Genomic DNA, 55,046 nt, shown 5'->3' with positions numbered 1-55,046 from the left:
GCCCACCGCCGAACGCGCGTGCCAGCCACGTTCGCCGAACAGCTCGATCAACAGTTGCGACGCGCCGTCGACCACTTTGGAGAAGCCCTGGAAACCTTCCCCGCCTAACACAAACCCGCGAACGAACAGGATGCGCTCGACATTCTCCAACCCTACCGCCTGGTCCAGCACGCTCAAGGCCCGCAGCACACAGGTCTGCCCCGCTTCGTTGACCAACTCCATTGGGGTCTGGTCCGTCACCGGCCCGGTAATCACGCTGTTACCCTGCCGACAAACCTGCCCGCTGACATACGCCACGCCACCCTGAATCGTCACCGGCACGTAGTCCCCCTTGGGGCTCGGCGCCTCGGGTAATTCCAGCCCGAGGGCTTGCAGTTTTTCGCGCACGCTCATGCCGGCTCCTCGACAAATTCCACATGCCCCCCCAACCAGCAACCTTGCACCTGGCCCGCCTCATCCCGGCGAAACCGCAGGGAAATTTGCGAAGGTCGGCCCATGGCCCGCCCCTGGCGGATGTGCACCGGGCGATCATCCGCCGTCACCAGGCCATTCTCCAACAAGCCAAACGCCAACGCGGCAGCCGCGATGCCGGTGGCAGCGTCTTCCGGGTAACCCGAGGACTTGGGAAACTGCCGCGCATCAAACTGTCGGCCTTCCAGATCCGATGGCGCATAGGGGTACAAACCGGTAGAGCCGATTCGTTCGCACAGTTGCTGCATCCGCCGGTAATCCGGTTTCAGGCTATCCAGTACCGCCACGCTTTTCAGCGCGATAAGGGTTTTCACCCGGCTGGTGCAAGCGTTCTGGATCGGCAGCGGCGCCAGTTCGTTGGAGGTGATGCCGAGTACGGACAGAATCTCGGCCTCGACATCAGCGTCGTTCAACGCCTCGACCCGGCCCTTGGGCTGGCTGATTTCCACCTGGATATCCGGGGTGCCCGCAGCGGTGATCCGCGCATCCACCGGACCGCTCAGTGTCGATAACGTCAGGCGGTCCTTGTGCAGCATGCCCAGCCGATCCAGCAGCCACACCGCACCCACGGTGGCGTGGCCGCACATTTCCATTTCATGGTTGGGCACCCAGAAGCGCAACGCAAAATCAAACTCGCTGCCGGCCGGTGCGGCAAATACAAAGCCGCATTCATGGCCATAATCGCGGGCCACTTGCTGCATGTCGGCATCGCTCATGCCATCGGCGACGGCCACGGTGGGCGCCGGGTTGCCGCCACGGGCGGTGGCGGGGAAAACATTGACCAGGTGAACCTCGGGCGTCATTTCGCCTCTCCCTGAAGGGTGGAAACAGTCGGCGCCACGGCGTCGACAATGGAGTTGGTGTAGACCTGCTGCGCGTCGAGTTTTACCGGCTCGCTCTCCACAGCGTTCATGAAGCGGATGTTTTTCTCAACACCCTCGTTCTCGATTCGTGGCGTGGACGGGTAGGACGGCAGCGAAGCAGCCCAGGCGGCATTGAAGATGGCAGCGTCGGTGTGGGCGAAATACGGGCGCACCGATTCACGGGCCTTGTCCGGGTCGCTGGCGATCAGGTGCTCGGCGCGCCATAGGGCACGGACCATTTTCTCGGCCGTGGCCTTATTGTTGGCCAGCCAGTCTTCTCGGGCAATCATCGCGGTGAAGAGGAAGCCGTCCAGGGGTTTGTATTCGCCCTTGGCCAGGTCCATCAGCACAAAACCGCCCTGCTTTTCAGCGGTAGTGATGGTGGGTGGCGACAGCGAGAAGCCGTTGATGCTGCCTTGGGAAAACGCCGCAAGCATGTTTGGCGCGCCGCCGATGGGCATGATGGTGAAGTCTTTATCCGGGTTGAGGCCGGCGTCCTTGGCCAGGTAGCGCACCAGCATGTCGGTGGTGCTGCCGGGGCCGGTGACGCCGATCTTCAAACCCTTGAGGGCCTGGGCGCGGGCGGCCAGGGATGAGGTGGCCGACACGCCGGCCTTTTGCGCCGAGGCACCGTCGATCACCACGGTGCTGCCGAACTGGGTTTGCACGGCGGCGAACGCCTGGACGTTCTGGCCCTTGGTGCGGGCGCGCACCGCGACGGCGGGCAAGCCGACATACGCATCCGCGTCGCGGCCGAGGACAGCAGTCAGCGCCGCCGAGCCGCCTTTCTGGAACACGATCACTTCGACATTCAGGCCTTCTTCAGCGAAGTAGCCTTGCTTTTGCGCGACGTAGATCGGCACATAGAGAAAGCCTTCGCTGGGGAATGCCAGGGTGACTTTGGTCAGGTCCTGGGCCTGCGCTGCTGGCATGAATGAGGCAAGTAAAACGCTGGCAATGAACAATGGTTTGAACATGATCAAGCTCCACAAAAATGAGGGGTTAAACCGCGACTTCACGTTCCGCTTCGTTGGCCTTCCACGGCATCAACTTGCGCTCGGCCAGCTTCACCGCCGTGTTCAGGATCAGCGCCAGCGCGATGATCCCCACCAGCGCGGCAAACACACCGGCAGTGTCGAACTGCGAGGCCGCATCCGAGAGCAGGTAACCCAGGCCCCGGTTGGCGGCGATAATCTCGCCCACCAGCGCGCCAATCAGTGCATAGGGCACCGACAAGCGCAGGCCGGTGAACACCCAGGTGAAGGCCGAAGGGATCACCACCATGGTCAGCAGGTCACGCTCCTTGGCGCCCATCAGGCGCAGGATGGTCAGTTGCTCGCGGGAGACGTTGCGCACACCGCTGTAGGTGTTGAGGAACACCAGGAAGAACACCACGGCTGCTGTCAGGATGACTTTCATCGGCAGGCCGATGCCGAACCAGAGGATGAACAGTGGCGCCAGCGCGACTTTCGGCAGGCTGTAGAAGGCGGTCAGGAACGGGTCGAGAATATCCGCCAGCAGCTTGGCGCGGCCCAGCACCAAACCGGCGATCAAACCTGCGAGGGAGCCGAAGAAGAAGCCCAACACCGCCTCCAGCGTGGTGATGCCGGCGTGGTAGAAAAACACCCCGTTCATAAGGATTTTCCACAAGCTTTGCGCCACCGCCGAGGGCCGGCTGATGAAGAACTCCACGCCGAACCAGCGCGAAACGCACTCCCAGAACACCAGCAGGAAAATCAGGAACAGCAAGCGATAGACCTGGATCATACGACCTCCAGCGAGTGAGCCAATGAGGCGGGATCGGCAGCACCGGCGACGTCGGGCGCCAGGCGTTTCCAGAGGGCGGCGCAGAGTTCCACGTAGCGTTGGTCGGAGCGCAATTGCACCAGGTTACGTTCACCGCTCAGGGGAATATCGAGCACGTGATCGATGGTGCCGGGGCGGCCGGCGAACACCACGCAGCGGTCCGCCAGCGCGATGGCTTCATCGACATCGTGGGTGACGAACAGCACGGTCTTGTTGAGCTTGCGGCACAGGCGCAAGAGTTCGGTCTGCAGGGTCAGGCGCATCTGCGCATCGAGGGCGCCGAAGGGTTCGTCCATCAGCAGGGTTTCCGGGTCGCTGGCCATCAAGCGCGCCATGGCCGCGCGTTTGCGCATGCCGCCGGAAAGCTGGTTGGGGTAGCTTTCGCCAAAACCGGTGAGGCCCACCAGCGCCATCAGTTCCTCGACGCGACTGTCGATCCGGGCCTTGGGCATGCGGCGGATTTGCAGCGGCACGGCGATGTTGCCGGCCACGGTGCGCCACGGCAGCAAGTGGTCGGCCTGGGTCATGTAGCCGACACGGGTGTTGACGCCCTTGACCTCGGCGCCGTCGTAATGCACCTGGCCCTCCGTGGGGCCGAAGAGCCCGGCGGTCATGTTGAGCAAGGTGGACTTGCCGCACCCCGAAGGTCCGACCAGGGTGATGATTTCGCCCCGCTGAACTTCAAGCGTTACATTGCGCACGGCCACAAACTGGCGGCCCTCGACTTTGAAGCTTTTTTGCACCCCAGCGAAGCTGATAAAGGGTTTTGCACTCACCGCCCCTCCTCGTCCGGTAGGCCGGACTTGTTTGTTGTTGACGGGGTGAGGATGAACGGATGACAGATTTGCGGCGCACGGGATCGGGCCGAATCATGCGCGGGATCGGGACATCAAAAAAGTTGAAGCGGTATCAGCCGCGGCGCCACTCATCCGGCGACACGCCCAGCACCCGGCGAAACACATGGGCCAGGTGGGACGGTGATTCATAGCCGACGTTATTGGCAATCTCCAGCACCGACATGCGCGTGTGTCGCAACAAGGTCTGGGCGCGCTCCAGGCGCAGGCGCTGGACATACGCCAGCACCGTTTCGCCGGTGTGCAGTGCGAACAGCCGGGTCAGGTGGCGGCGCGACATATGAAACGTCTCGGCGATTTCATCCAGCCCCGGCGCATGTTCGAGATTGCCTTCCACGTACGCCTTGACGTCACGCACCAGCATGGCGCCGTGGCGCTCGGTAGAGGAGCGTTGCAGGCTCGGCTGGCTGAGGGAAATTGCCAGGCATTCAAGCAGCAGCAAGTGATCGGCCTGGGCCACCTGGCGGCGGCGGTCAACATACAGGTCGGGTTGGCTGAAGGCTTTTTTTGCCAGGAGCAAATGATGCAGCGGCGCGGAGGTTTGCCAGATGCCCAGGGTGGGCACGCGCAGCAGTCGGTTGGCGTCACCGGACAGGTCACGCAAGGCGTAGTGCATGTAGTCGGGGTCGACGTAGAACGCCACGTGGCCTTGGCTTGCGGTGAGAGACGAAGAGGAATGGCTGGATTGCGGCGGCACCAGGACGAACTGGCGGTCGATCACCGAGGTGGTGCGCCCGCTTTCTTCGTCCTTGAAACGCAACAGGCCATGCTCGGGCACCATCAGCATGAATTCATCATGGGCGTGAGCCCCGGTTTCATAGGCGCCGTTGGAGTTGAAGACGCTGTAGATTTCACGCATCGCCAGGCACTGCCAGTAGGTGTTGAACTACTGACACTAGCATGTTTGGTGCCAGCAAAGCATCGTGGCGAGGGAGCTTGCTCCCTCACCACATAAAGCACCTCACATCATGATCAAGCCAACGGTACCCGACGGGTAGAAATCGCCAGGCGACCTACACCAAAGCTCAACGCCGCACCCAAAAGCAACATCAACAAGGTGCTCCACGCCGCGCGGGACAGTTGCTTGGCCGCCACTTCACCGGCTTCACGGGCTTTCTGTTCAGCCTGTTGCTTGAGCTCGTCAACCTTCTGCACTGCTTGCTGGTAGGCCTGGGCATAGTTGTCGACGATCTGGGTGGCTTCAGCCTGGCTCTTGCCGGTACGGGCGGCAACGATGTTGACCAGCGCCTGCTTGTCCGCTGCGTTCAGCGCCGGCTCACCGGACGCCTTGACCCGTTCGAACCATTGCTTCAATTCATCGCCGGCCTGGGCGGGGTTGGTCGCCGCGTCGTTGGCCGATTGCTTGCCATCGGCAGTTGCCTGGTCGGCCTTCTGCTCAACGTTGGCAGGGTCCAATTCAGGCTTGCCGCTCTGCTTGAGCAACGTGTCGAGTTGGCCTTGCAAGCTGTTCCAGTCCAGGTTGATGCCCTGCTCGTTCAATTGTTGCTTGACGCTGTCACTGATGCCCGGCGCCACGGCGGCGATACCGCTGCCAGCAGCCGACAGGCCTTTGCCGACGACATTACCCGCCGCACCCACAACGCTGGTGGCCAGCGCGGCGAGCAACCAGGTGGCCAGCAAGGTGGTAATGGTCCAGCTCAACACACCATGCAGGCCGCCGCGATCCGGCGCGGTACGCCCGGCCACGAATGCACCGGCGCCGATTGCGAGCAAGGTGGACACAAACAGCCAGATACCGGCACCGGTGCCAAAACCGCTCAACGGGTTACCGGCTGCCATCGGGTTCACCGCACTGGCGCCAATCGCCGTGCCGAGTACGCTCAACACCAGGTACGTCACCAGGGCAATTGCACTGCCGGCCAATACCGAACCCCAGGAGACGCGAAACAGCGAGCGATGATTTTCATAGACAGTGGTCATGGTCGATCCTTTGAACAGTGAGTAGGCGGCCAGTGTGGCGAGGCACCTACCCTGCGGTCTCGGCACAATTGCACTAGGCGCGCTGGTGCATTCGCACCCTGCGGCGGGCAGTTTGTCTGCACTATCCTGAGCACCGGGTGTCGTACTCCCTATGCGTCTGACACCGCGCCTCCAGGGGCACAGGTGCCCTCAATATTGGAGAAACCATGAGCCAGGCCGTCCTCGCCAAAGAAACCAACCGCCGCCAACTGCAACAGATCATCTCCGGCTTGTCCGATGGCGTGATCCTTGCCGAGGTCGACCAGACCATCCTCTGGGCCAATGAGGCCGCCCTGCTGATGCATGGCGTGGAAAAAGTCGAGGCGCTGGGAGCCAACACCCAGGAATATGCCGCACGTTTTGCCCTGCGCTACCGCAACAACCACCCGCTGTTGCTGGAGAATTACCCGTTGAGCCGGGTGGCGAACGGTGAAGAATTCAGCGACGTGGTGGTGGAGGTCACCCCCACCGGCGACCAGGACAAGACCTGGGTGCATCGCCTGCGCAGCCTGGTGCTTGACGATGCAGCCGGTGAGCCGGAGTTGCTGGTGTTGATTTTGAGCGACGCCACCGAATGGGCCAGCGCCGAACAACGCTTCGAGAAAACCTTCAACGCCAACCCCGCACCGGCGGTGATCTGCCGCCTGAGCGACCTGCGCTATATCAAGGTCAACCAGGGCTTTTTGGAAATGACCGGCTACAACCGCGACCAGGTAATCGGCCGCTCGGTGTATGAGTTGGATGTGTTGGAGCAGGCCGAAAACCGCGAGCTGGCGATCCAGCGCCTGGCAGACGGTGCGACCATTCCGCAGATGCAAGCCGAACTGAAACTGCCCGAAGGCGGCAGCAAACTGGTGATTGTGGCCGGCCAGCCGCTGGACATGAACGAGGAAGACTGCATGCTGTTTTCCTTCACCGACCTGGAGCCCCGGCGCAAGGCCGAAACCGCCCTGCGCCAGAGCGAGGAACGCTTTGCCAAGTCATTTCGCCTGACGCCCGTGCCGACCCTGGTGTGCAACGCCGCCAACCGCCAGGTGGTGGACATCAACGAAGCCTTCATGACCATCACCGGCTACACCAGTGAAGAGCTGATCGGCAAGTCCATCGAAGACATCGACTTTATCGACAGCCCCCAGGCGAGCACGCAGTTGTTCACCACCCTGGAAAACGCCGGCAACCTTGACGGGCTCGACCTGAAGATCCGCAAGAAAGGCAACGAGGTGATCGACTGCGTGCTGTCTGCCGACACCGTCAGCATCCAGGACGTGCCCTGCTACCTGCTGGTGCTGATGAACATCACCGAACGCAAACGCTCCGAGCTGGAGCTGGTGGCGGCGATCGAGGAAGTGATGCAGGACGCCTCGTGGTTCAGCCAGACCCTGATTGAAAAACTCGCCAATGCCAAGAGCGTCAACAGCCCCAACGTGCCGAACATCTCCTTTACCGACCTCACCGCCCGCGAGCGCGATGTGCTGGGGCTGATTTGCGAAGGCCTGGCCGACAAGGAAATTGCCTCGCGCCTGAAGCTGGCGCCCAACACCGTGCGTAACCATGTGGCCACGGTGTACTCCAAGCTTGGGGTGCATAGCCGCAGCGCAGCCCTCGTGTGGGCCCGGGAGCGCGGGCTGTTTGCCGGTGAATTGCGAGTTAAAAAAACCAGATAGAGTGCAAATGCACTAGCGCGCCCGGTGCAAATTCGCCTTATTGCGCGCGGGTGCACTGCTTAACCTTGAAGGGTGGGCACAGGGCTTTGGGTCCTGTGCCGTGAGATCTCATGCCCTTCAAGGAATCCGTCATGAAAAGCGAACAAGTCAAAGGCGCCGTCGAAAAAGTGGCCGGCAAGGCTCAAGGTTTTCTGGGTGACCTGACCGGTGACGAACGCCTCCAGGCCGAAGGTGTGGCCCGTCAGGCCGCTGGCCAATTGCAGCAAACCTACGGTGACGCGCTGGACACCGTCGGTGATTTTGCCAAGCAAAAACCCCTGGCGACCGTTGCGCTTGTCGCCGGTGTCGGCCTGCTGCTGGGCCTCTTGCTGCGCCGGCGCTGAGGAGAGCTTCCATGTTTACGCTCTCTCAACTGCGCAACTGCATTGAAGAGGCCCTGTCGCCCCTGACCTGCGAGTTCACCCTGTGCCGCGATGCATCGTTGACCCTCAAAGTCTTCGACGCCGAAAGCGGCCGGGTGGACCTGGTGGTCACCGGGATCAGCGTCAACAAGCTGCAAACCCCGCAGGAAGTGGAAAAGATGGTCGACGAGTTGCGCTACGAGCTGCAGAGCAACACGGTTGGCAAGCTCACGCTGGATGACTTGCCTTCAACGACGCCCCGATAAAGTAGAACACGCCTCCCCCAACGATAAACGCTGCCAACATGTAGAACATGTAGTGGGCCGGCAGGCTGGCCAGCACCAGCCCGCACAACACCGGCCCCAGGGCGGCGCCGAGGTTGGAGAGGTTTTGCGCGCCGTAGTACATGCCTCGCAGGTGGTCTGGGGCGATGCGGTCGATAAACATGTACTCGGCCGGAAACACCACGATTTCGCCCACGGTGAAAATCGCCATCGCCAGGATCCACCACCACACGTTGCTCGCCAGGGCAAAACCGATCACCCCCAGCATGAACATACCCAGGCCGAAGATCAGCCATTGGCTCAGGTAGCGGTGGGAGATCCGCCGGCCAATCGCGTATTGCAGGGCGATCACCAACACGGCGTTGGTGGTGAGTACGGCACTGATGATGGTGTAGGTGTATTCGGCGGTGGTAGTGGTCACCAGATACTGCGAGAGGTACGCGGTGAACTGGCCGAACACCACCGCACTGAGCAGCCCGCCGACGGTAAAGCACACCAGCCGATGATCGCGTAGCAATACGCGGCCCACGGCGAGGAACGACACGGGCTTTTGCGTGGAGTCGACGGTGGCCAGCGCGCGGTCGCCCCAGCGCCAATACAGCACGAAAAATCCAAAGCCCAGGGCGGCCGACAGGACAAACGGCAAGCTGATATCGAGCTTGGCCACCAGCGCGCCAAAAAACGGCCCTACCGCATAACCGATATTGGTAAGGGTGTACTTGATGGAAAACGCTTCGCTTCGCGCATCTTCCGGCAACAGGCTGGCAAACCCGGACTTGATCGCAATATCGATCACCGCATACGCCAGGTTGATCAGGATCAGGCAGCTGTAGAACGACCAGATTTCCCGGGCCAGCACCGTGCCGATAAACCCCAGGGCAAACACCACGCTCAAGCTGAGGAACAGCCGATAGCTGTTGATGCGGTCTACCAGGAAGCCACCGTACACACTGAGCAGCGAACCGACGATCAACGAACTGCCGATTACCAGGCCGACCTGGCTGATGTCGAGGGAAAACTGGTGGGTGAGGTAAATGACCAGGTACGGAAACGTGATGGCTTTGGCCAGCGTGAGGATCAGCGTGGCCGACAACAGCAGGTTCACGGTACGTGGGTAATTTTTTAGCGTGGCAAGCATCCTGCTCTCATTCTTTTCAAGGTAAGGGGCCGTTGCAGCCCGCAAGCAGCTCTACCTTAACGCAAGATGAGACGGAATAAAGGCTATTTTATGCATTTATGCAAAAATCAAATGCAGTGGGATGAGGACGCAATTGCTCACCCCACTGCAGGCTTTATTTCTTAACCGGTGTGATGTCCAGAATCGTGCCGTTGGTGGTCTTGAGCAACACGTACTTGTCGTTTACACGAGCCCACTGGCTGTCCTCTTCTGGCTGTTTGAGGCCATGTTTTTTCCAGTCGGCGATGGCTGATTCCTTACGCATCAGGATGTCTGGCGCGCGGTCGCCCGTCTTGAGGTCGCGGGTATTGATATTCGAAGGCTGCACGGTGGTTTGCGCGGTATCAGCAGCCTGGACGGCAAGACTCGCGCCACACAGGCTCGCGGCAACCAGCAGGCAGGCAACAAGGGATTTGGACTTCATGGGCACTTCCTTCAATGAATAACGCGTAAACATTCCGACCGCAGCCGCGTGGAATCATTCAGCGTCGTGATGGAGGCGGCAGATGGATGGGCGGCCAGCGACCGGGTCGGCGATTAATCAGATAAGATTGGTTCTTTTTCCAGCCGCTCAGGAATTCCAATGACTGGTACCCACGTCATCATCATTTTCGTGACCGTTGTCACCTTGCTCGCGCTTTATGTATTCGGCACCTACAGGGAACTGGGGGCCCTGCTCGATCGCTGCAAAAAAGCCTTCGGCCAGTTCAAAGAGGCCGAGCAATACCTGGCGGCGGCGCAAAATGCCTCGTCACCCGCTGCGGAAATCGCCAGCCTGGAAAGCCGCGTCGCGTTCACCCGCCAGCTCTTCCACGACTCGGTTAACAACTACAACACCTACAAGCACAAATCGCCGACCTCGGTGGTGGCCGAGCTGCTCGGGCATCGTGATGATGTAAGCCTGTCGGGGTTTGAGGATAAGCCTACGGCCTGACCTGCCGACGCTCACATAGGTGCACGCTGACGTGTCGGCGTGCCCTGATGAAATACCATCTGCCACTGCCCACCGCTCTCGCGCCACACCGAACTGCGCAACGACTCCCCTGCTGCATTTGCATCCGTCGCCGCCCGTTGGCAGCGATACGTCACTAACGCCACGCCTTCGGCCAGCACCTTCAATGCAAAGTCACTGATGCTACGGGCTGAAAACACCTCATCCTGCAGCCCCTCGATCACCTCGGCCTTGCTGCCCCATACATTGCCACTGGCGCCAAATTCGACGAAATCATCCGCCAGCAGCACCGACAACCGCGTCGCATCTGCACGGGTGGTGCATTGGTGCAGCTGCTGTTCCAGGCCGCGTAAATGCTCTGATAACTCCATACCCATTGCCCTTGTGAAATTAATCCTGTAATTTTTCATGAAATTTCTTGATAAAAATTTCACGGGATCCCCATGGACAAGCAAGAAGAACTCGACGCGCTGGCGATCCTGATCCACGACCTGCGCAAGCACAAGAAGCTCACCCTGGCGCAACTCGCGCAAAAGATCGAGCGCTCCGTGGGTTTTCTCTCCCAGGTTGAACGCGGCCTCTCGCGCCCTACAGTGGCCGACCTGACCGCCATCAGCCACGCCCTCGGTGTGCCCACTACCTATTTCTACAGCCTGTCCAAACCCAAGGCGGTGAACTGGGTCACCCGCCCCAACGAGCGGCGCACGGTGTATTACGCCAACGGCATCACCGACATCCTGGTGTCGCCCAGCATGCACGGCGCGTTCTCGATGCTCGACAGCCTGCTGGCACCCGGCGCCAACAGCGGCGAACAGACCATGAGCGACCGCGCCGAACAGGCCGGTTATGTGCTGGAAGGCGAGTTGACGCTGTGGGTCGAGGGCGAGGCCGACTCGGTCACCTTGCACCCGGGCGACAGCTTCCACCTGGCCAGCTTTGCCCATTGCCGCTACGGCAACCTGACCGACCTGCCAGCCCGCGTGCTGTGGGTCTACAACTGAAGGCACACCAAGGAGCGTCACCCGTGAAAAGCCATTCCTCCACGCTGCTGGCCGAAGTCCGGACCTTTCGCCAGAACCATCCCGAGGTGCGCTACGTCGACTTGATTGCCCTGGATATTCCCGGGCATTTCTACGGCAAGCGCTACCCGGTGGAGATGCTGGAAAAGGTCGCCGCTGGCAGCCCGCTGAAGCTGCCGCAAAACGCGGTGCTGCTGGGTGCACAGGGCGGCCTGTTCAAGATCGGCGACTACTGCTTTCACGACGGCGACCCGGACGCCAACCGCCGCCTGGTGCCCGGCACCCTCAAGCCGGTGAGCTGGGAAGCGCAGCCGCTGGGGCAGATGCTGATCACCTCCGACGGCACCGAAGCGCCGATTGAATTCGAACCTCGGGAAGTGCTGGCCAAAGTGCTGGAGCGCCTGCACCGCAAGGGTATTCACCCAGTGGTCGCGTTTGAGCTGGAGTTCTACCTGTTCGATAAAAAGCTCAGTGGCGGCCTGCCGCAATTCGCCCGCGACCCGCTGAGTGATGACGCCGACGACCAGCCCAACCTGCACATCGAGCGCCTGTCGCGCTTCGCCCCGGTGCTGGATGACATGGTCGAGACTGCCAAGGCCCAGGGCATCGACATCACGGTAATCACCGCCGAACTGGGCCCTGGCCAGTTTGAAATCAATTTCGGCCACCTGGAAGACGGCCTGCGCGCCGCCGACTGGGCCGCCCTGTTCTGCCGCAGCACCCGTGGCGTGGCCCTCAAGCACGGCTATCGCGCCAGCTTCATGGCCAAGCCTTACCTGCACCATCCCGGCAGCGGCATGCACGTGCACGTCAGCCTGTACGATGCGGCGGGCAATAACCTGCTGGCGGCCCACCAGAAGCAACCGTTGCGCCACGCGGTGGCCGGTTGCCTGGAACTGCTGCCGCACTGCATGCCGATCTTCTCGCCCAACCACAACGCCTTCCGCCGCCTCGGCGGCACGGTCAATGCGGCCACCCGCGCGAGCTGGGGGTTTGAGGACCGCGACGCGTGCGTGCGAATCCCTGAATCGGACCCGCGCAACCTGCGCATCGAACATCGCCTGGCCAGCGCCGATGCCAACCCGTACCTGGTGTTGGCGGCAATTCTGGTGGGGCTTGAGCATGGCCTTGAGGCTGGCAAGGAACCCATCGCCCCGCTGAATGAAGACCGCAACAGCGGTGCGGATTTCCCCGTGGAAATGCTCGAAGCAGTGCGCGCCATGCAGCATCAGCCGACGTTGCGCGAAGGACTGGGCGCAGAGTTTGTCGACGTGTATTGCGAAAACAAACGCCAGGACCATCTGGCGTTCCAGCAGGAAATTCATGCGCGGGAATATCGCTGGTACCTCTAACCCCCCACCTCCTCCCGTAGCAGCTGTCGAGCCTGGGCGAGGCTGCGTTCGCGGTGTGTCTGATACACCGCTGACGCAGCCTCGCCCAGGCTCGACAGCTGCTACGACGTGGGGCGTGCGATATCAGGTTTTGCATGTAATCTGATGGCCAACTTCATCTGCGGACTTGCCCATGACCGAACAAAGCGCCCCGGCCCTGAAGGAAATCTTCAACGCCGAACGCCTGCAGCACATCGCTACCGAAATGAGCGCGGTGTACCCGGCGTTCGACGCCAAGGGGTTTCTCAAGCACGCCAAGGCCGGGCTGGCGGACCTCTCGGTGATGCAGCGCATGGCCCGGGTCAGCGAAAGCCTGCATGCCGTGATCCCGCTGGATTATCCGCAAACCCTCAAGTTGCTGTACGCCCTGGCGCCCCGGCTGAACAGCGCCTTTGTCAGCCTGTTCCTGCCCCACTACGTCGCCAGCTACGGCGGCGAAGACTTCAAGCGCTCCATGGCCGCGCTCAAGTATTTCACCACGTTCGGCTCGGCCGAGTTTGCCGTACGGCATTTTTTGCTCAGGGATTTCGAGCGCACCCTGGCGGTGATGCAACAGTGGTCGCTGGATGACAACGAACACGTCAGGCGACTTGCCAGTGAAGGTTCACGGCCAAGGTTGCCGTGGTCGTTTCGCCTGGCCGAGGTGCAGGCAGACCCGAACCTGTGTGCGTCGATCCTCGACAACCTCAAGGCCGACAGCAGCCTGTACGTGCGCAAGTCGGTGGCCAACCACCTTAACGACATCACCAAGGACCACCCGGATTGGGTGCTGGGCTTGATCGAAGGCTGGTCGCTGGATAATCCCCACACGGCGTGGATCGCCCGTCATGCGTTGCGCAGCCTGATCAAGCAAGGCAACACCCGGGCATTGACGATCATGGGTGCGGGGGCCAGGGCCGAGGTGAAGATTCATCAACTCAAGGTCGAGCCGGCGGTGATTAACCTGGGGGAACGGATCAACCTGTCGTTCAGCCTGGAATCGATGGCCGGTACCTCGCAGAAATTGGTGGTCGACTACGCCATCGACTATGTGAAAAGCGCCGGACACAGTGCGTCCAAGGTGTTCAAGCTCAAGGCGTTTACCCTGGGTGCCGGGGAACATCACGCGATTAGTCGTGGCCAACATATTCGTGAACTGACCACGCGCAAGCACTATCCCGGCAAGCACGCGGTGCATGTATTGGTGAATGGGGAGCGGTTGGGCAGTGTTGAGTTTGAGCTGCTGAACTGACGAAGTTCTCCACAACAAAACCTATCAACTGTGGGAGCAGGCAAGCCAGCTCCCACAGTTGTTTATCCAGTTTCGCCAGCTAGGACTCGCCCAGCAACAGCTTCTGCTCCCGCGCGCACAACTCCACCAGGTAATCCCACAACACCCGCAACCGCACCGACTTGTGCAACTCGCGCCGGGAGCTGATCCAGTAGCTGCGCTGGATGCTCTCCCCCGGCAGCAACGGCACCAGGTCCGGGTCGCTCGCCGCCATGAAGCACGGCAACACCGCAATCCCCAGCCCCGAACGCGCCGCCTGGTGCTGCGCGATCACGCTGGTGCTGTGGAACACCACCTTGGGGTTGCGACAAAAGCTGCTGAGGAATTTCAGTTCCTGGCTGAAGAGTAAATCGTCCACGTAATCGATCCACGCGTGTACCGCCAGGTCCTCGCGTTTTTCAATCGGTGGCGTACGGTCCAGGTAGCTGCGGCTGGCGTAGAGGGCCAGGCGGTAGTCGGTGAGTTTGCGGGTCACCAGTTGGTCGACGCTGGGGCGCTCGAGGTGGATGCTGATTTCCGCTTCGCGGTTGAGGATGCTGACAAAACGCGGCACTGCCAGCAGTTCCACTTCCAGGCCCGGGTAACGCTCGAACAGGCCGCCCATGCGACTGGCCAAGAACATCACGCCCAAGCCTTCGGCCACGCCCAGGCGGATCTTGCCCAGGGGCGCGGCGGAATGGGTGAGTTCTTCTTCGGCCAGCAGTGCCACGTTCTCCATGGCCTCGGCGTGTTTGAGCAGGGCTTCGCCGGAAGGCGTGAGTTCGTAACCCTGGGCGTGCTGCACAAACAGCGCGGTGCCGAGGCTTTTCTCGATGGCCTCGATGTGCCGCGCCACGGTGGCGTGCGTGGTTTTCAGGCGTTGCGCCGCCGTGAGCAGGCGTCCGCTACGCTGTAACTCAAGAAAGAACCGCAGATCATTCCAGTCGAACATGCCACCTCCAGGAAGTGCTGTCTAAAAACGCACAGCAGCTGGGTAAAAACTAACATTTTTAAGACGAAAACTAACAACTAGGATGGAACCAATAAGAAAAACAAGCGAGGCCTCAGATGCCCATTGCAGCTGCTGAATACGATTACGTGGTAGTAGGCGCCGGCCCCGCAGGCTGCCTGCTGGCCAATCGACTGTCCGCCAACCCTGCCCATCGCGTATTGCTGCTTGAAGCCGGCGGTCGCGATAACTACCCCTGGATCCATATTCCCGTCGGCTACCTGTTCTGCATCGGCAACCCGCGCACCGACTGGTGCTTCAAGACCGAAGCCCAGGAAGGCCTGCAAGGCCGAGCGTTGAGCTATCCGCGGGGCAAGGTGCTCGGCGGTTGTTCGTCGATCAACGGCATGATCTACATGCGTGGCCAGGCGCGGGACTACGATGGCTGGGCCGAGGACAATCCCGGCTGGGCCTGGAAGGATGTGCTGCCCCTGTTCAAACAGAGCGAAAACCATTTTGCCGGCGCTACGGATTTTCACAGCGACGGCGGCGAATGGCGGGTGGAGCAGCAGCGTTTGCACTGGCCGATCCTCGATGCCTTTCGCGATGCGGCGCAGCAAAGCGGAATAGACAGCATCAGCGACTTCAACCAGGGCGACAACGAAGGCTGCGGCTATTTCCAGGTCAATCAGAAAGCCGGGGTGCGCTGGAATGCGGCCAAGGCATTTCTCAAGCCGATCCGCCAACGGCCCAACCTGACGGTGATGACTGAAGTTGAAGTCGACCGCGTACTGCTGGAGAACGGCCGTGCGTCGGCGGTAGTGGGTCGCCAGCAAGGCCAACACGTCACTTGGCGGGCGCGCAAGGAAATCATCCTGTGCGCAGGCTCCGTGGGTTCGCCCGGCATCCTGCAACGCTCCGGCATCGGCCCTTCCAGTGTGCTCAAGCCGTTGGGGATCGAGGTGCTGCACGAGCTGCCCGGGGTTGGCGGCAACCTGCAGGACCACCTGCAACTGCGCCTGATCTACAAGCTGGAAAATGCCCGCACCCTGAACCAGATCGCTGGCACCGTGTGGGGCAAGATGGGCATGGGCCTGCGCTATCTGTATGACCGCAGCGGCCCGCTGTCGATGGCGCCCAGCCAACTGGGCGCGTTTGCCCGCTCCGGGCCGGAACAGACGTCGGCCAACCTTGAATACCATGTACAGCCGCTGTCCCTGGAGCGCTTCGGTGAACCGCTGCACGCGTTCCCGGCGTTCACCGCCTCGGTGTGTGACCTGCGCCCGCAAAGCCGTGGCCGCATCGACATTCGCTCGGCCAACCCGGCAGACGCGCCGCTGATCCGCCCCAACTACCTCAGCCACCCGGAAGACCTGCGCGTGGCCGCCGACGCGATTCGCCTGACCCGGCGTATCGTCTCGGCGCCGGCCCTGCAGCAGTTCAACCCGGTGGAATACTTGCCTGGCGCAGAATTGCAAACGGACGAACAACTGCAGGAGGCCGCCGCGCGCATCGGCACGACGATTTTCCATCCGGTGGGCACCTGCCGCATGGGCAGCGACAAGGACGCGGTGGTCGACGCACAACTGCGGGTGCACGGCGTTCCCGGCCTGCGCATCGCCGACGCATCGGTCATGCCACGCATTACTTCAGGCAACACCTGCTCCCCCACGCTGATGATCGCGGAAAAAGCCGCGCAGCTAATCCTTTCGCCGAACACAAGGAGCCTCGCCCCGGAGAAAGAACTGACTTTACCGGCTTGACCTGTAGGAGCCCGGCTTGCCGGCGATGGCGCTCTCAAGCTGTGCACAACACTTGAAAACGCCATCGCTGGCAAGCCGGCTCCTACAGGGGAACAGCGGCGCCGATTCGGCGCCGACAGTGGAACAACAATAAATAATCACTGTGAGGGCTACCCAATGTCAGAACACGCTCAACCCCTGGACCCGGCGCTCGGCGCACGCTCGAGCAACGACACGCAGAAAGTCATCTTCGCCTCCTCCCTCGGAACGGTGTTCGAGTGGTATGACTTCTTCCTCTACGGCGCACTCGCGGCGGTGATCAGCAAGCAGTTCTTTGCCGGCGTCAACGACACCACGGCCTTCATCTTTGCCCTGATGGCCTTCGCCGCCGGTTTTGTAGTGCGCCCGTTCGGCGCGCTGGTGTTCGGCCGGCTGGGTGACATGATCGGGCGCAAGTACACCTTTCTCGCCACCATCATCTTGATGGGCCTGGCGACTTTCTGTGTGGGGCTGCTGCCGACCTATTCGAGCATCGGCATTGCCGCACCGATCATCCTCGTGGCGCTGCGCATGCTCCAGGGCCTGGCGCTGGGCGGCGAGTACGGCGGCGCAGCCACTTACGTGGCCGAACATGCCCCGGCGGGCAAGCGCGGCTTCCACACCAGCTGGATTCAATCCACCGCCACCCTCGGCCTGCTGCTGTCGCTGCTGGTGGTGCTGGCGTGCCGTTACTTCACCGGGGACCAGTTCGAAGTGTGGGGCTGGCGCCTGCCGTTCCTGCTGTCGATCGTGCTGCTGGGCATTTCCACATGGATCCGCATGAGCCTGCACGAGTCGCCGGCGTTCCTGAAAATGAAAGAGGAAGGCAAGGCCAGCAAGGCGCCGATCCGCGAGTCGTTCGGCAAATGGGAAAACCTCAAGATCGTGCTGATTGCGCTGTTCAGCATCAACGCCGGGCAAGCAGTGACGTTCTATGCGGCGCAGTTTTATGTGCTGTTCTTCCTCACCCAGTTTTTGAAGATGGACCCGGCACTGGCCAACATGTTGCTGATCATCAGCGTAGTGATTGGCGCGCCGTTCTTTATCTTCTTTGGCTGGCTGTCGGACAAATTGGGGCGCAAGCCGGTGCTGATGGTTGGCCTGCTGCTGGCCACTGCGTTGTACTTCCCGATCTTCAAGGGCCTGGCGCACTACACCAACCCGGCGATGGACCATGCGAGCCGCCAGTCGCCGATCACCGTTTTGGCTGACCCGGCCACCTGCACCTTCCAGTTCGACCCGGTGGGCAAGGCGCGTTTTGACAGCCCATGCGACAAGGTCAAGACCTTCCTGGTGAAACAGGGCCTGCCCTACCAAAGTGCAGCCGCCCCGGCCGGCAGTGCGGTGCAGGTGAGCGTAGGCGATGTGCAGATCAACGGTTACGACGAAGCTGCGCTGAAAGGTGCGGTTACGCTGGCGGGGTACCCGCAGTCGGCTGACGTGGCGCAGGTCAACAAAACCATGGTGGTGGTGCTGATCGTGGCGCTGATTTTGATCGCCGCGATGTGCTACGGCCCGCTGGCGGCGCTGATGGTGGAGTTGTTCCCGACGCGCATCCGCTACACCTCGCTGTCGCTGCCTTACCACATTGGCAATGGCTGGTTCGGTGGCTTCCTGCCGACGGTGTCGTTTGCGCTGGTGGTGTACACCGGCGATATCTTCTATGGCCTGTGGTACCCGGTGGTCATTACCGGGGTGAGCCTGATTGTGGGGCTGATTTGCCTGAAAGAGACCAAGAACGTGGACATCGACAAGAACTGAAGCTGACACCGCTGCCGGTCGCCCGACCGGCAGCGCAACCTTTTGCTGTACATCCATACAGATAAAGGTTGATCAATTCCCTTCTGTTGCGCATCCTGCTCCCCATTCAATTGTGTAGCGAATGTGGTGACCATGCGGCTGTTCCTCTGTGAAAAACCGTCCCAGGCCAAGGATATCGCCGCCGTACTCGGCGCGACCCGGCGTGGCGACGGTTGTTGGCTGGGGCCAGGCGTGACGGTGACCTGGTGCATCGGCCACCTGCTGGAGACCGCCCCGCCCGACAGCTACGACGCCAAGTACAAGCGATGGGTGCTGGCCGACCTGCCGATCATCCCGGAAAAATGGAAGATGCTGGTCAAGCCCAAGACCGCCAGCCAGTTCAAGGCAGTCAAGCGCCTGCTGGGGGAAGCCCAGGAACTGGTGATCGCCACCGATGCCGACCGTGAGGGCGAGATGATCGCCCGGGAGCTGGTGGAGCATTGCCGTTATCGCGGGCCCATTCAGCGGCTATGGTTATCGGCACTCGATGACGCGTCGATCCGCAAGGCCCTGGCCTCATTGAAGCCCGGTGCAGAAACCTTCAGCCTCTACCATTCGGCCCTTGGCCGCTCCCGCGCAGACTGGTTGATCGGCATGAACATGAGCCGCCTGTTTACCCTGCTGGGCCAGCAGTCCGGCTATCAGGGCGTGTTGCCGGTCGGCCGTGTGCAAACCCCTACCCTGCGCCTGGTGGTAGACCGTGACCGCAGCATTGCCGACTTCGTGCCTATCGCCTACTGGGCCATCGATGTGGACCTGCGCCACGACCACATTACCTTCACCGCACAGTGGCGCGCGACCGAAGATGCTTGTGACGATCAGGGCCGTTGCCTCAACCAGCAGCTTGCCCGGGACGCGGCCAATGCCATGAGCAACGCCGCCAGTGCGCGGCTGGTGAAGTTGCGCACCGAACGCATGCGCGAAGTGGCCCCACTGCCCTTCGACCTCGGCACGTTGCAGGAAATCTGCTCGAAAAAACTCGGCCTCGGCGCCCAGGAAACCCTGGATGTTGCCCAGTCACTCTACGAAACCCACAAAGTCATCACTTACCCGCGCAGCGATTGCGGTTACCTGCCACTGAGCCAGCACAGCGACGCGCCGAAAATCCTCGCGGCGCTGGGGCGGGCCGACCCGGCCGTAAATGAACTGATGCCCCACATCGATCCAAAGCGCCGCTCCCGGGCCTGGAACGACGCCAAAGTCAGCGCACACCACGGAATCATTCCCACCGGCGCCGGCAAGGACCTCGGGCAACTGACGGGCAAGCATCGCGCCGTGTACACGCTGATTCGTGCCCGCTACCTCGCGCAGTTCCTGCCCAACCATGAGTACGACCGCACCCAGGCAGATTTCGACTGTGCCGGTGAAGCCTTGCGGGCTGTCGGCAAGGTCATCGTGGAGGCTGGCTGGAAACGCGCATTGCCGCAAGCGCTGGCGCCGGCCACGGGCCGTGAAGCGCCTGCGCCACAGTCCTTGCCAAAACTGGTCCAAGGACAGGACTACGCCGTGGCCAAGGTCAACCTCAAGGACCTATGGACCCAGCCGCCCAAGCCCTTCACCGAAGGCGACCTGATCAAGGCGATGAAAAACGTCGCCAAGCTGGTAGAAGACCCGCTACTCAAGCAAAAACTCAAGGACACCACCGGGATCGGCACCGAAGCCACCCGCGCCGGGATTATCCAGGGCCTGCTCGATCGGGGTTACCTGGTAAAAAACGGCAAGGCACTCTCGGCAACGCCTGCTGCGTTCAGCCTGATCGACGCGGTGCCCAGGGCAATCGCCGATCCTGGCACCACGGCCATTTGGGAACAGGCGCTGGACATGGTGCAAAGCGGTGAGATGAGCCTGGAAGAGTTTGTCGCCAAACAAGCGGCCTGGATGAGCAAACAGGTGACCCGCTGCACCGGCATGCGCCTGACCATCAGCGGCCCGGCCAGCCCGGCGGGACGAGGCGCCGCCCCCTGGAAAAACAAACGCAAACCCGCCAAACGCAAGACGGCCGCCAGCCCGAAACGCACAGCAAAACCGGCAAGCAAGGGCTAAAACGCACTAAAAATCGCGACAATGACGTTTTTCGACGGGATATACGCCGCTTTGGACCTTGCCCTGCTGCAGGCGGTCTAGGATTCTGTAGGGACTGCTAACCTCCCAACAATAACAACACCGGAGTGGCCTCCATGAAAACCGTTGCCCAAGTGCTGAAGTCCAAAGACCAGCAAAACCAGCAAGTCCACACCATCCCCCACGACCATACGGTATTTGAGGCGCTTATCGTGATGGCGTCGAAAAACGTCGGGGCGTTGCCCGTCCTCCAAGATGGAAAGGTGGTGGGCATCATCAGTGAACGGGACTATGCCCGTAAGGTAATCCTCCACGGATTATCCTCGGTGGCGACCAAAGCCCACGAGATCATGAACTCACCGGTGATCACCGTCGACACCCACCAGACCGTCGAGACCTGCATGAATATCATGACCGACCGGCATCTACGGCACCTGCCCGTGGTAGAAAACGGCGAGCTCCTGGGCCTGCTGTCCATCGGCGACCTGGTCAAGGAAGCGATAGCCGAACAGGCCGACTTGATCAAACAGCTGGAGCAGTACATTCGCGGCGAATAATCATTGGGGGCCCCATGCTCGATACCCTGCAACATCCGGTCGATGACTACCTCGACAGCCTGTACCGGGCCATGGCCGAACGGCGCTTTCTGGTGCTGACCGGTGCCGGTATCAGCACCTCGTCGGGGATCCCCGATTACCGGGACAGCGAAGGTGTGCGCCGGGGCAAGGCGCCGATGATGTACCAGGAGTTCCTGGCAACCCCACAGGCCCGCCGCCGCTACTGGGCGCGGGCGATGCTTGGTTGGCCGAGGGTGCGTATCGCGCAGCCGAACCCGGCGCATATCGCCCTGGCCACCTTGCAGCAGCGCCAGCGTATTACCGGGTTGATTACCCAGAACGTCGACACCCTGCACGACCAGGCCGGCAGCCAGGGTGTGATCGAACTCCACGGCAGCCTGCACCGGGTGCTTTGCCTGGATTGCCAGCAGACCAGCGAGCGGGACCAGATCCAGCGCCAAATGGAGGCCGAGAATCCGTACCTGGCGGGTGTGGATGCGGTTCAGGCACCTGACGGCGACACCCTGCTGGACCCGGCCTTTGAAGAACGCTTCCAGGTGCCCCGTTGCCCGCATTGCGGTGGGCAACGGTTGAAGCCGGACGTGGTGTTTTTTGGTGAAAACGTCGCCCAGGGTACAGCCGCCAAGGCGATGGCAGCCGTAAACGGCGCTGAAGGATTGCTGGTGGTGGGATCGTCGCTGATGGCTTATTCGGCGTTTCGGTTGTGCAAGGCGATGGTCGAACAGGGCAAGCCTGTGATTGCCATCAATCTGGGCAAGACTCGGGGTGATGAGTTGCTGCAACTCAAGATCGAAGCCTCCTGCGAGCGCTTGTTGCCGTTGCTGGTAGAACGACTGGGGTAAAGCCAACCGTGTGGTGAGGGGGCTTGTCCCCCGCTGGAGTGCGCAGCGCTCCCGCTTTTCCTGGGGCCGCTACGCAGCCCAACGGGGGACAAGCCCCCTCACCACAGACAAGCCCTCTCACCACAGAAAGCCCCCTCACCACAGACAAGCCCCCTCCCCCGAAAAGAGCCACCAAACCGCAGACTAACCCGCACGAAAAATGACGCCCAAGTCACGCTTTCCGGCTTCACCCCCGCCCCACAAGGATTTATGTAGTGCTTGAAAATAATCACTACATAATCGTTGACGTAACCATTTTGTAATTGCATGATTCAAGCGTCTCCCGGATCGGGAGCGTTGGTAACACGCGTTTTGAACAACCTCGTCTGACCGCCGAGCTGTTTTTTCCGGATGTGCACTGCCCACAAGGCAGATTGATGAAGCTGACTGGCCCGAAAGGATCGGTACAAGGAGCTCAAACGCTGCTTGTCTTCGTTATGAAACCATTGCGTAGCAGGTCATCAGCAAGACTACATGCATCAGGTTCAAGACCCTGCCCGTATTCGGCAGACAGTCGCTGACGCCCGGTTTTCTGAGCCGGAGATAACTTAGTAGTGTTAACGGATCAACTAAAGATCGCCAACTGGTCAAGGGGCTTACACATGAATCTGAACAACCAACCCACTATCGATGAATTGGCTGAGATGTTCGCAGCGCAGAAGGACACACTCGACGACCATATCCTCTGGATTGGTAAATCGGGCCAGGTCCATATTGACTGCCTGGCGCCCCATACCGTGGAAGAAGAGTTCGACAGGAATCACCGTGAGCTCGCCGCGCGCCTGAAGATGTACCGCCGTGGCCAGGGTTATGTTGGCAAGAAAGCCGCCGCCGATCGCAACTTTATCGAGCAGGTCTTTCATACACTTAATACCGAGTGGCAGCACCTCAAAGGCCATTCGCAAGTTAAAGTGATCGACAGATACTGCTGATAGCTACGCACGTATTACTTAAGCCTGCTCGCTTAAACGAGCAGGCTTTTTTATTGCCGACGGTTATTGCAACAAGGCCGGAAAACGCCCTTTCCCCGCTTCGTCGCGAAAGATATCAAACATGGCCTGGGCCGCCGCCGAGAGTTCGTGCCCCGGTTTGGTCAATACACCTATCGGCCGTTCAATCACCGGATCGCGCAAGGTGATGCAGTGGGCGCCTGCTTCCTGCATTTGGCGCGCGCATAACGCCGGCACCGCACTCACGCCCAAGCCGCTGGCAACCATCTTGCCCACTGTCGCCAATTGATGACTCTCCAGCGCCACGGGCAGCTTCATGTCCAGTGCCTTAAGGTGATCTTCCAACATCACCCGCACGGTGGACGGTCGCTGCAAGGTGATAAAGGGCTGTTCCAACAGAGTGTGCCAGGCGATATCTGACTTGCGCGCCAAAGGAGAATCACCGGGTACGACCGCCACAAAGCGGTCCACATACAGCGGCGTAAACACCAGTGACGAGCTTTCCGATGGCTCAAACGCCACGCCCAGCTCCACCTGGCGGTCCCGGACCATTTCCAGCACCTGTTCGTTGATCACATCATTGACCGTCACGTTGACCTGGGGATAGCGCGCGCGAAAAATCTTCAGGATCGGCGGCAGTAAATTACCGGCAAACGACGGCATGGCCGCAACCGTCACCCTCCCGCGCTGCAAGGTGAAACGCTGGCGCAACTCATCCTCGGCGTTGTCCCAATCGGCGATCAGGCGCCGGGCCAGGGGCAGCAGGGATTCACCTTCGGGGGTCAACGCAACATTGCGAGTATTGCGGCTGAACAGGCGCCCGCCCAGACCTTCTTCCAGCCCCTTGATGGTCAGGCTCAACGCCGACTGGGAAAGGTGCAGGCGCTCGCAGGCCGCCGCAAAGCTGAGGGTCTGGGCCACGGCAAGAAAGGCGCGCATCTGTTTAACTGTCAAAAAGCGTCTCCCGATGGCTGGCAACTATGCTGTTTTTTAAATCAATCAACCTTAAAAAACAACTTAACAAATCAATCCGTCGGCGCAACACTCGGTTCATATGGCTGGCCCACAAACAATAAAAGAGGTGCATATGGCAGGTTTTGATAAACGCGTAGCGTCCTATGAAGAGGCGCTGGCAGGCCTGGAAGACGGCATGACGGTGCTGGCCGGTGGCTTTGGCCTGTGCGGCATCCCGGAAAACCTAATCGCCGAAATCAAGCGTAAAGGCACCCGCGACCTGACCGTGGTCTCCAACAACTGCGGCGTCGACGGCTTCGGCCTGGGCCTGCTGCTGGAAGGCAAGCAGATCAGCAAGGTCTTTGCGTCCTACGTCGGTGAAAACGCCCTGTTCGAGAAGCAACTGCTCAGCGGCGAAATCGAAGTGGTCCTGACGCCCCAAGGCACCCTCGCCGAAAAACTGCGCGCAGGCGGTGCCGGCATCCCGGCCTTCTTCACCGCCACCGGCGTCGGCACCCCCGTCGCCGAAGGCAAGGAAACCCGTGAGTTCAACGGTCGCCCGTACCTGATGGAAGAATCCATCACTGGCGACTTTGCCATCGTCAAAGGCTGGAAAGCCGACCACTTCGGCAACGTGATCTACCGCCACACCGCCCAGAACTTCAACCCGCTGGCCGCCACCGCCGGCAAAATCACCGTGGTCGAAGTCGAAGAAATCGTCGAACCGGGCGAGCTGGACCCGGCGCATATCCACACCCCAGGGATCTACGTCGACCGGGTCATTTGCGGCACCTTCGAGAAGCGTATCGAACAGCGCACGCTCCGCAAATAACCCACCAGCCCAATAACAAGGAGACAAAAAATGGCGCTTACCCGCGAACAAATGGCTCAACGCGTTGCCCGCGAAATGCAGGATGGTTTCTACGTGAACCTCGGCATCGGCATCCCGACCCTGGTGGCCAACTACATCCCCGAAGGCATGGAAGTGATGCTCCAATCGGAAAACGGCCTGCTGGGCATGGGGCCGTTCCCGACCGAAGAAACCATCGACGCCGACATGATCAACGCCGGCAAGCAGACCGTCACCGCGCGCATTGGCGCATCGATCTTCTCCTCGGCCGAGTCCTTCGCGATGATTCGTGGCGGCCACGTCGACCTGACCGTGCTCGGCGCGTTTGAAGTCGACGTACAGGGCAACATTGCCTCGTGGATGATCCCCGGCAAGCTGGTCAAGGGTATGGGCGGCGCGATGGATCTGGTGGCCTGTGCCGAGAACATCATCGTGATCATGACCCATGCCTCCAAGGACGGTGAATCCAAGTTACTGAGCCAATGCAGCCTGCCGCTCACCGGCGCCAACTGCATCAAGCGTGTGCTGACGGACCTGGCCTACCTGGAAATCGAAAATGGCGCTTTTGTCCTCAAGGAACGCGCACCTGGCGTCAGTGTTGAAGAGATCGTCAGCAAGACAGCCGGTAAACTGATCGTCCCGGACCACGTTCCAGAAATGCACTTCCAGTGAGGACAGATTCCATGCAAGACGTCGTGATTGTTGCTGCCACCCGCACCGCCGTGGGCAGCTTCCAAGGTTCGCTGGCGAGCATCCCCGCCCCGGAGCTGGGGGCTGCGGTGATCCGTCGCCTGCTGGAGCAAACCGGCATCGACCCTGCGCTGGTGGATGAAGTGATCCTTGGCCAGGTGCTCACCGCCGGCAGCGGCCAGAACCCGGCTCGCCAGGCCTCCATTCTTGCTGGCCTGCCCCACGCCGTACCGGCCATGACCCTGAACAAGGTCTGCGGCTCGGGCCTCAAGGCGCTGCACCTCGGCGCGCAAGCGATCCGTTGCGGCGACGCGCAGGTGATCATCGCCGGTGGCATGGAAAACATGAGCCTGGCACCCTACGTATTGCCGGCCGCCCGTACCGGCCTGCGCATGGGCCACGCGAAGATGCTCGACAGCATGATCACCGACGGCCTGTGGGATGCGTTCAACGACTACCACATGGGCATCACCGCCGAGAATCTGGTGGACAAGTACGGCATCAGCCGTGAAGCCCAGGACGCCTTCGCCGCCGCCTCCCAGCAGAAAGCCACGGCGGCCATTGAAGCCGGGCGTTTCAGCGACGAGATCACACCGATCCTGATTCCCCAGCGCAAGGGCGACCCGATTGCCTTTGCGGTGGATGAACAGCCACGCGCCGGCACCACCGCCGAGTCACTGGCCAAGCTCAAGCCGGCCTTCAAGAAAGACGGCAGCGTCACCGCTGGCAATGCATCGAGCCTCAACGATGGCGCCGCTGCGGTGCTGCTGATGAGCGCCGATAAAGCCAAGGCACTTGGCTTGCCAGTGCTGGCCCGCATCGCCAGCTACGCCAACGCCGGCGTCGACCCGGCGATCATGGGCATTGGCCCGGTATCGGCCACCCGCCGCTGCCTGGACAAGGCCGGCTGGAGCCTGGGCGACCTGGACCTGATCGAAGCCAACGAAGCCTTTGCCGCGCAGTCGCTGGCGGTGGGTAAAGAACTGGAATGGGATGCGGCCAAGGTCAACGTCAACGGCGGCGCGATTGCCATCGGCCACCCGATTGGCGCGTCAGGCTGCCGCGTGCTGGTGACCTTGCTGCATGAAATGATCAAGCGGGATGCCAAGAAAGGCTTGGCCACCCTGTGCATCGGTGGCGGTCAGGGTGTAGCACTGGCGCTCGAACGCGGCTGATTTCCAAGCCCATGATGAAAAGGCTCGGCCTGTGGTGAGGAGGCTTGTCCCCCGTTGGGCTGCGTAGCAGCCCCAATAAATTGACCTCGGTGTTTGAGGTAGAACTCATCGCAGGTTTTTGGGGGCCGCTGCGCAGCCCAACGGGGGGCAAGCCCCCTAACTACAGGCTGCGAGCGGTCAGTCCCGCGCCTGGGGCACCGCAAATACTGCATTGGCCCGCACCACCACCTTCTCTCCAACCTGCACGCTGACCGTGGCAAATGCCATCTGCCGACCGCGTTTGTGGTGCTCCAGCCGCACCTCGATCCACTCCCCCACCTGCACTGCCCCGAGATAATCCAGGGTCATGCTCGCCGTGATCAACGGCAGCGGCGGTTCACTGGAAAACGCCATGGCGTAGCCCATGCCCACATCCGCCAGCGTGGCCAATACGCCGCCATGCACGGTGCCGCGCCCGTTGGCATGGCGGTTGTCGGCGCGCAGGCCGATCTCCAGTTGCAAGCCTTCGCCACGGCAATACACCGGACCAAGCAGGTCCAGCAGCGGGCTGCTGCGCGACAAACGAGTGAAGCCTTCGGGGACGGCGAGAGTGCTCATAAAGTGGCCTTCCGTGTGATGAGCCATGGGTGTAACGCAGCCAGCGGCCGGCAACCATCATCATCAACCTGGTAAATCCCGTGGGATAAGCCTCCAGGAACGTGCCCGCGCATCCAGAAACTTTTTGTAATAACTCCTTCATCTTTCTGCCTGCCCTGTCGATATAGGTCAGCTGCACGGCAGGGTCGCAACCTGACCAACACGTCCTGATGGCCCCCTCCCGCCTAAAAACTCTTAATCGCATGGATGTCGCAATGTTGAATTCGGCTGCAAAGATGTTGGGTAATGTGAGCGTCAGGGCGAAATTGACCTTGGGTTTTGCACTCGTATTGATACTGACTGTGTTGATTGCAATCACCGGCTGGACTGGGCTGGGCAACCTTGGCGTGCGGGGGGTAAAGCTCAGCACGATCGCCAAGCTCAATGATGACTCCCGCGACGTGCGCATCGCTCGCTTGAGTTACACGCTCAAGCCCGAAGCCTTGAATGCCGCGGCGGTGGTAAAAGTCCTGGATGACCTGGATCGTCGAATCGGCTTGGTCGACGCGATGCTCAAGGCTCCCGAAGACCAGCGCTGGATTCAACAGGGCCAGGCTGCAATCAGAAACTATCGCGCGCACTTCCAGAACTTCGCCAGCGCCACCGATGCCCACGACGAGGATAAATCCAGGCAGGCCCAGGCAGCCTTGAACGCCGACATCGCGAGCCTGTTTGAAGCCTGCAAGCAACTGTCAGACACGCAAACCGAGAAACGCGACCAGGAAGTAAAAGTCGCCGGGCAACTGTTGTTCGGCGCCTCGGCCCTGGCGCTGGTGATCGGCATCCTGGCCGCCTGGATCATTACCCGGTTGATCGTCACGCCGTTGATGGAAACCCTGAAAAACGCCGAACGGGTGGCCTCGGGTGATTTGAGCCAGGACATCCACGTGTCCCGGCGCGACGAGTTGGGGCTGTTGCAGGCCAGCATGCAGCGCATGACACTGAACCTGCGCCGCTTGATCGGCGAGTTGCGTGACGGTGTGGTGCAGATCGCCAGCGCAGCCGAGGAATTATCGGCCGTCACCGAGCAAACCAGTGCCGGCGTCAACAGCCAGAAGGTCGAGACCGATCAGGTGGCGACCGCGATGAACGAGATGACGGCGACCGTGCAGGAAGTCGCACGCAGCGCCGAGCAGGCGTCCAGCGCCGAGCAGGCGTCCAGCGCCGCCGTGAACGCCGGCCACGAAGCGCGGGCCAGTGACCAGGTGGTCAATCAGGCGATTGAGCAGATCAGCCGGCTGGCCACTGAGGTCGGGCATTCGACCGAGGCCATGGACGGACTCAAGCGCGAAAGCGCCAAGATCGGCACCGTACTGGATGTGATCAAGTCGGTGGCCCAGCAAACCAACCTGCTGGCGTTGAACGCCGCGATCGAAGCCGCCCGTGCGGGCGAAGCCGGGCGTGGTTTTGCGGTGGTAGCGGATGAAGTGCGCAGCCTGGCTCAACGCACCCAAACCTCAACCGAGGAAATCGAGGGGCTGATCAGCGGTTTGCACCACGGCACCCAGCAAGTCGCCCAGCGCCTGGAAAACAGCCGCACCTTGACCGACAGCAGCGTGGAACTGACCCGCCAGGCCGGCACTTCGCTGGCCAGCATCAGCCGTTGCGTAGCGGATATCGAGTCAATGAACCTGCAAATCGCGGCCGCCGCCGAGCAGCAAAGTGCGGTGGCCGAGGAGATCAATCGCAGCGTGATCAACGTGCGCGACATTTCCGAGCAAACGGCAGCCGCCAGCGACGAAACAGCTGCCTCCAGTACCGAACTGGCGCGCCTGGGCGTTCACTTGCAAAACCTGGTGAGCACCTTCAGGCTTTAAATCAGCGCCTCAGGCAGCGCTGATAACGCTCATCCACGCGCTTGGCGAACCAGGCCGTGGTGAGGTTGCGGGTGATTTTCGGGCTTTTCAGCACAATGCCCGGCAGGATCGCCCGTGGCAGTGGTTTGCCGGCGGCCTTGTCGGCCAGGGCGAACACGCGCTGGTACAGTGTGGTGTCTTCAAAGTCCAGGCGCTCGCCCTGCTCCAGCTGGCTGCGAATGCTTGGGTTGCGCATGTCCAGCGCCTTGCCCAGGGAGCGTACTGCCAGTTCGGTGGTGCCCGGCAGGAACGAGCCATAGTTGATCAAGTCGCCGTCCAGCGCCAGCGTGGTACCCGAGACCCGGCTGACCGCCGCCTGGAATGCGGCGTTGCGGCTAGCGTACCAACCGGCATTGAAATCGGCGAAGCGGTACAGCATCTGGTCGTAGTGCACCGGGTAGCCCAGCAGATGGGTGATGCCAAAGTACATGCCGCCCCGACGGGTGAACACTTCTCGGCGGATGCTGCCATCCACGGTGTAGGGGTAATCCCGCGCCTGTTTTTGTGCGAAGTCGATGCTGACCTGCATCGGGCCTGCGGTATGCACCGGGTTGAAGCCGCCAAACAGGGTATTGCCCAAGGGCACGACGCTGATGAAATCGTCAAAGATCCCACTCAAATCCCGCTCGGTACGCGCAGCACTCAAGCGCTCGGCGTAGGACTTGCCGGTGGGCGAGCGTAGTTGCAGTGCCGTGCGCACCAGCACCGCCGGCACATGGACTTTAGCGGCGCGGCGCAGGATTTCGTCCTGGGCGATCTTGCCCATGTTCGGCACCGGCGGGTCGACCTGATAGGTGGACTCCTGCTCGGTCACGGCCAGCACGGCGCAGATGTTTTCGGTACTGGGGTAGATTTTCTGCGTATTGAAGGCGGTGTAGATGTCTTGGGCCCAGCCGCCACGATCCGGCACGCTGGCCGGCATCAGCCGCACGACCTGTGCCTTCACCTCGGCTTCACTGCGCTCGGGCAGTGGCTGCGTGCGCTGGCTGGAGCAGCCGGCCAGCACCAGCAAGGTGGTGAGGCACAGGATCAGGCGAGACGAATGCATGGGGCTTCCTTGGGCGACGATGGGCCAGTCTTGGCAGATATCGACCGGAAAGTCTAACCGGGGTTCGCCGACCTGCTGCACTCGCCAATGAATGCAGAACATGAAGGATCAGGCACCCGTCGTTCCTGCAAGGCGTTTGAATGCCATGTTCAGCCTGAACTTCCTGACCACCTGCCTGATCGTCGTATTGATTCCCGGCACCGGCGTAATCTTCACCGTGCCCACCGGACTGACCGCCGGCAAGCGCGCCAGCGTATTCGCCGCGCCGGGCAGCAGCGAACAGGCTCCTAGTGGCGAGGGAGCTTGCTCCCGCTGGACTGCGCAGCAGGCCCATTTTCAGTGCCGCTGCGCGCCCCAGCGGGAGCAAGCTCCCTCGCCACAGGGTTACTTAGATCCCGGCCAGTGCCAGGTCCATTGCAAAGTAGGTGAAGATCAAGTCTGCACCAGCGCGCTTGATCGAACCCAGGGTTTCCCGTACCACGCGGGCTTCATCGATGGCGCCCGCCTGGGCACCGAACTTGATCATCGCGTACTCGCCGCTGACCTGGTACGCCGCCACCGGCAAACGCGAGGCTTCGCGGATGTCGCGGATGATGTCCAGGTAAGCGCCGGCCGGCTTGACCATCAACGCGTCGGCGCCTTCCTGCTCATCCAGCAACGATTCACGTACCGCTTCGCGGCGGTTCATCGGGTTCATCTGGTAGCTCTTGCGGTCGCCCTTGAGCGCGCTGCCGCCAGCTTCGCGGAAGGGGCCGTAAAGAGCCGAGGCGAATTTGGTGGAGTAGGCCATGATCGGAATATGGCTGAAACCCGCTTCATCCAGCGCCCGGCGAATCGCCTGCACCTGCCCGTCCATTGCAGCAGACGGCGCGATTACATCGGCACCGGCGCGGGCGGCGGCCACGGCCTGTTTGCCAAGGTTGACCAAGGTGCGGTCGTTGTCGACCTCGGCGCCGTGCATCACGCCACAATGGCCGTGGTCGGTGTACTCGCAGAAGCAGGTGTCGGACATCACGATCATTTCCGGCACCGCGTCCTTGATGATCGAGGACATGCGCGAGACCAGGCCACGCTCTTGCCAGGTGTCACTGCCCGTAGCATCCAGGTGGTGGGACACGCCGAAGGTCATCACCGACTTGATGCCGGCGTTGGCATAGCGTTCGATCTCGAAGGCCAGCTTCGACTCGGGAATGCGCTGCACCCCGGGCATGCTGGTGATCGGTACGAAGTCGTCGATTTCTTCTTCAACGAAGATCGGCAGCACCAGGTCGTTGAGGGTGAACTCACTTTCCTGGAACAAGCCACGCAACTGCGCAGAGCGGCGCAGGCGGCGTGGACGGGCTTCGGGGAACTGGCTGGACATTGATGCTCCTGAAAAAAAGGGCCGAGGCACATAGCTTAAGGGCGAAAGCTTATGCCCGGATTGACCGGGAGCACAAACGTCCGTGCGATAACAGTGCTTTTCTTATTCCGTAACAATGATGTTTGCGGCTATGCTCGGCAAAACAGCAAAGGAGCGCTCGGCATGTTTGATATCCAGAACTACGGCAGTTTTATCGCGGCCATCCTGATCTTCCAGTTGATCCCGGGGCCAGGCACCTTTGCCATCCTGCATGCCACGGCGCGCAATGGCATCCGCGCCGGATTTGGCGCGGTGTTCGGTACGGTGCTGGGCGATTTGATCTTCATGCTCGCTGCTTCCGCAGGCCTCGCGGCCCTGATGAAAGCTAACCCGATGCTGTTCATGGCTTTGCAATGGGCCGGTGCGGCTTACCTCTGCTGGATGGGCCTGCAACTGCTGCTCACCCCGGTCAACCGTGATGTGGTCGGCCAAGAACCGCAACGCTCCGGCTGGATCTACTTTCGCCGGGCCATTGCGGTCAGCCTGACCAACCCCAAGGTGATCCTGTTTTTCGTGGCGTTTTTTCCGTTGTTCATCCGCCCGGATTCGCCCAGCAGCACCTTGGTGGCGATGATGGTGCACGTCACGCTGATCGGCTTTGTGTACCAGGCGCTGCTGGTGCTGGTAGGCAACGCGCTGGTGATCCGCCTGCGAACCTTTGCGCTGGCGCGTAAAATCGCAACCCGCGTGGCAGGCCTGGCGTTGATCGGGTTTGGGATCAAGCTGGCCGCCAACAACCGTTAAAGGCTCAACTGCCCTTCAATACACACCGCCACCGCGCCGCCGACCCAGATCTGCTCACCGCTCTGCTCCACGCGGATGCGCCCGGCGCGGCCCATGGCGGTGCCCTGGCTGACCACATAGCGGCTGGGTGCCAGGCCTTTGCCCAGCAACCACTGGGCGACACCGGCGTTCAGGCTGCCGGTGGCCGGGTCTTCCGGCGCACCATCGCCGGCAATAAAGGCACGCACTTCAAATTGCGCCTCATCACCATCACGCTCCGGGTTCCATGGGGCAATCACGCCCACGGCCAACCCCTCCAACTGTGAATAGTCCGGACGCAGCGCCAGTACCTGTTCCCGATCAGCCAGCATCACCGCCAGCCAACCCGCGCCGTTATCCACCCACTGGCTGCGCACAATCGCCCCGGGTTCCAGGGCCAATGCCCGTCGAACACGTTCCACCAATTCGGGCTCCAGCGGGCCGGAGCGCAACAGCGGTGGCGCGATAAACGCCAGCTCGGCGCCTTGGCGACGGATGTGTACCAGGCCGATTTCACATTCCTGCACGATCTGCTCGCCAGCCGGTTGGCCGCCGGCCTGTAACCAGGCATGGCAACTGCCGAGGGTCGGATGGCCGGCAAACGGCAATTCCTTGAGGGTGGTGAAGATTCTTACGCGGTAATCCGCCCGTGGATCACGGGGCTTGAGCAAAAACGTGGTTTCACTGAGGTTGGTCCAGTTGGCAAAATCCGCCATTTGCTGGTCGCTCAGGCTGTCGGCACCCAGCACCACGGCCAGCGGGTTGCCCTTGAGCGCCACGTCGCTGAAAACGTCGAGCTGTTTGAAGTCGAAAGAAGGCATGCGGTTCCTTATGCTGGGATGTTCAAGCCACGGATCACGGCTGGCCGGGCGACAAAACCGTCCAGGGCCCGCAGTACGTTCGGGAAGTCGGTAATGCCCACCAGTTCGCCAGACTCATAGAAACCGACCAGGTTGCGCACCCACGGGAAGGTGGCGATGTCGGCAATGCTGTACTCGTCGCCCATGATCCAGGTACGGCCCAGCAGGCGTTTTTCCAGCACCTCCAGCAGGCGGCGCGACTCGGCCACGTAGCGGTCACGCGGGCGTTTATCCTCGTAGGCCGCACCGGCGAATTTGTTGAAGAAACCCAACTGGCCGAACATCGGCCCGATACCGGCCATCTGGAACATCAGCCACTGGATCGTTTCGTAGCGCATTGCCGGGTCTTCGGGCAGCAGTTCGCCACTCTTCTCGGCGAGGTAGATCAGGATCGCGCCCGACTCGAACAACCCCAGCGCCTGGCCACCCGGGCCGTTGGGGTCAATGATCGCCGGGATCTTGTTGTTCGGGTTCAGCGACAGGAATTCGCTGGAGAGCTGGTCCTGGGTCTCGAAGCTGACCTTGTGCGCCTCGTACGGCAACCCAAGCTCCTCCAGCATGATCGACACCTTGACTCCGTTGGGCGTTGGCAACGAGTACAACTGCAGGCGCTCGGGGTGCAGGGCAGGCCATTTGGCGCTGATGGGGAAGTCGGAAAGTGAGTTCATTGCGTAACTCCTGATAGATGCCCTGATAATAGTGGCTTGATGGGCGTCCTGCACCCGTCTTAAATCCGCAACATCCGCCGGTTAATCTGCTGCAAACGGCAAGGATGCCGCCCCATCTCCCCTGCGAAACGAACCAAACTGCCTCGGGGCACTCTTACAGAGCGCCCGCTGGCCGGGCTTGCTCGCCCCGATTCCTCGCACCGAGACTTAGAACCATCATGACCATCAAGCCTCTGTGCCTTGCCAAACGTCTTAAACGCTACACCTACGTCCTGTTGCCGGTATTGCTGGTCACCGCTGCTGTCGGCCTGACCCTTGAATCCAGGATCAGCCGCGCCCAGCCTGTCGACGGCGTGCAAACCCTGGTGTTCCTGCGCCACGGCGAAAAACCTGCCGGCGGCCTTGGCCAACTCAACTGCCAGGGCCTGAACCGCGCGATGAACCTGGCCACCGTGCTGCCAGAAAAGTTCGGCAAAGCCAACTTCGTGTTCGCGCCCAACCCGACGCGTAATGTCGAGGAAGGCGAAAAAGACAACTCCTACAGCTACATCCGCCCATTGATGACCATCAGCCCCAGCGCCATCAAGCTCGGGTTGCCGGTGAACATCAAGTTCTCGGCCAATGACACCAGCGCCCTGGCGGACGAATTGGTGGAAGACAAGTACCACAACGCCGTCATCTACACCGCCTGGTCCCACGGCTACCTGCCGGACCTGATCAACAAGGTGGCCAGTGAAGCGGTGGGTGAAAAACACGTGATTACCGACGATTGGTCCGGCAGCGATTTCGATACCTTGTATGTGCTGACCCTGACCTGGCACAACGGCAAGGCCACTCTGTTCAGCCGCAATTACAAGCAGGGCCTGGATAACGGCCAGCAGACGTGCCCGGAGGCGACGCAAGTCAGCGCCGATATCTGACCGCCCCTGAAGAACCGTGGCGAGGGAGCTTGCTGTGGCGAGGGAGCTTGCTCCCGCTGGAGTGCGAAGCGCTCCCAGAATTTTGGGGCCGCTTCGCAGCCCAGCGGGAGCAAGCTCCCTCGCCACGGCAAGCTCCCTCGCCACAGTGCTTCGGGGGCGGCCTTGTACAGCGTATGATGCCTCGCTATTGACTCACCTGCGGATCATCCACATGTCCAACCTCTCCTCCACCCACCCTGCCAGGGGTTGGTCTTTCTGGTGGAAACCAGCGCTGTTCCTGCTGGTGGCCTGTATCGGTCTCTACTACGTGAAATGGTCGCCCTACTACGCCAAGGCGTTTATTGCGGCGGATAACCACAGCATCGGCGCCTCGATCCTCAACGATCAGCAAAGCGCACCACTGGCGGCGGCGCTGGCCTATGCCCAGGTGTATTTCCTGGCGATCTGGAAAGCCGCGGTGCTGGCTGTAATCCTTGGTTCGCTGCTGCAAGTGCTGATCCCGCGGGACTGGCTGTTGCGCCTGTTTGGCCGCGCCGGGCTGGGGTCTACCTTGCGGGGCGGCTTGTTCGCCTTGCCGGGGATGATGTGCAGTTGCTGCGCGGCTCCGGTAGCCGCCGGCATGCGTCGGCAAAACGTCTCGGTAGGCGCCGCGCTGGCCTTCTGGATCGCCAACCCGGTGCTGAACCCGGCGACACTGGTGTTCATGGGCTTCGTGCTGGGCTGGGGTTTTACCGCCTTGCGGTTGGTGGCCGGGATCGTACTGGTGGTGGGCGTGTCGCTGGTGGCGCAGCGCATCGCGCGCCCGGAGCAGGTGCCGGAAGCCGCACTGGACGCCGTGGCCCAAGCCAGCCTTACCGAGACCGAACCATTCCTGAGCCGCTGGCTACGCACCTTGTGGCAGCTGTTCTGGAGCACGATTCCGGTGTACATCCTGGCGGTGCTGATCCTGGGTGCGGCGCGGGTGTGGCTGTTTCCCCATGTTGACGGCGCAATGGCCAACAGCCTGGTGTGGCTGGTGCCGCTGGCGATTGTCGGCACGCTGTTTGTGATCCCGACTGCTGCCGAAATCCCTATCGTGCAAACCATGATGACCCTCGGCATGGGCACCGGCCCCGCCGTGGCCTTGCTGATGACCCTGCCGAGCGTGAGCCTGCCGTCGCTGCTGATGCTGCGCAAGGATTTCGATGCGCGGGTGCTGGTGACCGTGGCCGGCCTGACCATACTGATGGGCGTGGCGTGTGGGCTGATCGGGGCGTTTATCCTGTAGTGATCGGGTGAAGTTGGGGGCCCCTTCGCGGGCAAGCCCGCTCCCACATTTTGACTGCACTCCTACAGGATAAATGCGGTCGAAGTGGGAGCGGGCTTGCCCGCGAAAGGGCCGGCAAACTCAATCAATTACTTACGCCGAGCGAGCCTGTCCCGGAAATACTCCACCACCGCCGCTTGCTCTCCCGCAAACTCGATACGCGCACCTTTGCTTTCCCGCTGGAACGCATACATCGGGTCGTAGTACTCACGCAACAACCCTTCAATCCAGCCACGGTGCATCTCCACCGCGCCGCTGCGGGCCTGCTCTGCCAGGGCGTCCTGCATCACCGCGTGCAACCGCGCAAACCGCTCACCGCCCAGGCGCTTGTGGATATTGCCCAGGCTTTGGGTCAGGCGCTCGGCAAACAGTTCCTGGCCAGTGTCGCCAAACACCGCGACAAACTCGGCGCAGAGGTCCACCACATAATCCTTCAGGATGCGCTCCACGCGGCCTTCAACGCTGTCTTCCAGCCAGACCATCGCAAAGCCCTGCATGCCCTTGTGCAACGGCAGTGGCAGCGCGCAGCTGCCGATCATGCGGCTCTCATCCTCGACCACAAACTGCTCGATACCGGCGGCACGCTTTTTCAGCAGGTCCACCGCCAGGCAGTTTTCGAAGTCGATGTTAGAAGGTTGGGTGGTGGCCCGCTTGCCGAAGCTGGAGCCGCGATGGTTGGCGTGGCCTTCCAGGTCCAGGGCATTGCTCAACTGGCCGAGCACTTCGGTCTTGCCGGTGCCGGTCATGCCGCCCAGCAACACGAAGTCGCATTGCGCGGTGGCGTCTTCAACGGTATCAAGCAGGAACGTTCGCATGGCCTTGTAGCCACCACCAACGCGCGGGTAGTCGATACCCGCCTCGGTTTTCAACCATTGCTGGGCAATCTGCGAACGCATCCCGCCGCGAAAGCAATACAGCACGCCATCAGGATTGGCCCGGGCGAAACGCGCCCACTGCTCAATACGTTCAGCCTTGATCGCTCCGGATACCAACTTGTGACCGAGGACGATCGCCGCCTGCTGGCCCTGCTGCTTGTAACAGGTGCCCACCCGCTCGCGCTCCTCGTCGGTCATCAACGGCAGGTTGACCACCCCGGGAAACGCGCCCTTGATGAACTCGATCGGCGCGCGGGTATCCATCATTGGCCGGTCGTTGAGAAAGATGTCGCGGTAATCGGTGATGTCGACGGGCATCAGAACACCTCTACCGCGTTGGTCTGTCGCTCAACCAGTTCGCCGATCGGCTCAAGGTCCAGGCCCAGTTCCGCTGCCACGGCGAGGAATTCGGCATTGCCTTCGGGGGTGACCGCCACCAGCAGGCCGCCGCTGGTTTGCGGGTCGCATAGCACGCGCTTGTGCAGCTCATTCAGGCGCCCGAGCTTGCTCGCATAGCTGTCGAAGTTGCGCAAGGTGCCGCCAGGTACACAGCCTTGCTCAAGGTAGTACTCAACCCCGGGCAGGCGTGGGACTTTTTCGTACTCGATGCGCGCCGTCAGGTGGCTGCCGTCGGCCATTTCCACCAGGTGGCCCAGCAGGCCGAAACCGGTGACGTCAGTCATGGCCGTTACACCGGCCAGCTTGCCAAAACGGCTGCCGGGCTTGTTGAGGGTGCACATCCAGTCACGGGCCAGGCCGATGTCGGCCTCGCGCAGCTTGCCCTTCTTTTCTGCGGTGGTGAGGATGCCGATGCCCAAGGGTTTGGTCAGGTACAGCTGGCAACCCGCTGTGGCGGTGTCGTTGCGCTTCATGTGGCGTTTTTCCACCAGCCCGGTAACGGCCAGGCCGAAGATCGGCTCGGGGGCGTCGATAGAGTGGCCGCCAGCCAGCGCAATCCCGGCCGCGTCACACACCGAGCGGCCGCCGCGGATCACTTCCCGGGCAATTTCCGGGGCCAGTACGTTGACCGGCCAGCCGAGAATCGCGATGGCCATCAACGGATCACCGCCCATGGCGTAGATATCGCTGATGGCGTTAGTGGCGGCAATGCGGCCGAAGTCGAAGGGGTCATCGACAATCGGCATGAAAAAATCGGTGGTGGAGACCACGCCGCGCTCCTCGTCGATGGCATACACCGCTGCGTCATCGCGCGAAGCGTTGCCAACCCAGAGCTTGGGGTCGAGGTTCTGCGCGCCACTGCCGGCGAGGATCACTTCCAGTACCTGAGGTGAAATCTTGCAACCGCAACCCGCACCGTGGCTGTATTGGGTCAGGCGAATAGGCTCGTTCATGGGTGTCCCTCAAGGCGTCAAGTGGGCGGATTCTAGCAGACAGCAAAAGGCCGACTGCATGCAGTCGGCCTTTATGTTCAGCCCTTAGTGTTTGCCAGCAAGCCGTTTATGCCGGTTGCGTCGCATCATGTTCAAGCACTCGATAGCCGCCGAGAACGCCATGGCCGCATACACATAGCCTTTTGGAACATGCGCGCCGAAACCTTCGGCGATCAGCGTCATGCCGATCATGATCAGGAAGCCCAAGGCCAGCATCACAATAGTCGGGTTGTCGTTGATGAACTTGGCCAACGGCTCGGCCGCGACCAGCATCACGATCACCGAGACCACCACGGCAATGATCATGATCGGCAAGTGCTCGGTCATGCCCACCGCGGTGATGATGCTGTCGATGGAAAACACCATGTCCAGCAGCAGGATCTGGCCAATCGCCGAAGCGAAGCCCAGGGTCACGCTCGGCGCTCCGGTATCTACATGTTCCTTTTCAGGGTCCATGCTGTGATGGATCTCGGTGGTTGCCTTCCACACCAGGAACAGGCCACCGGCGATCAGGATCATGTCCTTCCAGGAGAACGACTGCCCCAGGATGTCGATGACCGGCTCGGTCAACTGCACGATAAAGGCAATGGTGCTCAACAGGCCCAGACGCAGGATCAACGCCATGCTGATACCGATGCGGCGGGCCTTGGCCCGGTGTTGCACCGGCAACTTGTTGGTGAGAATCGAGATAAAGATCAGGTTGTCGATCCCCAGCACAATCTCCATGACGATCAGGGTGGCCAGTGCGATCCATGCGGTCGGGCTGGCGGCCAGTTGTAAAAGGTAATCCATAGGTCAGTCCTGGTGTGATGTTCGGGGATCAGGTTTCTTGCGAGGCAGGCTCAGGCTTCTTGCGTTCCTGTTCCTCCTCGCTTTGCGGCGGGGCGATCAAGCGCTTGGTCGCATCACTCAAGGCCTGCTCGGCAGCCTGGTGGGTGTCGTCAATCACTTGCTTGGCCGACTCGGTGGCTTTACCCAGCAGTTGTTGCGCGCTTTTTTCCGCTTGGTCACAGCCACTGAGCATCACTAATGAAAGCGCAAGTAACGCCGTTGCGCCCAGGGAATTGAGTTTCATGATGCGTTCCTCGTTAGAACCGTCGGGTCCAAGTAGTGGCCCCTCGATAGCGACGCATTCTATGCAGCCAAACACTTCAGGAAAATTCGTATTTTTTTCGCTTATACTTCGGTTTTCACGAAGTGTTGGCCGCCATGCTCAATTATCGACAACTGCACTACTTCTGGGTCGTCGCCAAGACCGGCAGCATCGTGCGCGCCTGCGAGCAACTGAACCTCACGCCGCAGACTATCAGCGGGCAGATCAGCCTGCTGGAACAGACGTTTGGCGTGGCGTTGTTTCAGAAGGTCGGGCGCCAGCTGGAACTGACGGAAGCCGGGCGCCAGGCGCTGCCCTATGCCGAGCAAATGTTTCAGCTGGGCAATGAGCTTGAAGCGATGCTGCGCACCCAGCCCAACGAGCAGCAGATCCTGTTCCGGGTCGGCGTGGCGGATGTGGTGCCCAAGTCCATCGTCTATCGGCTGATTGCGCCGACCATGGAGCTGAGTGAGCCGATCCGCATCACCTGCCGTGAAGACAAGCTTGAGCGCTTGTTGGCGGACCTGGCGATTCAGCGCCTGGACCTGGTGATCTCCGACAGCCCGATGCCCCCGCACCTGGACATCAAGGGCTACAGCCAGAAGCTGGGGGAATGCGGGATCAGTTTTTTTGCGACCCAGGCATTGGCTGACCAGCATCGCGGCGATTTCCCACAGTGCCTGCAGGGTGCGCCGCTGTTGATTCCAGGGGCGGAGACGGTGGTGCGCAGCCGGTTGCTGCGCTGGTTTGCCGAGCAGCAGATTCAGCCACGGATTGTCGGGGAGTTCGACGACAGCGCGTTGATGCAGGCGTTTGGCCAATCCGGCAGCGGGATTTTTATCGCACCCAGCGTGATTGCCGACGAGGTGGAGCGCCAGTACGGCGTGGCGCTGATCGGCCAGACGGATGCGGTGACCGAGTCATTTTATGCGATCTCGGTGGAACGCAAGGTCAAGCACCCCGGCATCGTGGCGATTACCGAAGGTGCAAGACGGGAGCTGTTTACCTCCCCGCCCTGACGGCTCAGGCGCAGACGGAGCGGGTCTTGGCGGTCATCAGCCACAGCGCCAGCAGGATCGACAGCAGGATAAAACCGGCGGCGGCAAACCCCAGGCTGCCCAGGCCCAGGGTGTCGATCACATGCCCACCCACCAATGCTCCCAGCCCAATCCCCAGGTTGGCCCCGGCAATGTTCAGCGAGGCAGCAAACGCCGGCGCATGAGGCGCGGCCTTCATCAGCCGCACATGGCTGACCAAAAACAATGCCGCCTGGGTCACGCCCCACACGGCCATCGCCGCCGCCAGCCCGACGGTGGAGTGGATGGCGGGCACCAGCGCCACCATGCCGGCGATCATGAAGCCGCAGAACACCATCGAGGCGATCAGCGGATGCCGGTCGACCATGCGCCCGCCCAATGAGTTGCCGATCAGGCCCACGGCGCCAAAGCCCATCAGGCACCAGCCCACCAGCGTTCCATCGAAACCCGCCAGGCGCTCGAGAATGTCCGCCAGGTAGGTGTACGCGGTGAACATGCCGCTGAACACCAGGATCGACAGCAGGATATGGCCCTGCATCAAAGGGCTGCGCAGGATCTTGAACTGCGAGCGCAAGCTGGCCTGGTCGTTCTTCGCCCGCGTCTTCGGCAAGTAGATAAACAGCAGCAGCGCCTTGGCGAACGCCACCACCGCGAGAATGCCAAAGGCGGTGCGCCAGCCGAACATATCGGAAATCAGCGTGCCCACCGGGATGCCGAAGACCGTGGCACACACGATCCCGAAGCCGATCTTTTCAATCGCACGGCCGGCGAAATCCGGGCCCACGATGTCTACCGCCGTCTCACTGGCCAGGGCCCAGAACACCGGTAACCCCAACGCCGGGATCAACCGCGCCAGGGACATGACCCAGATATTCGACGCCATCGCCGCCAGGGTGTTGGCCAGCCCGAACATGATCAGGATCGTGATAAACAGCCGCTTGCGCTCGAACCGCGCGAAATACGCGGTGAGGAACGGGCCAAACGCCGCCACCGTAAAGGCAAACAGCGTCACCAATAAACCGGCCTGGGACACGCTCACGTCAAGGTCCGAAGCGATGGCTGGCAACAGGCCGACGATGATGAACTCTGTGGTCAGCACGGTGAAACCGGCCGCTGACAACAGCAAAATCGGAAACAACATTAAAAACTCCAGAAAACAGCGACATCAACGAAAGCCCGGAAGGCCCGCTGATAGAGAAGAAATAAGAGGATGGGTAATGTTAACAGAATGTGTCCCTTCGTGGCGACGCAACGCCGCACCCGAATAAGACGTTTCCTACAGATGCTAGACTTCGCCCCTGCCAGATTCACGCTGCCTTAGCTGCATCTAATTAGAAAAAACCAGAGACAACTCTTTTATGACTGCTGCCCCTTCTCTCTTTCAACGGCTGATATCTATCAGCCTGGTCACCCAAATCGTCATCGGCCTGATCGCTGGTATCGTGCTGGCCCTGTTGTTACCCGACGTTGCGCAAGCCAGCGGATTTATCGGCAAGGTTTTCGTCTCGGCGCTCAAGGCCGTCGCGCCGATCCTGGTGTTTGTGCTGGTAATGGCTTCGATTGCCAGCCACAAGCACGGCCAGGAAACCCATATCCGGCCGATCCTGTTCCTGTACCTGCTGGGCACCTTTGCTGCTGCCGTGGTCGCGGTGATCGCCAGCACGCTGTTCCCCTCCTCACTGGTGCTGGCCACTCACGACATAGCCGTCAGCGCGCCCGGCGGCATCGGCGAAGTGTTGCAAAGCTTGTTGCTCAGCGTGGTGGACAACCCGGTCAGTGCGCTGATGAACGCCAATTTCATCGGCATTCTCGCCTGGGCCATCGGCATGGGCATAGCGATTCGCCACGCCAGCGACACCACCCGCACCGTGCTGGGCGACTTGTCCAACGGCGTCACGCTGATCGTACGCATGGTGATCCGCTTCGCGCCCCTGGGGATCTTCGGCCTGGTGGCCTCGACCCTCGCCACCTCCGGCTTCGGCGCCTTGCTGGGCTACGCGCACCTGTTGCTGGTGTTGATTGGCTGCATGCTGTTCGTGGCACTGGTGATCAACCCGGCCATCGTGTTCTGGAAACTGCGTCGCAACCCTTACCCGCTGGTGCTGATGTGCCTGCGTGAAAGCGGCATCACCGCGTTTTTCACCCGCAGTTCGGCGGCTAACATCCCGGTCAACCTGGCGCTGAGTAAGCGCCTGGGCCTGCATGAAGACACCTACGCGGTGTCGATCCCGCTGGGCGCCACCATCAATATGGCTGGCGCTGCCATTACCATCACCGTGCTGACCCTGGCCGCCGTGCACACTCTGGGCATTGCCGTGGACATCCCCACTGCCGTGCTGTTGAGCGTGGTCGCCGCGGTGTGCGCCTGTGGGGCATCGGGCGTTGCCGGGGGTTCGCTGCTGTTGATCCCGCTGGCGTGCAGCCTGTTCGGTATTCCCAGCGAAATCGCCATGCAGGTGGTGGCTGTTGGCTTCATCATCGGCGTACTGCAGGACTCGGCGGAAACCGCGCTGAACTCGTCCACCGACGTGTTGTTCACCGCTGCCGCGTGCCTGGGCAAGGAACAACAAGCCGCGTAAACCTTGCGCGCACAAAAAAGCCCGGGGCGATTCTTCAATGAACCGCCCCGGGCTTTTTTATTACAAAGGCTTAGAACGCGCCCATGTAGTCGCGCTTGCCCACTTCCACGCCGTTGTGGCGCAGCAGGGCGTAAGCGGTGGTGACGTGGAAGAAGAACTGCGGCAAGCCGTAGCTCAACAGGTACGACTGGCCGCTGAAGCGCTTCTCTTTCGGAGTGCCAGGGCGGGTGATGATTTCGATGCCTTCTTTACCGTCGACCTGGGCCGGGGTGATGGTGTCGATAAACGCCAGGACCTTGGCGATCAGCGCTTGCAGGTCAGCGAAGGTGACTTCTGTATCGTCGTATTTCGGTACTTCGATCTCAGCCAGGCGGGCAGAAACGCCTTTGGCGAAGTCGACAGCGATCTGCACCTGGCGCACCAGCGGGAACATGTCCGGGTACAGGCGCGCTTGCAGGAAGGCGTTCGGGTCGATGTTCTTGGCGGTGGCGTGGGCTTCGGCCTTGTTCAGCACATCGCTCAGGGCGTTGAGCATTTGCTTGAAGACCGGGAGGGAAGCGGCGTACAGGGAAATAGTCATGACAGTCTCGACAGTTGTGGCAGGGTTTGAAACAGCGGCGATTATAGACATGCCGGCAGCCGGCGCCGCTTGTCTTTTATTTTTTCAGGATTAGGCTAGTGGGCTCACTGCATTAGGGAAAGCGCGATGACCACCGAGCACGACACGACTTCTGAAGAACCGCGCCTGAACAGCACGGAAATCCGCATCCTTGGCTGCCTGATCGAAAAACAGGCCACCAGCCCCGAAACCTACCCGTTGACCCTTAACGCGCTGGTGATTGCCTGCAACCAGAAAACCAGCCGCGAGCCGGTGATGAACCTCAGCCAGGGCCAGGTCGGCCAGAGCCTGCGGGCCCTGGAAGGTCGCGGTTTTACCCGGCTGGTGATGGGCAGCCGCGCCGACCGCTGGGAGCATCGGGTGGACAAGGCGCTGGAGTTGGTGCCGGCCCAGGTAATTCTCAGCGGCCTGCTGTTTCTGCGAGGCCCGCAGACCGTCAACGAACTGCTGACCCGCAGCGGGCGCATGCATGACTTTGAAGACGCCGAGCAGGTGGTGCATCAACTGGAACGCCTGATAGCCCGAGGGCTGGCGTTGTTGGTGCCGCGTCAGTCGGGGCAGCGTGAAGATCGGTATATGCATGCACTGGGCGACCCGGCGGATATCGAGGCGATCCTGGCGGCGCGTGGCAATCCGGTGGAGCGTGGTGCGGGAGGTGGCGTTTCACTGGAGCGTATCGAAGAGCTGGAGGCGCGGATTGCGGCGTTGGAAGAGCGCCTTTCCCGTCTTGAGTAATGTGCGTGGCGAGGGAGCTTGCTCCCGCTGGGTTGCGCAGCAGCCCCAAGAAAATGGGAGCGCTACGCACTCCAGCGGGAGCAAGCTCCCTCGCCACAGCAAGCTCCCTCGCCACAGCAAGCTCCCTCACCACAGCAAGCTCCCTCGCCACACAGTCAGCGGTGATGTTCAGCTTCGAGCAAACGCCACCGCCGCCTGGAACTGCTCATCCGTCGGCCGCACACCGGTGTACAGCACAAACTGCTCCAGCGCCTGGATGGCGATCACTTCCAAACCGGTAATTACCCGCTTGCCCTGGGCGCGGCCACGCAGGATCAGTGGGGTTTCCGAGGGAATGGCCACCACATCGAACACGATCTCGGCCGAATCAATGGCGTCGGCGTCAAACGCCAACTCGTCCGCCTGCGCCCCGCCCGTCATGCCAACCGGCGTCACGTTGATCAACATCTGCGGGCGCAAAGCCCCCAGCTGCGCCTGCCACTCATACCCCAGGCTCTGGGCCAGCGCCTGGCCCGCCACTTCATTGCGCGCCACGATCACGCCATTGGCGTAACCGCCATCACGCAAGGCACTGGCCACCGCCTTGCCCATGCCGCCGCTGCCGCGCAGGGCGAAGGTCGAGTCCTTGGGCACTTGGTGCTTCTTCAGCAGTTGCTCGATAGCGATATAGTCAGTGTTGTATGCCTTCAGATGCCCGTCGGTGTTGACGATGGTATTGATCGACGCAATGGCCCGCGCCGAATCATCCAGCTCATCCACCAGGGCTATACAGGCCTCCTTGAACGGCATCGACACGCCACACCCACGAATGCCCAACGCACGAATACCCCCCACGGCGCCGGTCAAGTCCTGGCTGCTGAACGCCTTATAGTAGAAATTCAGCCCCAACTGCTCGTACAGATGGTTATGAAAGCGCAGGCCAAAGTTCCCGGGGCGCGCCGACAGTGACATGCACAATTGGGTGTCCTTGTTGGGGTTCATCTGCATCGGTAACTCCTTGAAGCCCTTCCAGAGGCGGTTTCGGATAGACGGAATACCCGCGCCTGCGGGTTGTCGTGGATCATACGCACTGTGCCCGGCCGCTTGTGTAAGCCAGCCGATACAGACCTTACACAACCTTTACCTATCGGCTGTGCTGTTTTTTAGAAATACGCTGTCTTAAAAGTATCCCCGCGACAATCCTTGAGTCTATTGATTGCAGACCACAAGCGCAGGGGCTAACCGAGGAATGACCATGATTCGTAAAATCCCCAAGATCGCCTTGCTTATCGGCGCACTCGCTATAGCAGGACAAGCCTCCGCCCACGGTGGTGGTTGGGGTGCTCCGCTTGCACTGGGCGCCATTGTCGGTGCAGTGGTAGGCGGCTCGATTGTCGCCAACCAGCAGCAGCCGGTTTATGTGCAACAGCCGGTGTATGTCCAGCCGCAGCCGGTGTATGCCGCTCCGCCGCCGGTGTACTACGCACCGCCACCGCCGGTGTATGTGCAACAACAGGTTTATTACCGCCCGGCGCCGGTCTATTACGGCCCACCGCGCGGCTACTACGGCCCTCCACACGGTTATTACGGTCGCGGCTGGTAAGCACGAACTGATACACCTGAACAGGCTCCGCCCTAAAAGCGGGGCCTTTTTTTTGGCCTGCAGGTCTGAATAAATCTTGCCAGTGTCGTTATAAGGACAATGGCCGTGGCCAAATCCCACATCATTAAGCTCAATTGGCACTTGCCCGACCACGGCTTGCGCTGTCATGTTTGTGTCTCAAAAGGCTTCCACTATCGACACTGTCCAGCCAATAACAAAAAGGACGATTGCCCATGCCCACGCAAAATCCCCACCGCACCGCCGGCCTGTGCACCTCAAGCAAGGTCTATAGCGTACTGACCGAGCTCAAGGCCCTGGAAGGTCACCGGAACGCCAAATTCCTGTCCCTGCTGGCGGAAAACCTGGTGCGCAAGGGATTGATCAGCGAACAGGAAGTGGTGCATATGCTCGACCAGGTAGTCGACTGACGACGCGCTACTCGATAGCAGTGATGTCGACTATCACGCAGGTTAATTTCCCCTTAAAACCTCCACACCATACTGTCACCTCCATAGCGTATTGGAGGTCGTCATGCCCACTATTCAAATCATGTCCGTCATCGGCAGTGCCGTGCCCGCCTCACTGCGGGAACTGGGTTTGCTCGCCTGCTGGTACCTGGTACGCGATGGCGAGGCCATCAGCGGTCCACTTACCTCGTTGCCGGCCGCCCAGGCCCTGTCGCGGAAGATGGCGCATTGTTTTCATGCCTAAGGCAGTTGCACCCGTGGTTTGGTTTCGACAAACAGCGCCCAACTGGACATGAACAGCGCCGCAATCAGCGGCCCGATGACAAAACCGTTCAGGCCAAAGATCGACAAGCCTCCCAGGGTCGAGATCAGAATCAGGTAATCGGGCATCCGGGTGTCCTTGCCCACCAGGATCGGCCGCAGCACGTTGTCCACCAGCCCGATCACAAACACCCCGAACAACCCCAGCACCACGCCTTGCCAGATCGACCCGCTCAACAAAAAATACGCCGCCACCGGCCCCCACACAATCCCCGCGCCCACCGCTGGCAGCAACGACAGAAACGCCATCAACACCGCCCAGAGCAACGCACTGGGAATGTCCAGGAACCAGAAGATCAAGCCACCCAACGCGCCTTGGGTGATCGCTACCAATACGTTGCCCTTGACCGTGGCCCGCACCACCCGGTTGAACTTGAGTTGCAGGCGACGCTTTTGCGGTTCGGCCAGCGGCACCGCGGTGCGGACCTTGCGCACCAACTCGGGGCCGTCGCGCAGCAGGAAAAACAGCAAGTACAGCATGATGAAAAAACTCACCAAAAAATCAAACGTGCCCTGGCCAAAGCTGAACGCCTGGCTCGCAAAAAACTGGCTGCCCTGCATCGCGCTCTTGACGATTTTCTCGCGCAGGCCTTCCAGGTTGCCCATGCCAAAGCGGTCCAGCAGGTGCTGGAAATATGGCGGCAGAAAGTTCTTGAACTGCTCGATGTACCCGGCCACGTCGAGTTTGCCGCTCTCGACGTTCTTGTAAAGCGTGGCCCCTTCCTGCACCAGCAAGGCGCTGGTGATGATCACCGGCAAAATGGCGATTACCAGGCACACCGTCAGGGTCGCCAATGAGGTGAGGTTGCGGTTCCAGCCAAAACGTTGCTGGAAGCGCCGTTGCATCGGCGCAAAAATGATCCCCAGGATCACCGCCCAGAACACCGCGCCGTAGAACGGCAGCAAAATCCAGATAAACGCGATAGTCACCAGGGCGAGCAGCAACAGCAGGGTTTTGAATTGCAGGTTGGTTTGATTCATTCCGATCCATCTCAAAAAAACGCAGGACACTCGTGTGCACCCTGATGGTTAGTCCGCTGCAAATCCTGCGAGTGCCCTATTTATTAGACCTGGATCAATAAACCCTGCGGCTGGCCCGGCTAACCTGCCGCCCTTTTGCGACCCGAGCCCATGCCCCCCGTTATCGCCCCCGAACTGCTCGCCCCCGCTGGCACCCTGAAAAACATGCGTTATGCCTTTGCCTACGGCGCCGACGCCGTCTACGCCGGGCAACCGCGCTACAGCCTGCGGGTGCGCAATAACGAGTTTGACCACACCAACCTCGCCCTGGGTATCCAGGAAGCCCAGGCCCAGGGCAAGCGTTTCTATGTGGTGGTCAACATCGCGCCGCACAATGCCAAGCTGAAAACCTTCCTCAAGGACCTCGCCCCGGTGATCGCCATGGGCCCGGATGCGCTGATCATGTCCGACCCGGGCCTGATCATGCTGGTGCGCCGGCACTTCCCGCACATGCCGATCCACCTGTCGGTGCAGGCCAATACGGTGAACTGGGCCAGCGTGGAATTCTGGCAGTCCCAGGGCATCTGCCGGATCATCCTGTCGCGGGAGCTGTCGCTGGAAGAGATCGACGAGATTCGCCAGCAAGTGCCCGCCATGGAGCTGGAAGTGTTTGTGCACGGCGCGCTGTGCATGGCGTATTCCGGGCGCTGCCTGCTCTCTGGCTACATGAACAAGCGCGATGCCAACCAGGGTTCCTGCACCAACGCCTGCCGCTGGAAATACCAGGCCACGCCTGCGGTGGAGAACGCCGTCGGCGACATCGTGCAGCAATACGCGCCCGAGCCGACGCTGGGCCTCGGCGCCCCCACCGACCAGGTGTTCTTGTTGCAGGAGGCCAACCGGCCCGACGAACAGATGCCCGCCTTCGAGGACGAGCACGGCACTTACATCATGAACGCCAAGGACCTGCGGGCGGTGCAGCACGTCGAGCGGCTGGCACGCATGGGCGTGCATTCGCTGAAGATCGAGGGCCGCACCAAATCCCACTTTTATTGCGCCCGTACCACCCAGGTGTATCGCCAGGCGATTGACGACGCGGTGGCCGGACGCGACTTTGACCGAGGCTTGATGACCAACCTCGAATCCCTGGCCCAGCGCGGCTACACCGAAGGGTTCCTGCGCCGGCACGTGCACGATGAATACCAGAACTACCAGAACGGCAGCTCAGTGTCCGAACGCCAGCAGTTCGTGGGCGAGCTGACCGGTGAGCGGCGCGGCCACTTGGCCGAGGTCAAGGTGAAGAACCGTTTTGCGGTGGGCAACCACCTGGAACTGATGACCCCGGCGGGAAATTTTCACTTTGACCTGGCCACGCTGCACAACGCCAAGGGCGAGGCGATCGAGGTCGCGCCGGGTGACGGGCATACGGTGTATGTGCCGATTCCGGCAGAAATGGACCTGCGCTTTGGCCTTCTGATGCGCGACGTTTAACGTCGCCAAACACCCTGATTATGTTGAGGGCGCTTGCTATGGCGAGGAGATTGCTGTGGCGAGGGAGCTTGCTGTGGCGAGGGAGCTTGCTCCCGCTGGGCTGCGAAGCGGCCCCAAAACAGGCAATGCGATTCTTTCTGACAAACCGCATCAGCCAGATCAGGGCCGCTTCGCAGCCCAGCGGGAGCAAGCTCCCTCGCCACAAAAGCGCGTTTTTCCACAAAAACTTCCTCATCACAAAAGCAGGGCATGCGCGCAATAGGCTCATTAGCACAGTAGAATTGGCGGTTCTGCGTACCGCCACCTTGTCTTGAGCGGTCACCCTCTTTTTTACGGAGATCGCCTTGCGTCTGTTTCACACCTCCGACTGGCACCTTGGGCAAAACCTGCACGGCCAGGAACGCGACTTCGAACACGCCTGCTTCCTCGACTGGCTGCTGGGCCAGTTGGGCCTGCACCGCCCTGATGTGCTGCTGATCGCCGGCGATATCTTCGACACGGTCAACCCGCCGCTGAAGGCCCAGGAGCGGCTGTACGACTTCATCATCAGCGCCCACGAGCAAAATCCCGGGCTGACCATCGTGATGATCGCCGGCAACCACGATTCCGGCTCGCGCATCGAACTGCCAGCGCCGTTGATGCGCCGCCTGCGCACCCACGCTCTGGGCCGGGTGTTGTGGCTGGATGACGGGCAACTGGATGTCGAGCGCCTGCTGATTCCATTGCCCGGTGCCGACGGTGAAACCGCCGGCTGGTGCCTGGCCCTGCCCTTCCTGCGCCCGGCCGAAGTGACCGGCGCGCAACTGGGCGACGATTACCTGCGGGGCATCGGCCAGGTTCACGAATGGCTGATCGCCGCCGCCAATGCCAAGCGCCAGCCGGGCCAGGCGCTGGTTGCCATCAGCCATTCCCATATGGCCGGCGGCTCGGTGTCGGAAGACTCCGAGCGCAGCCTGATCATCGGCAATGCCGAGGCGCTGCCCGCCAGCCTGTTTGATGCCAGCGTCAGCTATGTGGCCCTCGGCCATTTGCACAAACCCCAGCGGGTAAATGGCGAGGAGCGTATACGCTACTGCGGCTCGCCGATTCCGCTGTCGTTTTCGGAAATCGGCTACCAGCACCAGATCCTCGACGTGCAACTGGACGGCGAAACCCTGGTCAGCGTCGAATCCCGACTTATCCCGCGCTCGGTCAACCTGCAACGCCTGGACGCCGCGCCCCTGGCCGACATCCTCAAGCAACTGGCCGACCTGCCCGACATCGATCTGCTGGCCGAAACCCAGCGCCAACCCTGGCTCGAAGTGCGCGTGCGCCTCGACGAGCCGCAACCCGACCTGCGCCAGCAAGTAGAAAACGCCTTGCAAGGCAAGGCCGTGCGCCTGGTACGCATCGCGGCGGAATACGCCGGCAGCGGCAGCCGCGAAGACAGCCAGCAAGACCGCCTGATCGAACTCGACCAGCTCACGCCCCAGGAACTGTTCAGCCGCGCCTGGCAGGAAAGCTACGGCAGTGACGTGGACGAACAGACCCTGAAGGACTTCGCCGTACTGCTCCAGGAAGTGCAACAGGAGGGCGAACAGCCATGAAGATCCTCGCCATTCGCCTGAAAAACCTCGCGTCCCTGGCAGGGCCGTTTGAAATCGACTTTACCGCCGAGCCCCTGGCCAGTGCCGGGTTGTTCGCGATTACCGGGCCGACCGGCGCCGGTAAAAGTACCCTGCTCGATGCGCTGTGCCTGGCCCTGTTTGGCGCCGTGCCGCGCCTGGGCGACACCGGCCAGGCGAAGATGCCGGATGCCGACACCGACATTTCCATCGGTGACCCGCGCACCCTGATCCGCCGGGGCACCGGGGGCGGTTATGCTGAAGTGGATTTTGTCGGCGTCAGCGGCCGTCGCTACCGCGCCCGTTGGGAAGCCAACCGCGCCCGGGACAAGGCCAGTGGCAAGCTGCAAGCCAGCCGCCAAAGCCTGATCGACCTGGACAGCGAGCAACTGCTGGCCAGCCAGAAAACCGAATACAAGACCCAACTGGAACTGGCCCTGGGCCTGAACTTCGAGCAGTTCACCCGCGCCGTTCTGCTGGCGCAAAGCGAGTTCAGCGCGTTCCTCAAGGCCAACGACAACGAGCGCAGCGAACTGCTGGAAAAGCTCACCGACACCGCGCTGTATACCCAACTCGGCCGCCGCGCGTTCGACAAGGCCAAGGACGCCCGGGACGCCCACAAACACCTGCAAGACCAGGCCACCGGCGTTACCCCGCTGGCCCCTGAAGCCCGCGCCGAGCTGGACGAACAGCTTGCCGCCGCGCAGTTGCAACTCAAGACCCAGCAGGCGCAACTCAAGCAACTTGAGCTGCAGCACACCTGGCTCAAGGAACTGCGCGAATGGCAGGAACGCCAACAAGGCGCGGTCGAGCAACTGCAACAAGCCCAGCACCTCTGGCAAAGCCAGGGCCCGCAACGCCTCGACCTCAGCCGCCTGGAACAACTGGCGCCGCAACGCCATCACTTTGCCCGCCAGGCTGAACTGACGACGCACCTGCAGCCGCTCGCTGCGCAGATCCAGCAGCACCTTGAGCAACAAGCCGCGCTGCACACCCGCCAGACGCAACTGCAGCAGCAGCAGACTGAGGTGCACGCCGCCCTCGCCCGGGCACAGCAGCAACAAACCGACGCCGTGCCCCTGCTGCGCCAGGCCTTCGAAGAGCAAACCACCCTCGCCCACTTGACCCGTGAGCTGACTAAGCGCAGCGAAGAAAAACAGCTGGGCGAAACCGCCTGTGTGGAAGGCCAGGCTGCCTTGACCGGCCTGTTGGACAAGCAAAAAGTCGTCGCCGAGCGCCTGAATCGACTGGCCGCAGAACTTGAACGCAGCGCCGCCCTCGCGCCGTTAAGTGAGGCATGGACCTACCAGCGCGAGCGTCTGCAGCAGTTGATGGTGATCGGCGGTCGCCTTAAAAAAGGCACTGAAGAACTGCCGCAACTGGAAGAACGCAGCACCCGCCTCGCTGAAAAATGGACCGCACAACGTGAGGCCCTGGACCTGCTGTACCACGAAGCCGGCGCCGAGCCCCATGCGGTGGCCGAACAGATCCAATTGCTCGGCAGCCTGCTCCAGGACAATCGCAAGCAACATCGCGCGTTTGAAGACCTGGCGCGGCTGTGGGGCAGCCATCAGCAACTGGACAGCCAAAGCCAGGCCCTGACGCAAAAACAGACCCTCGCCCAGCAACAACGAGAGCTGTTGAACCAGAGCGGCCTGCAAGCCAAGGCCGAGCTGACTGTCGCCGAACAGACCCTGGCCGTCACCAAGCAACTGCTGGAACGCCAGCGCCTGGCCCGCAGTGCCAGCGTCGAGGAATTGCGCGGCCAGCTTCAGGACGATCAACCCTGCCCGGTGTGCGGCAGCGTCGAGCACCCGTATCACCAGCCCGAAGCCATGCTGCAAAGCCTGACCCGGCACGACGAAAGCGAAGAGGCCAACGCCCAGCAAGCCGTCGATGTGCTCAAGGAAAAACTCACCGAGCTGCGCGACGAAGTGGGCGGCCTGATCGCCCAGCAAAAGGAATTCCTGCAACAGCAGGAGCAGCTCGCCAGCCAGTTGCAGGCCTTGGTGCCAAGCCTTGAAGCCCACCCACTGTCAGCTTCGCTGTTTAACCAGGACGCCACCAAACGCGATGCCTGGCTCGCCCAGCAACTGAGCCAGCTCAGTCAAAGCCTCACCCAGGATGAGCAACGCCAGGGCGCCCTGCTCAACCTGCAACAAAACGCCGGGCGTATGCAGCAACAGCTGCAAGCTGCCCAGGACGCCAGCCAACAGGCGCGTCAATTGCTGATCGACCAGCAACGGGAGCTGTCCAACGACCGCGAACGCCTGGACGAAGAACTGCATGCCTTCGCCAGCCTGTTGCCGAGCGAGACCCTGGACGGCCTGCGCAGCGAGCCGGCAGCGACCTTCATGGTGCTCGACCAACAGGTCAGCCAGCGCCTGGAGCAACTCGATAACCAAAAGGAAGAACTGGCCGAACAGCTGCAGCGCCAGCAAGCTATCGAGAAAGAACAGGACCGCCAGCAGCATCGCCAACAGCAGTTGGAGAGCTTGCAAAAACAGCTCGCCGAACACAGCGCCCTGCAACACGCCGCCGAAGAAAAACTCGCCGGCCTGCTGGGCGCAAACCCCAGCGCCGAACACTGGCAGCAGCAACTGGACCAGGCCGTCGAGCAGGCTCGACAGCATGAGAGCGAGGCCAACCAGCAGTTGCAGGACACCCGCAACCAGCTGACCCAATTGGCTGCGGACCTTAAGTCGCTGCACGAGCGCCAACAGTCCCTGGACACCGAGCACCTGGCCCTCACTACGCGCCTCAGCGACTGGCGCGCCTTGCACCCCGAACTTGATGACGAAGGCCTGGCGCGCCTGGTGGGCTTCGATGAGCCGCAGGTGGCCGAGTTGCGCCAGCAACTGCAACACAGCGAAAAAGCCGTCGAACAGGCCAAGGTGCTGCTGCAAGAACGCGAACAGCGGCTCAAGGATCACCAGGCGCTGCACAACGGCAACCTCGACGCCGGGCAGTTGGACAATGCCTTGGCCGAACTCAATACCGCACTGGCGATTGGCGAAAAACACTGCGCCGAACTGCGCGCCCAGCAGGCTGATGACCAACGACGCCAGGACGCCAACCAGGCGTTGGCAACACAGATCGCCAAGGCCTACGAGGAATGGCAGCGCTGGGCCCGCCTCAATGCCCTGATTGGTTCAGCCACCGGCGATACCTTCCGCAAGATCGCCCAGGCCTACAACCTCGACCTGCTGGTGCACCACGCCAACGTGCAACTGCGCCAACTGGTGCGCCGCTACCGCCTCAAGCGCGGTGGCAGCATGCTCGGCCTGCTGGTGCTCGACACAGAGATGGGCGACGAATTGCGCTCGGTGCATTCGTTGTCCGGTGGCGAGACCTTCTTGGTGTCGTTGGCCCTGGCCTTGGGCCTGGCGTCGATGGCGTCCAGCACATTGAAGATCGAGTCGCTGTTTATCGACGAAGGCTTTGGCAGCCTCGACCCTGAATCGCTGCAACTTGCGATGGACGCCCTCGACGGCTTGCAGGCCCAGGGCCGCAAGGTGGCGGTGATTTCCCACGTGCAGGAAATGCACGAGCGGATTCCGGTGCAGATCCAGGTCAAGCGCCAGGGCAATGGCTTGAGCACCCTGGAGGTCAAGTGAGCCAGGGGGTGTTGTATTCGTTCCGGCGCTGCCCGTATGCGATGCGGGCGCGGATGGCCCTGCGGTATTCGCAGGTGGCGGTGCAGATCGTCGAGGTCAGCCTCAAGGCCAAGCCGGTTGAGATGTTGGCGCTGTCGCCCAAGGGCACGGTACCGGTGCTGAGTGTGGACGGTCGGGTAATCGATGAGAGCCTGGCCATCATGCGCTGGGCCTTGGCTCAGAATGATCCCGAGGGTTGGTTGCTGGAGGACGAGGCGGCGGCGCAGGCGCTGATTGAAGAAAACGATCAGGCCTTCAAATATCAATTGAATCGATACAAGTATGCCGAGCGTTATCCGCAGCAGCCGATGGAACATTATCGGGCCGAGGGTGAAGTATTTTTGTTGAAGCTGGAGGGATTGCTGGCGGGGCGGGAGTATTTGCTGGCCGGGCATTTG

General features: G+C 61.3%; 55 protein-coding genes and 1 pseudogene (2 of these 56 cut by a window edge). 31 read left to right on the top strand and 25 right to left on the bottom strand.

Annotated features, from left to right (window positions below):
* The 7 genes from ACZRN6_RS23985 to ACZRN6_RS23955 form a co-directional block, all read right to left on the bottom strand.
* A protein-coding gene (locus ACZRN6_RS23985) for a RidA family protein (protein ID WP_464008999.1) crosses the window boundary here: on the bottom strand, positions 1-393 show its 5' portion. Its footprint begins 66 nt before the window's first position; the window shows 393 of its 459 coding nt (coding positions 1-393); its start codon is at positions 391-393; its stop codon lies off the left edge, out of view.
* A complete protein-coding gene (locus ACZRN6_RS23980; RefSeq protein WP_464008998.1) occupies positions 390-1,274 on the bottom strand; it encodes a PhzF family phenazine biosynthesis protein in 885 nt (294 codons plus the stop codon). The genes ACZRN6_RS23985 and ACZRN6_RS23980 overlap by 4 nt, the downstream gene beginning before the upstream one ends.
* Positions 1,271-2,311 carry an ABC transporter substrate-binding protein gene (locus tag ACZRN6_RS23975; protein WP_464008997.1) on the bottom strand — a complete coding sequence of 347 codons (1,041 nt, stop codon included), beginning with the start codon at positions 2,309-2,311 and terminating at the stop codon, positions 1,271-1,273. Before ACZRN6_RS23975 ends, ACZRN6_RS23980 begins: the two co-directional genes overlap by 4 nt.
* A gap of 25 nt (positions 2,312-2,336) precedes the next feature.
* A complete protein-coding gene (locus tag ACZRN6_RS23970) occupies positions 2,337-3,101 on the bottom strand; it encodes an ABC transporter permease (RefSeq protein WP_008435867.1) in 765 nt (254 codons plus the stop codon).
* Positions 3,098-3,916: an ABC transporter ATP-binding protein gene (locus ACZRN6_RS23965; RefSeq protein WP_464008996.1), complete on the bottom strand. Its 819-nt coding sequence runs from the start codon at positions 3,914-3,916 to the stop codon at positions 3,098-3,100. The genes ACZRN6_RS23970 and ACZRN6_RS23965 overlap by 4 nt, the downstream gene beginning before the upstream one ends.
* 133 nt (positions 3,917-4,049) lie before the next feature.
* Positions 4,050-4,853 (bottom strand): AraC family transcriptional regulator, encoded by an 804-nt coding sequence (locus ACZRN6_RS23960; RefSeq protein ID WP_464008995.1) that lies wholly within the window; start codon positions 4,851-4,853, stop codon positions 4,050-4,052.
* 113 nt (positions 4,854-4,966) lie between these two features.
* Positions 4,967-5,935, bottom strand: coding sequence for a hypothetical protein (locus ACZRN6_RS23955; RefSeq protein WP_464008994.1), 969 nt, complete (start codon positions 5,933-5,935; stop codon positions 4,967-4,969).
* A 206-nt stretch (positions 5,936-6,141) separates the two neighbouring features.
* On the opposite strand from ACZRN6_RS23955, the gene ACZRN6_RS23950 reads away from it, so the two are divergent.
* The 3 genes from ACZRN6_RS23950 to ACZRN6_RS23940 all read left to right on the top strand — a co-directional run bounded on the left by ACZRN6_RS23950 (position 6,142) and on the right by ACZRN6_RS23940 (position 8,305).
* Positions 6,142-7,638, top strand: a complete 1,497-nt coding sequence (locus tag ACZRN6_RS23950; RefSeq protein WP_322145783.1) for a helix-turn-helix transcriptional regulator — start codon at positions 6,142-6,144, stop codon at positions 7,636-7,638.
* A 131-nt stretch (positions 7,639-7,769) separates the two neighbouring features.
* A complete protein-coding gene (locus ACZRN6_RS23945; protein ID WP_322145784.1) occupies positions 7,770-8,021 on the top strand; it encodes a CsbD family protein in 252 nt (83 codons plus the stop codon).
* 11 nt (positions 8,022-8,032) lie between these two features.
* Positions 8,033-8,305, top strand: coding sequence for a DUF1652 domain-containing protein (locus ACZRN6_RS23940; protein ID WP_322145785.1), 273 nt, complete (start codon positions 8,033-8,035; stop codon positions 8,303-8,305).
* Here the strand turns inward: ACZRN6_RS23940 and ACZRN6_RS23935 are convergent.
* Positions 8,268-9,461: an MFS transporter gene (locus ACZRN6_RS23935; protein ID WP_464008993.1), complete on the bottom strand. Its 1,194-nt coding sequence runs from the start codon at positions 9,459-9,461 to the stop codon at positions 8,268-8,270. The two genes, ACZRN6_RS23940 and ACZRN6_RS23935, sit on opposite strands and share 38 nt — an antisense overlap.
* Before the next feature lie 154 nt (positions 9,462-9,615).
* Positions 9,616-9,924, bottom strand: a complete 309-nt coding sequence (locus ACZRN6_RS23930; RefSeq protein ID WP_322145787.1) for an RcnB family protein — start codon at positions 9,922-9,924, stop codon at positions 9,616-9,618.
* A gap of 159 nt (positions 9,925-10,083) precedes the next feature.
* Here ACZRN6_RS23930 and ACZRN6_RS23925 point away from each other — a divergent pair, with 159 nt between their 5' ends.
* Positions 10,084-10,434 (top strand): LemA family protein, encoded by a 351-nt coding sequence (locus ACZRN6_RS23925; RefSeq protein WP_464008992.1) that lies wholly within the window; start codon positions 10,084-10,086, stop codon positions 10,432-10,434.
* Between the two features lie 11 nt (positions 10,435-10,445).
* On the opposite strand, the gene ACZRN6_RS23920 is transcribed toward ACZRN6_RS23925, so the two are convergent.
* On the bottom strand, positions 10,446-10,886 hold the full coding sequence (locus tag ACZRN6_RS23920; RefSeq protein ID WP_464008991.1) for a nuclear transport factor 2 family protein: 441 nt from the start codon (positions 10,884-10,886) through the stop codon (positions 10,446-10,448).
* Positions 10,887-10,895: 9 nt separating this feature from the next.
* Here ACZRN6_RS23920 and ACZRN6_RS23915 point away from each other — a divergent pair, with 9 nt between their 5' ends.
* The 3 genes from ACZRN6_RS23915 to ACZRN6_RS23905 all read left to right on the top strand — a co-directional run bounded on the left by ACZRN6_RS23915 (position 10,896) and on the right by ACZRN6_RS23905 (position 14,093).
* Positions 10,896-11,453, top strand: a complete 558-nt coding sequence (locus tag ACZRN6_RS23915; protein ID WP_322145790.1) for a helix-turn-helix domain-containing protein — start codon at positions 10,896-10,898, stop codon at positions 11,451-11,453.
* A 23-nt stretch (positions 11,454-11,476) separates the two neighbouring features.
* Positions 11,477-12,823, top strand: coding sequence for a glutamine synthetase family protein (locus tag ACZRN6_RS23910; protein ID WP_464008990.1), 1,347 nt, complete (start codon positions 11,477-11,479; stop codon positions 12,821-12,823).
* A 172-nt stretch (positions 12,824-12,995) separates the two neighbouring features.
* On the top strand, positions 12,996-14,093 hold the full coding sequence (locus tag ACZRN6_RS23905; protein WP_464008989.1) for a DNA alkylation repair protein: 1,098 nt from the start codon (positions 12,996-12,998) through the stop codon (positions 14,091-14,093).
* A gap of 79 nt (positions 14,094-14,172) precedes the next feature.
* Here the strand turns inward: ACZRN6_RS23905 and ACZRN6_RS23900 are convergent, their stop codons facing one another.
* Entirely contained in the window at positions 14,173-15,063 is an 891-nt protein-coding gene (locus ACZRN6_RS23900) for a LysR family transcriptional regulator (RefSeq protein ID WP_322145793.1), read from the bottom strand.
* A 116-nt stretch (positions 15,064-15,179) separates the two neighbouring features.
* Between ACZRN6_RS23900 and ACZRN6_RS23895 the strand changes: the two genes are divergently transcribed.
* From ACZRN6_RS23895 to ACZRN6_RS23870, 6 genes are all read left to right on the top strand, one after another.
* A complete protein-coding gene (locus tag ACZRN6_RS23895) occupies positions 15,180-16,823 on the top strand; it encodes a GMC family oxidoreductase (protein ID WP_464008988.1) in 1,644 nt (547 codons plus the stop codon).
* 156 nt (positions 16,824-16,979) lie between these two features.
* A complete protein-coding gene (locus tag ACZRN6_RS23890; RefSeq protein WP_322145795.1) occupies positions 16,980-18,602 on the top strand; it encodes an MFS transporter in 1,623 nt (540 codons plus the stop codon).
* Positions 18,603-18,734: 132 nt separating this feature from the next.
* A complete protein-coding gene (locus ACZRN6_RS23885) occupies positions 18,735-20,684 on the top strand; it encodes a DNA topoisomerase III (protein WP_464008987.1) in 1,950 nt (649 codons plus the stop codon).
* Between the two features lie 134 nt (positions 20,685-20,818).
* On the top strand, positions 20,819-21,259 hold the full coding sequence (locus ACZRN6_RS23880) for a CBS domain-containing protein (RefSeq protein ID WP_177042548.1): 441 nt from the start codon (positions 20,819-20,821) through the stop codon (positions 21,257-21,259).
* 14 nt (positions 21,260-21,273) lie between these two features.
* Positions 21,274-22,122: an NAD-dependent protein deacetylase gene (locus ACZRN6_RS23875; RefSeq protein WP_464008986.1), complete on the top strand. Its 849-nt coding sequence runs from the start codon at positions 21,274-21,276 to the stop codon at positions 22,120-22,122.
* Positions 22,123-22,763: 641 nt separating this feature from the next.
* The gene (locus ACZRN6_RS23870; RefSeq protein ID WP_464008985.1) at positions 22,764-23,093 is read left to right on the top strand and encodes a hypothetical protein; all 330 of its coding nucleotides are present in this window, start codon (positions 22,764-22,766) and stop codon (positions 23,091-23,093) included.
* A 63-nt stretch (positions 23,094-23,156) separates the two neighbouring features.
* On the opposite strand, the gene ACZRN6_RS23865 is transcribed toward ACZRN6_RS23870, so the two are convergent.
* Positions 23,157-24,065, bottom strand: coding sequence for a LysR family transcriptional regulator (locus ACZRN6_RS23865; protein WP_322145799.1), 909 nt, complete (start codon positions 24,063-24,065; stop codon positions 23,157-23,159).
* Positions 24,066-24,198: 133 nt separating this feature from the next.
* On the opposite strand from ACZRN6_RS23865, the gene ACZRN6_RS23860 reads away from it, so the two are divergent.
* From ACZRN6_RS23860 to ACZRN6_RS23850, 3 genes are read left to right on the top strand one after another with little or no spacing between them, the layout of a single operon-like run.
* A complete protein-coding gene (locus ACZRN6_RS23860) occupies positions 24,199-24,897 on the top strand; it encodes a CoA transferase subunit A (RefSeq protein ID WP_322145800.1) in 699 nt (232 codons plus the stop codon).
* Between the two features lie 30 nt (positions 24,898-24,927).
* Positions 24,928-25,587 carry a CoA transferase subunit B gene (locus ACZRN6_RS23855; RefSeq protein WP_464008984.1) on the top strand — a complete coding sequence of 220 codons (660 nt, stop codon included), beginning with the start codon at positions 24,928-24,930 and terminating at the stop codon, positions 25,585-25,587.
* Positions 25,588-25,598: 11 nt separating this feature from the next.
* Complete coding sequence (locus ACZRN6_RS23850) at positions 25,599-26,780, top strand: acetyl-CoA C-acetyltransferase (protein ID WP_322145801.1); 1,182 nt, start codon at positions 25,599-25,601, stop codon at positions 26,778-26,780.
* A 177-nt stretch (positions 26,781-26,957) separates the two neighbouring features.
* Here the strand turns inward: ACZRN6_RS23850 and ACZRN6_RS23845 are convergent, their stop codons facing one another.
* Positions 26,958-27,377 (bottom strand): PaaI family thioesterase, encoded by a 420-nt coding sequence (locus ACZRN6_RS23845; RefSeq protein WP_322145802.1) that lies wholly within the window; start codon positions 27,375-27,377, stop codon positions 26,958-26,960.
* Positions 27,378-27,631: 254 nt separating this feature from the next.
* On the opposite strand from ACZRN6_RS23845, the gene ACZRN6_RS23840 reads away from it, so the two are divergent.
* Positions 27,632-29,233: a methyl-accepting chemotaxis protein gene (locus tag ACZRN6_RS23840; RefSeq protein WP_464008983.1), complete on the top strand. Its 1,602-nt coding sequence runs from the start codon at positions 27,632-27,634 to the stop codon at positions 29,231-29,233.
* Position 29,234: 1 nt separating this feature from the next.
* On the opposite strand, the gene ACZRN6_RS23835 is transcribed toward ACZRN6_RS23840, so the two are convergent.
* On the bottom strand, positions 29,235-30,320 hold the full coding sequence (locus ACZRN6_RS23835; RefSeq protein ID WP_322145804.1) for a DUF1615 domain-containing protein: 1,086 nt from the start codon (positions 30,318-30,320) through the stop codon (positions 29,235-29,237).
* Between the two features lie 145 nt (positions 30,321-30,465).
* Here ACZRN6_RS23835 and ACZRN6_RS23830 point away from each other — a divergent pair.
* Positions 30,466-30,591, top strand: a pseudogene (locus ACZRN6_RS23830) (LysE family translocator); the annotation flags it as partial.
* Between the two features lie 117 nt (positions 30,592-30,708).
* On the opposite strand, the gene hemB reads toward ACZRN6_RS23830, so the two are convergent.
* Complete coding sequence (hemB, locus tag ACZRN6_RS23825) at positions 30,709-31,683, bottom strand: porphobilinogen synthase (RefSeq protein WP_322145805.1); 975 nt, start codon at positions 31,681-31,683, stop codon at positions 30,709-30,711.
* A 162-nt stretch (positions 31,684-31,845) separates the two neighbouring features.
* Between hemB and ACZRN6_RS23820 the strand changes: the two genes are divergently transcribed.
* Positions 31,846-32,466, top strand: a complete 621-nt coding sequence (locus tag ACZRN6_RS23820; protein ID WP_322145806.1) for a LysE family translocator — start codon at positions 31,846-31,848, stop codon at positions 32,464-32,466.
* Here ACZRN6_RS23820 and ACZRN6_RS23815 read toward each other — a convergent pair.
* Together ACZRN6_RS23815 and ACZRN6_RS23810 are read right to left on the bottom strand one after the other, a co-directional pair.
* Positions 32,463-33,305, bottom strand: a complete 843-nt coding sequence (locus ACZRN6_RS23815; RefSeq protein ID WP_464008982.1) for a PhzF family phenazine biosynthesis protein — start codon at positions 33,303-33,305, stop codon at positions 32,463-32,465. The two genes, ACZRN6_RS23820 and ACZRN6_RS23815, sit on opposite strands and share 4 nt — an antisense overlap.
* Before the next feature lie 8 nt (positions 33,306-33,313).
* A complete protein-coding gene (locus ACZRN6_RS23810; RefSeq protein WP_464008981.1) occupies positions 33,314-34,012 on the bottom strand; it encodes a glutathione S-transferase N-terminal domain-containing protein in 699 nt (232 codons plus the stop codon).
* 218 nt (positions 34,013-34,230) lie between these two features.
* Here ACZRN6_RS23810 and ACZRN6_RS23805 point away from each other — a divergent pair, with 218 nt between their 5' ends.
* The gene (locus ACZRN6_RS23805; protein ID WP_322145809.1) at positions 34,231-34,932 is read left to right on the top strand and encodes a histidine phosphatase family protein; all 702 of its coding nucleotides are present in this window, start codon (positions 34,231-34,233) and stop codon (positions 34,930-34,932) included.
* A gap of 211 nt (positions 34,933-35,143) precedes the next feature.
* Positions 35,144-36,199, top strand: a complete 1,056-nt coding sequence (locus ACZRN6_RS23800) for a permease (RefSeq protein WP_464008980.1) — start codon at positions 35,144-35,146, stop codon at positions 36,197-36,199.
* A 128-nt stretch (positions 36,200-36,327) separates the two neighbouring features.
* On the opposite strand, the gene mnmH is transcribed toward ACZRN6_RS23800, so the two are convergent.
* The 4 genes from mnmH to ACZRN6_RS23780 form a co-directional block, all read right to left on the bottom strand.
* Positions 36,328-37,431, bottom strand: a complete 1,104-nt coding sequence (gene mnmH / locus ACZRN6_RS23795) for a tRNA 2-selenouridine(34) synthase MnmH (RefSeq protein WP_464008979.1) — start codon at positions 37,429-37,431, stop codon at positions 36,328-36,330.
* Positions 37,431-38,465, bottom strand: a complete 1,035-nt coding sequence (selD, locus tag ACZRN6_RS23790; RefSeq protein WP_322145812.1) for a selenide, water dikinase SelD — start codon at positions 38,463-38,465, stop codon at positions 37,431-37,433. Before selD ends, mnmH begins: the two co-directional genes overlap by 1 nt.
* 84 nt (positions 38,466-38,549) lie before the next feature.
* Complete coding sequence (locus ACZRN6_RS23785; protein ID WP_464008978.1) at positions 38,550-39,296, bottom strand: TerC family protein; 747 nt, start codon at positions 39,294-39,296, stop codon at positions 38,550-38,552.
* Positions 39,297-39,324: 28 nt separating this feature from the next.
* Positions 39,325-39,579, bottom strand: a complete 255-nt coding sequence (locus tag ACZRN6_RS23780) for a hypothetical protein (RefSeq protein WP_464008977.1) — start codon at positions 39,577-39,579, stop codon at positions 39,325-39,327.
* 134 nt (positions 39,580-39,713) lie between these two features.
* Here ACZRN6_RS23780 and nhaR point away from each other — a divergent pair, with 134 nt between their 5' ends.
* Positions 39,714-40,616, top strand: a complete 903-nt coding sequence (nhaR, locus tag ACZRN6_RS23775) for a transcriptional activator NhaR (protein WP_464008976.1) — start codon at positions 39,714-39,716, stop codon at positions 40,614-40,616.
* A 4-nt stretch (positions 40,617-40,620) separates the two neighbouring features.
* Here nhaR and ACZRN6_RS23770 read toward each other — a convergent pair whose 3' ends face one another.
* Complete coding sequence (locus ACZRN6_RS23770; protein ID WP_464008975.1) at positions 40,621-41,775, bottom strand: MFS transporter; 1,155 nt, start codon at positions 41,773-41,775, stop codon at positions 40,621-40,623.
* A gap of 217 nt (positions 41,776-41,992) precedes the next feature.
* On the opposite strand from ACZRN6_RS23770, the gene sstT reads away from it, so the two are divergent.
* Positions 41,993-43,213 carry a serine/threonine transporter SstT gene (gene sstT / locus ACZRN6_RS23765; RefSeq protein ID WP_464008974.1) on the top strand — a complete coding sequence of 407 codons (1,221 nt, stop codon included), beginning with the start codon at positions 41,993-41,995 and terminating at the stop codon, positions 43,211-43,213.
* Between the two features lie 70 nt (positions 43,214-43,283).
* Here sstT and ACZRN6_RS23760 read toward each other — a convergent pair whose 3' ends face one another.
* Positions 43,284-43,793 carry a DUF1993 domain-containing protein gene (locus ACZRN6_RS23760; RefSeq protein ID WP_003211233.1) on the bottom strand — a complete coding sequence of 170 codons (510 nt, stop codon included), beginning with the start codon at positions 43,791-43,793 and terminating at the stop codon, positions 43,284-43,286.
* A gap of 126 nt (positions 43,794-43,919) precedes the next feature.
* Between ACZRN6_RS23760 and ACZRN6_RS23755 the strand changes: the two genes are divergently transcribed.
* Positions 43,920-44,567 carry a YceH family protein gene (locus ACZRN6_RS23755; RefSeq protein ID WP_322145817.1) on the top strand — a complete coding sequence of 216 codons (648 nt, stop codon included), beginning with the start codon at positions 43,920-43,922 and terminating at the stop codon, positions 44,565-44,567.
* A gap of 168 nt (positions 44,568-44,735) precedes the next feature.
* On the opposite strand, the gene ACZRN6_RS23750 is transcribed toward ACZRN6_RS23755, so the two are convergent.
* Positions 44,736-45,554 (bottom strand): shikimate 5-dehydrogenase, encoded by an 819-nt coding sequence (locus ACZRN6_RS23750; protein WP_322145818.1) that lies wholly within the window; start codon positions 45,552-45,554, stop codon positions 44,736-44,738.
* 241 nt (positions 45,555-45,795) lie between these two features.
* On the opposite strand from ACZRN6_RS23750, the gene ACZRN6_RS23745 reads away from it, so the two are divergent.
* The 3 genes from ACZRN6_RS23745 to ACZRN6_RS23735 all read left to right on the top strand — a co-directional run bounded on the left by ACZRN6_RS23745 (position 45,796) and on the right by ACZRN6_RS23735 (position 46,860).
* Positions 45,796-46,149 carry a hypothetical protein gene (locus ACZRN6_RS23745; RefSeq protein ID WP_088423277.1) on the top strand — a complete coding sequence of 118 codons (354 nt, stop codon included), beginning with the start codon at positions 45,796-45,798 and terminating at the stop codon, positions 46,147-46,149.
* Positions 46,150-46,382: 233 nt separating this feature from the next.
* Positions 46,383-46,577 carry a hypothetical protein gene (locus tag ACZRN6_RS23740; RefSeq protein WP_464008973.1) on the top strand — a complete coding sequence of 65 codons (195 nt, stop codon included), beginning with the start codon at positions 46,383-46,385 and terminating at the stop codon, positions 46,575-46,577.
* Between the two features lie 103 nt (positions 46,578-46,680).
* Positions 46,681-46,860 carry a hypothetical protein gene (locus ACZRN6_RS23735; protein ID WP_322145820.1) on the top strand — a complete coding sequence of 60 codons (180 nt, stop codon included), beginning with the start codon at positions 46,681-46,683 and terminating at the stop codon, positions 46,858-46,860.
* On the opposite strand, the gene ACZRN6_RS23730 is transcribed toward ACZRN6_RS23735, so the two are convergent.
* Positions 46,857-47,918: an AI-2E family transporter gene (locus ACZRN6_RS23730; RefSeq protein ID WP_322145821.1), complete on the bottom strand. Its 1,062-nt coding sequence runs from the start codon at positions 47,916-47,918 to the stop codon at positions 46,857-46,859. The two genes, ACZRN6_RS23735 and ACZRN6_RS23730, sit on opposite strands and share 4 nt — an antisense overlap.
* Positions 47,919-48,068: 150 nt before the next feature.
* Here ACZRN6_RS23730 and trhP point away from each other — a divergent pair, with 150 nt between their 5' ends.
* From trhP to ACZRN6_RS23710, 4 genes are all read left to right on the top strand, one after another.
* Positions 48,069-49,388 (top strand): prephenate-dependent tRNA uridine(34) hydroxylase TrhP, encoded by a 1,320-nt coding sequence (gene trhP / locus ACZRN6_RS23725; protein ID WP_322145822.1) that lies wholly within the window; start codon positions 48,069-48,071, stop codon positions 49,386-49,388.
* A 344-nt stretch (positions 49,389-49,732) separates the two neighbouring features.
* On the top strand, positions 49,733-50,974 hold the full coding sequence (locus ACZRN6_RS23720; RefSeq protein WP_464008972.1) for an exonuclease SbcCD subunit D C-terminal domain-containing protein: 1,242 nt from the start codon (positions 49,733-49,735) through the stop codon (positions 50,972-50,974).
* Positions 50,971-54,609, top strand: coding sequence for an AAA family ATPase (locus ACZRN6_RS23715; protein ID WP_464008971.1), 3,639 nt, complete (start codon positions 50,971-50,973; stop codon positions 54,607-54,609). The genes ACZRN6_RS23720 and ACZRN6_RS23715 overlap by 4 nt, the downstream gene beginning before the upstream one ends.
* Positions 54,606-55,046: the 5' portion of a glutathione S-transferase gene (locus ACZRN6_RS23710; protein WP_322145825.1), read on the top strand. Its footprint extends 153 nt past the window's final position; 441 of the gene's 594 nt are visible here — the first part of the coding sequence; its start codon is at positions 54,606-54,608; its stop codon lies off the right edge, out of view. The genes ACZRN6_RS23715 and ACZRN6_RS23710 overlap by 4 nt, the downstream gene beginning before the upstream one ends.

The sequence above is a fragment of the Pseudomonas sp. A125 genome (assembly GCF_055409485.1).
The sequence above is the reverse complement of the archived record's forward strand: the minus strand, read 5'-3'. Positions and strand labels throughout refer to the sequence as shown.

What these genes read in the sequence shown, in the direction of transcription:
- ACZRN6_RS23980 (WP_464008998.1), bottom strand. Translation starts at nt 1,274, where the DNA reads ATGACGCCCGAGGTTCACCTGGTCAATGTTTTCCCCGCCACCGCCCGT.
- ACZRN6_RS23975 (WP_464008997.1), bottom strand. Translation starts at nt 2,311, where the DNA reads ATGTTCAAACCATTGTTCATTGCCAGCGTTTTACTTGCCTCATTCATG.
- ACZRN6_RS23970 (WP_008435867.1), bottom strand. Translation starts at nt 3,101, where the DNA reads ATGATCCAGGTCTATCGCTTGCTGTTCCTGATTTTCCTGCTGGTGTTC.
- ACZRN6_RS23960 (WP_464008995.1), bottom strand. Translation starts at nt 4,853, where the DNA reads ATGCGTGAAATCTACAGCGTCTTCAACTCCAACGGCGCCTATGAAACC.
- ACZRN6_RS23955 (WP_464008994.1), bottom strand. Translation starts at nt 5,935, where the DNA reads ATGACCACTGTCTATGAAAATCATCGCTCGCTGTTTCGCGTCTCCTGG.
- ACZRN6_RS23950 (WP_322145783.1), top strand. Translation starts at nt 6,142, where the DNA reads ATGAGCCAGGCCGTCCTCGCCAAAGAAACCAACCGCCGCCAACTGCAA.
- ACZRN6_RS23945 (WP_322145784.1), top strand. Translation starts at nt 7,770, where the DNA reads ATGAAAAGCGAACAAGTCAAAGGCGCCGTCGAAAAAGTGGCCGGCAAG.
- ACZRN6_RS23940 (WP_322145785.1), top strand. Translation starts at nt 8,033, where the DNA reads ATGTTTACGCTCTCTCAACTGCGCAACTGCATTGAAGAGGCCCTGTCG.
- ACZRN6_RS23935 (WP_464008993.1), bottom strand. Translation starts at nt 9,461, where the DNA reads ATGCTTGCCACGCTAAAAAATTACCCACGTACCGTGAACCTGCTGTTG.
- ACZRN6_RS23930 (WP_322145787.1), bottom strand. Translation starts at nt 9,924, where the DNA reads ATGAAGTCCAAATCCCTTGTTGCCTGCCTGCTGGTTGCCGCGAGCCTG.
- ACZRN6_RS23925 (WP_464008992.1), top strand. Translation starts at nt 10,084, where the DNA reads ATGACTGGTACCCACGTCATCATCATTTTCGTGACCGTTGTCACCTTG.
- ACZRN6_RS23915 (WP_322145790.1), top strand. Translation starts at nt 10,896, where the DNA reads ATGGACAAGCAAGAAGAACTCGACGCGCTGGCGATCCTGATCCACGAC.
- ACZRN6_RS23905 (WP_464008989.1), top strand. Translation starts at nt 12,996, where the DNA reads ATGACCGAACAAAGCGCCCCGGCCCTGAAGGAAATCTTCAACGCCGAA.
- ACZRN6_RS23900 (WP_322145793.1), bottom strand. Translation starts at nt 15,063, where the DNA reads ATGTTCGACTGGAATGATCTGCGGTTCTTTCTTGAGTTACAGCGTAGC.
- ACZRN6_RS23895 (WP_464008988.1), top strand. Translation starts at nt 15,180, where the DNA reads ATGCCCATTGCAGCTGCTGAATACGATTACGTGGTAGTAGGCGCCGGC.
- ACZRN6_RS23890 (WP_322145795.1), top strand. Translation starts at nt 16,980, where the DNA reads ATGTCAGAACACGCTCAACCCCTGGACCCGGCGCTCGGCGCACGCTCG.
- ACZRN6_RS23885 (WP_464008987.1), top strand. Translation starts at nt 18,735, where the DNA reads ATGCGGCTGTTCCTCTGTGAAAAACCGTCCCAGGCCAAGGATATCGCC.
- ACZRN6_RS23880 (WP_177042548.1), top strand. Translation starts at nt 20,819, where the DNA reads ATGAAAACCGTTGCCCAAGTGCTGAAGTCCAAAGACCAGCAAAACCAG.
- ACZRN6_RS23875 (WP_464008986.1), top strand. Translation starts at nt 21,274, where the DNA reads ATGCTCGATACCCTGCAACATCCGGTCGATGACTACCTCGACAGCCTG.
- ACZRN6_RS23870 (WP_464008985.1), top strand. Translation starts at nt 22,764, where the DNA reads ATGAATCTGAACAACCAACCCACTATCGATGAATTGGCTGAGATGTTC.
- ACZRN6_RS23860 (WP_322145800.1), top strand. Translation starts at nt 24,199, where the DNA reads ATGGCAGGTTTTGATAAACGCGTAGCGTCCTATGAAGAGGCGCTGGCA.
- ACZRN6_RS23855 (WP_464008984.1), top strand. Translation starts at nt 24,928, where the DNA reads ATGGCGCTTACCCGCGAACAAATGGCTCAACGCGTTGCCCGCGAAATG.
- ACZRN6_RS23850 (WP_322145801.1), top strand. Translation starts at nt 25,599, where the DNA reads ATGCAAGACGTCGTGATTGTTGCTGCCACCCGCACCGCCGTGGGCAGC.
- ACZRN6_RS23845 (WP_322145802.1), bottom strand. Translation starts at nt 27,377, where the DNA reads ATGAGCACTCTCGCCGTCCCCGAAGGCTTCACTCGTTTGTCGCGCAGC.
- ACZRN6_RS23840 (WP_464008983.1), top strand. Translation starts at nt 27,632, where the DNA reads ATGTTGAATTCGGCTGCAAAGATGTTGGGTAATGTGAGCGTCAGGGCG.
- ACZRN6_RS23835 (WP_322145804.1), bottom strand. Translation starts at nt 30,320, where the DNA reads ATGCATTCGTCTCGCCTGATCCTGTGCCTCACCACCTTGCTGGTGCTG.
- hemB (WP_322145805.1), bottom strand. Translation starts at nt 31,683, where the DNA reads ATGTCCAGCCAGTTCCCCGAAGCCCGTCCACGCCGCCTGCGCCGCTCT.
- ACZRN6_RS23820 (WP_322145806.1), top strand. Translation starts at nt 31,846, where the DNA reads ATGTTTGATATCCAGAACTACGGCAGTTTTATCGCGGCCATCCTGATC.
- ACZRN6_RS23815 (WP_464008982.1), bottom strand. Translation starts at nt 33,305, where the DNA reads ATGCCTTCTTTCGACTTCAAACAGCTCGACGTTTTCAGCGACGTGGCG.
- ACZRN6_RS23810 (WP_464008981.1), bottom strand. Translation starts at nt 34,012, where the DNA reads ATGAACTCACTTTCCGACTTCCCCATCAGCGCCAAATGGCCTGCCCTG.
- ACZRN6_RS23805 (WP_322145809.1), top strand. Translation starts at nt 34,231, where the DNA reads ATGACCATCAAGCCTCTGTGCCTTGCCAAACGTCTTAAACGCTACACC.
- ACZRN6_RS23800 (WP_464008980.1), top strand. Translation starts at nt 35,144, where the DNA reads ATGTCCAACCTCTCCTCCACCCACCCTGCCAGGGGTTGGTCTTTCTGG.
- mnmH (WP_464008979.1), bottom strand. Translation starts at nt 37,431, where the DNA reads ATGCCCGTCGACATCACCGATTACCGCGACATCTTTCTCAACGACCGG.
- selD (WP_322145812.1), bottom strand. Translation starts at nt 38,465, where the DNA reads ATGAACGAGCCTATTCGCCTGACCCAATACAGCCACGGTGCGGGTTGC.
- ACZRN6_RS23785 (WP_464008978.1), bottom strand. Translation starts at nt 39,296, where the DNA reads ATGGATTACCTTTTACAACTGGCCGCCAGCCCGACCGCATGGATCGCA.
- ACZRN6_RS23780 (WP_464008977.1), bottom strand. Translation starts at nt 39,579, where the DNA reads ATGAAACTCAATTCCCTGGGCGCAACGGCGTTACTTGCGCTTTCATTA.
- nhaR (WP_464008976.1), top strand. Translation starts at nt 39,714, where the DNA reads ATGCTCAATTATCGACAACTGCACTACTTCTGGGTCGTCGCCAAGACC.
- ACZRN6_RS23770 (WP_464008975.1), bottom strand. Translation starts at nt 41,775, where the DNA reads ATGTTGTTTCCGATTTTGCTGTTGTCAGCGGCCGGTTTCACCGTGCTG.
- sstT (WP_464008974.1), top strand. Translation starts at nt 41,993, where the DNA reads ATGACTGCTGCCCCTTCTCTCTTTCAACGGCTGATATCTATCAGCCTG.
- ACZRN6_RS23760 (WP_003211233.1), bottom strand. Translation starts at nt 43,793, where the DNA reads ATGACTATTTCCCTGTACGCCGCTTCCCTCCCGGTCTTCAAGCAAATG.
- ACZRN6_RS23755 (WP_322145817.1), top strand. Translation starts at nt 43,920, where the DNA reads ATGACCACCGAGCACGACACGACTTCTGAAGAACCGCGCCTGAACAGC.
- ACZRN6_RS23750 (WP_322145818.1), bottom strand. Translation starts at nt 45,554, where the DNA reads ATGCAGATGAACCCCAACAAGGACACCCAATTGTGCATGTCACTGTCG.
- ACZRN6_RS23745 (WP_088423277.1), top strand. Translation starts at nt 45,796, where the DNA reads ATGACCATGATTCGTAAAATCCCCAAGATCGCCTTGCTTATCGGCGCA.
- ACZRN6_RS23740 (WP_464008973.1), top strand. Translation starts at nt 46,383, where the DNA reads ATGCCCACGCAAAATCCCCACCGCACCGCCGGCCTGTGCACCTCAAGC.
- ACZRN6_RS23735 (WP_322145820.1), top strand. Translation starts at nt 46,681, where the DNA reads ATGCCCACTATTCAAATCATGTCCGTCATCGGCAGTGCCGTGCCCGCC.
- ACZRN6_RS23730 (WP_322145821.1), bottom strand. Translation starts at nt 47,918, where the DNA reads ATGAATCAAACCAACCTGCAATTCAAAACCCTGCTGTTGCTGCTCGCC.
- trhP (WP_322145822.1), top strand. Translation starts at nt 48,069, where the DNA reads ATGCCCCCCGTTATCGCCCCCGAACTGCTCGCCCCCGCTGGCACCCTG.
- ACZRN6_RS23715 (WP_464008971.1), top strand. Translation starts at nt 50,971, where the DNA reads ATGAAGATCCTCGCCATTCGCCTGAAAAACCTCGCGTCCCTGGCAGGG.